This is a genomic window from Parabacteroides sp. AM58-2XD (genome assembly GCF_003463685.1).
In the GTDB taxonomy this organism is placed as follows: domain Bacteria; phylum Bacteroidota; class Bacteroidia; order Bacteroidales; family Tannerellaceae; genus Parabacteroides; species Parabacteroides segnis.
Genome location: NZ_QSDP01000027.1, coordinates 1 through 57671 on the forward strand (window position 1 = coordinate 1; position 57671 = coordinate 57671).

General features: G+C 43.2%; 53 protein-coding genes and 5 pseudogenes (1 of these 58 running past the window's edge). 21 read left to right on the top strand and 37 right to left on the bottom strand.

Annotation, left to right across the window (positions count from 1 at the left end):
* The 12 genes and pseudogenes from DXA15_RS08575 to DXA15_RS08630 form a co-directional block, all read right to left on the bottom strand.
* Positions 1 to 1895: BACON domain-containing protein (locus DXA15_RS08575; RefSeq protein WP_147349093.1), on the bottom strand; the 1895-nt coding region annotated here is incomplete at its 3' end.
* A 12-nt stretch (positions 1896 to 1907) separates the two neighbouring features.
* On the bottom strand, positions 1908 to 2714 hold the full coding sequence (locus tag DXA15_RS08580) for a hypothetical protein (protein ID WP_147349094.1): 807 nt from the start codon (positions 2712 to 2714) through the stop codon (positions 1908 to 1910).
* Positions 2715 to 2770: 56 nt separating this feature from the next.
* Entirely contained in the window at positions 2771 to 3325 is a 555-nt protein-coding gene (locus tag DXA15_RS08585) for a hypothetical protein (protein WP_147349095.1), read from the bottom strand.
* A gap of 90 nt (positions 3326 to 3415) precedes the next feature.
* The gene (locus DXA15_RS08590) at positions 3416 to 4561 is read right to left on the bottom strand and encodes a hypothetical protein (RefSeq protein WP_128133768.1); all 1146 of its coding nucleotides are present in this window, start codon (positions 4559 to 4561) and stop codon (positions 3416 to 3418) included.
* Positions 4562 to 5036: 475 nt separating this feature from the next.
* On the bottom strand, positions 5037 to 5489 hold the full coding sequence (locus tag DXA15_RS08595) for a DUF6078 family protein (protein WP_128133769.1): 453 nt from the start codon (positions 5487 to 5489) through the stop codon (positions 5037 to 5039).
* Positions 5490 to 5511: 22 nt separating this feature from the next.
* Complete coding sequence (locus DXA15_RS08600) at positions 5512 to 5925, bottom strand: DUF3592 domain-containing protein (protein WP_233567018.1); 414 nt, start codon at positions 5923 to 5925, stop codon at positions 5512 to 5514.
* A gap of 96 nt (positions 5926 to 6021) precedes the next feature.
* A complete protein-coding gene (gene rpmA, locus DXA15_RS08605) occupies positions 6022 to 6288 on the bottom strand; it encodes a 50S ribosomal protein L27 (protein WP_128133770.1) in 267 nt (88 codons plus the stop codon).
* Between the two features lie 22 nt (positions 6289 to 6310).
* Positions 6311 to 6628, bottom strand: coding sequence for a 50S ribosomal protein L21 (rplU, locus tag DXA15_RS08610; RefSeq protein WP_128133771.1), 318 nt, complete (start codon positions 6626 to 6628; stop codon positions 6311 to 6313).
* 139 nt (positions 6629 to 6767) lie between these two features.
* Complete coding sequence (locus DXA15_RS08615; protein ID WP_128133772.1) at positions 6768 to 7358, bottom strand: Maf-like protein; 591 nt, start codon at positions 7356 to 7358, stop codon at positions 6768 to 6770.
* Between the two features lie 16 nt (positions 7359 to 7374).
* Positions 7375 to 7896: an HAD family hydrolase gene (locus tag DXA15_RS08620; RefSeq protein ID WP_007657803.1), complete on the bottom strand. Its 522-nt coding sequence runs from the start codon at positions 7894 to 7896 to the stop codon at positions 7375 to 7377.
* On the bottom strand, positions 7889 to 8656 hold the full coding sequence (locus tag DXA15_RS08625) for a Rossmann-like and DUF2520 domain-containing protein (protein ID WP_128133773.1): 768 nt from the start codon (positions 8654 to 8656) through the stop codon (positions 7889 to 7891). The genes DXA15_RS08620 and DXA15_RS08625 overlap by 8 nt, the downstream gene beginning before the upstream one ends.
* A pseudogene (locus DXA15_RS08630) lies at positions 8653 to 9206 on the bottom strand (nitroreductase family protein). The gene DXA15_RS08625 and the pseudogene DXA15_RS08630 overlap by 4 nt, the downstream one beginning before the upstream one ends.
* Positions 9207 to 9351: 145 nt before the next feature.
* On the opposite strand from DXA15_RS08630, the gene DXA15_RS08635 reads away from it, so the two are divergent.
* From DXA15_RS08635 to DXA15_RS08660, 6 genes are all read left to right on the top strand, one after another.
* A complete protein-coding gene (locus DXA15_RS08635; RefSeq protein ID WP_128133774.1) occupies positions 9352 to 11766 on the top strand; it encodes a TonB-dependent receptor in 2415 nt (804 codons plus the stop codon).
* Positions 11767 to 11969: 203 nt separating this feature from the next.
* Positions 11970 to 12380, top strand: a complete 411-nt coding sequence (mce, locus tag DXA15_RS08640) for a methylmalonyl-CoA epimerase (protein ID WP_128133775.1) — start codon at positions 11970 to 11972, stop codon at positions 12378 to 12380.
* Positions 12381 to 12418: 38 nt separating this feature from the next.
* Positions 12419 to 13972 (top strand): acyl-CoA carboxylase subunit beta, encoded by a 1554-nt coding sequence (locus DXA15_RS08645; protein WP_007657778.1) that lies wholly within the window; start codon positions 12419 to 12421, stop codon positions 13970 to 13972.
* A 19-nt stretch (positions 13973 to 13991) separates the two neighbouring features.
* Positions 13992 to 14867 (top strand): OadG family transporter subunit, encoded by an 876-nt coding sequence (locus tag DXA15_RS08650; protein WP_010800118.1) that lies wholly within the window; start codon positions 13992 to 13994, stop codon positions 14865 to 14867.
* Between the two features lie 24 nt (positions 14868 to 14891).
* A complete protein-coding gene (locus DXA15_RS08655) occupies positions 14892 to 15323 on the top strand; it encodes a biotin/lipoyl-containing protein (protein ID WP_010800119.1) in 432 nt (143 codons plus the stop codon).
* Between the two features lie 4 nt (positions 15324 to 15327).
* Positions 15328 to 16488, top strand: coding sequence for a sodium ion-translocating decarboxylase subunit beta (locus DXA15_RS08660; protein WP_007657774.1), 1161 nt, complete (start codon positions 15328 to 15330; stop codon positions 16486 to 16488).
* 90 nt (positions 16489 to 16578) lie between these two features.
* On the opposite strand, the gene DXA15_RS25480 is transcribed toward DXA15_RS08660, so the two are convergent.
* Positions 16579 to 16719, bottom strand: a complete 141-nt coding sequence (locus DXA15_RS25480; protein WP_167754494.1) for a hypothetical protein — start codon at positions 16717 to 16719, stop codon at positions 16579 to 16581.
* A 272-nt stretch (positions 16720 to 16991) separates the two neighbouring features.
* Between DXA15_RS25480 and DXA15_RS08665 the strand changes: the two genes are divergently transcribed.
* On the top strand, positions 16992 to 18734 hold the full coding sequence (locus DXA15_RS08665; RefSeq protein ID WP_128133776.1) for an ATP-binding protein: 1743 nt from the start codon (positions 16992 to 16994) through the stop codon (positions 18732 to 18734).
* 34 nt (positions 18735 to 18768) lie between these two features.
* Here DXA15_RS08665 and tsaB read toward each other — a convergent pair whose 3' ends face one another.
* Positions 18769 to 19464, bottom strand: coding sequence for a tRNA (adenosine(37)-N6)-threonylcarbamoyltransferase complex dimerization subunit type 1 TsaB (tsaB, locus tag DXA15_RS08670; RefSeq protein WP_199676269.1), 696 nt, complete (start codon positions 19462 to 19464; stop codon positions 18769 to 18771).
* A gap of 211 nt (positions 19465 to 19675) precedes the next feature.
* On the opposite strand from tsaB, the gene DXA15_RS08675 reads away from it, so the two are divergent.
* From DXA15_RS08675 to DXA15_RS08705, 7 genes are all read left to right on the top strand, one after another.
* Complete coding sequence (locus tag DXA15_RS08675) at positions 19676 to 20548, top strand: YicC/YloC family endoribonuclease (RefSeq protein WP_128133778.1); 873 nt, start codon at positions 19676 to 19678, stop codon at positions 20546 to 20548.
* A 1-nt stretch (position 20549) separates the two neighbouring features.
* The gene (gmk, locus tag DXA15_RS08680) at positions 20550 to 21119 is read left to right on the top strand and encodes a guanylate kinase (protein WP_007657745.1); all 570 of its coding nucleotides are present in this window, start codon (positions 20550 to 20552) and stop codon (positions 21117 to 21119) included.
* Positions 21116 to 21295: a hypothetical protein gene (locus tag DXA15_RS08685; RefSeq protein ID WP_128133779.1), complete on the top strand. Its 180-nt coding sequence runs from the start codon at positions 21116 to 21118 to the stop codon at positions 21293 to 21295. The genes gmk and DXA15_RS08685 overlap by 4 nt, the downstream gene beginning before the upstream one ends.
* Positions 21277 to 21876 (top strand): nicotinate (nicotinamide) nucleotide adenylyltransferase, encoded by a 600-nt coding sequence (gene nadD / locus DXA15_RS08690; protein ID WP_128133780.1) that lies wholly within the window; start codon positions 21277 to 21279, stop codon positions 21874 to 21876. The genes DXA15_RS08685 and nadD overlap by 19 nt, the downstream gene beginning before the upstream one ends.
* 83 nt (positions 21877 to 21959) lie before the next feature.
* Positions 21960 to 23690, top strand: coding sequence for a lysine--tRNA ligase (lysS, locus tag DXA15_RS08695; RefSeq protein WP_128133781.1), 1731 nt, complete (start codon positions 21960 to 21962; stop codon positions 23688 to 23690).
* 11 nt (positions 23691 to 23701) lie between these two features.
* Positions 23702 to 24697 carry an NAD(P)H-dependent glycerol-3-phosphate dehydrogenase gene (locus DXA15_RS08700; protein WP_007657739.1) on the top strand — a complete coding sequence of 332 codons (996 nt, stop codon included), beginning with the start codon at positions 23702 to 23704 and terminating at the stop codon, positions 24695 to 24697.
* Positions 24698 to 24699: 2 nt separating this feature from the next.
* On the top strand, positions 24700 to 26043 hold the full coding sequence (locus tag DXA15_RS08705; RefSeq protein ID WP_007657737.1) for a glucose-6-phosphate isomerase: 1344 nt from the start codon (positions 24700 to 24702) through the stop codon (positions 26041 to 26043).
* 83 nt (positions 26044 to 26126) lie between these two features.
* Here DXA15_RS08705 and DXA15_RS08710 read toward each other — a convergent pair whose 3' ends face one another.
* Positions 26127 to 26732 carry a hypothetical protein gene (locus DXA15_RS08710; RefSeq protein ID WP_128133782.1) on the bottom strand — a complete coding sequence of 202 codons (606 nt, stop codon included), beginning with the start codon at positions 26730 to 26732 and terminating at the stop codon, positions 26127 to 26129.
* 118 nt (positions 26733 to 26850) lie between these two features.
* Here DXA15_RS08710 and DXA15_RS08715 point away from each other — a divergent pair, with 118 nt between their 5' ends.
* Positions 26851 to 27579, top strand: a complete 729-nt coding sequence (locus DXA15_RS08715; RefSeq protein ID WP_128133783.1) for an HAD-IA family hydrolase — start codon at positions 26851 to 26853, stop codon at positions 27577 to 27579.
* A gap of 85 nt (positions 27580 to 27664) precedes the next feature.
* Here DXA15_RS08715 and DXA15_RS08720 read toward each other — a convergent pair whose 3' ends face one another.
* From DXA15_RS08720 to DXA15_RS08750, 7 genes and pseudogenes are all read right to left on the bottom strand, one after another.
* The gene (locus tag DXA15_RS08720) at positions 27665 to 28531 is read right to left on the bottom strand and encodes a sugar phosphate isomerase/epimerase (RefSeq protein WP_128133784.1); all 867 of its coding nucleotides are present in this window, start codon (positions 28529 to 28531) and stop codon (positions 27665 to 27667) included.
* Between the two features lie 97 nt (positions 28532 to 28628).
* Entirely contained in the window at positions 28629 to 29882 is a 1254-nt protein-coding gene (locus tag DXA15_RS08725) for an ABC transporter permease (protein WP_128133785.1), read from the bottom strand.
* An 11-nt stretch (positions 29883 to 29893) separates the two neighbouring features.
* The gene (locus tag DXA15_RS08730; protein ID WP_128133786.1) at positions 29894 to 31072 is read right to left on the bottom strand and encodes an ABC transporter permease; all 1179 of its coding nucleotides are present in this window, start codon (positions 31070 to 31072) and stop codon (positions 29894 to 29896) included.
* Positions 31069 to 32081, bottom strand: a pseudogene (locus tag DXA15_RS08735) (HlyD family secretion protein). Before DXA15_RS08735 ends, DXA15_RS08730 begins: the two are co-directional and overlap by 4 nt.
* Positions 32082 to 32102: 21 nt before the next feature.
* Positions 32103 to 33494: a TolC family protein gene (locus DXA15_RS08740; RefSeq protein WP_128133787.1), complete on the bottom strand. Its 1392-nt coding sequence runs from the start codon at positions 33492 to 33494 to the stop codon at positions 32103 to 32105.
* Positions 33495 to 33686: 192 nt separating this feature from the next.
* Complete coding sequence (locus DXA15_RS08745; RefSeq protein ID WP_128133788.1) at positions 33687 to 34280, bottom strand: Crp/Fnr family transcriptional regulator; 594 nt, start codon at positions 34278 to 34280, stop codon at positions 33687 to 33689.
* 3 nt (positions 34281 to 34283) lie between these two features.
* Positions 34284 to 35189 carry a hypothetical protein gene (locus tag DXA15_RS08750; RefSeq protein WP_128133789.1) on the bottom strand — a complete coding sequence of 302 codons (906 nt, stop codon included), beginning with the start codon at positions 35187 to 35189 and terminating at the stop codon, positions 34284 to 34286.
* A gap of 290 nt (positions 35190 to 35479) precedes the next feature.
* Between DXA15_RS08750 and guaA (DXA15_RS08755) the strand changes: the two are divergent.
* Together guaA (DXA15_RS08755) and guaA (DXA15_RS08760) are read left to right on the top strand one after the other, a co-directional pair.
* A pseudogene (guaA, locus tag DXA15_RS08755) lies at positions 35480 to 36998 on the top strand (glutamine-hydrolyzing GMP synthase).
* A gap of 52 nt (positions 36999 to 37050) precedes the next feature.
* Positions 37051 to 38357: pseudogene (gene guaA / locus DXA15_RS08760) on the top strand (glutamine-hydrolyzing GMP synthase).
* A 516-nt stretch (positions 38358 to 38873) separates the two neighbouring features.
* Here guaA (DXA15_RS08760) and DXA15_RS08770 read toward each other — a convergent pair.
* The 4 genes from DXA15_RS08770 to DXA15_RS08785 all read right to left on the bottom strand — a co-directional run bounded on the left by DXA15_RS08770 (position 38874) and on the right by DXA15_RS08785 (position 42665).
* Positions 38874 to 39206, bottom strand: coding sequence for a hypothetical protein (locus DXA15_RS08770; protein WP_010800136.1), 333 nt, complete (start codon positions 39204 to 39206; stop codon positions 38874 to 38876).
* A gap of 86 nt (positions 39207 to 39292) precedes the next feature.
* The gene (locus DXA15_RS08775) at positions 39293 to 41092 is read right to left on the bottom strand and encodes a DEAD/DEAH box helicase family protein (RefSeq protein ID WP_046147542.1); all 1800 of its coding nucleotides are present in this window, start codon (positions 41090 to 41092) and stop codon (positions 39293 to 39295) included.
* Positions 41093 to 41096: 4 nt separating this feature from the next.
* A complete protein-coding gene (locus DXA15_RS08780) occupies positions 41097 to 41477 on the bottom strand; it encodes an HU family DNA-binding protein (RefSeq protein WP_128133790.1) in 381 nt (126 codons plus the stop codon).
* Positions 41478 to 41753: 276 nt separating this feature from the next.
* Complete coding sequence (locus DXA15_RS08785) at positions 41754 to 42665, bottom strand: AraC family transcriptional regulator (RefSeq protein ID WP_128133791.1); 912 nt, start codon at positions 42663 to 42665, stop codon at positions 41754 to 41756.
* 165 nt (positions 42666 to 42830) lie between these two features.
* On the opposite strand from DXA15_RS08785, the gene DXA15_RS08790 reads away from it, so the two are divergent.
* The 4 genes from DXA15_RS08790 to DXA15_RS08805 all read left to right on the top strand — a co-directional run bounded on the left by DXA15_RS08790 (position 42831) and on the right by DXA15_RS08805 (position 45960).
* The gene (locus DXA15_RS08790; protein ID WP_369683047.1) at positions 42831 to 43361 is read left to right on the top strand and encodes a transcriptional regulator; all 531 of its coding nucleotides are present in this window, start codon (positions 42831 to 42833) and stop codon (positions 43359 to 43361) included.
* 111 nt (positions 43362 to 43472) lie between these two features.
* Positions 43473 to 43970 carry a cupin domain-containing protein gene (locus tag DXA15_RS08795; protein ID WP_128133792.1) on the top strand — a complete coding sequence of 166 codons (498 nt, stop codon included), beginning with the start codon at positions 43473 to 43475 and terminating at the stop codon, positions 43968 to 43970.
* Between the two features lie 99 nt (positions 43971 to 44069).
* The gene (locus DXA15_RS08800) at positions 44070 to 44732 is read left to right on the top strand and encodes a flavodoxin (protein WP_128133793.1); all 663 of its coding nucleotides are present in this window, start codon (positions 44070 to 44072) and stop codon (positions 44730 to 44732) included.
* 22 nt (positions 44733 to 44754) lie between these two features.
* Positions 44755 to 45960 carry a DUF418 domain-containing protein gene (locus tag DXA15_RS08805; RefSeq protein WP_128133794.1) on the top strand — a complete coding sequence of 402 codons (1206 nt, stop codon included), beginning with the start codon at positions 44755 to 44757 and terminating at the stop codon, positions 45958 to 45960.
* Between the two features lie 81 nt (positions 45961 to 46041).
* Here the strand turns inward: DXA15_RS08805 and DXA15_RS08810 are convergent, their stop codons facing one another.
* From DXA15_RS08810 to DXA15_RS08855, 11 genes and pseudogenes are all read right to left on the bottom strand, one after another.
* Positions 46042 to 46599, bottom strand: a complete 558-nt coding sequence (locus tag DXA15_RS08810) for a sugar O-acetyltransferase (protein WP_010800140.1) — start codon at positions 46597 to 46599, stop codon at positions 46042 to 46044.
* Positions 46600 to 46634: 35 nt separating this feature from the next.
* A complete protein-coding gene (locus DXA15_RS08815; protein ID WP_128133795.1) occupies positions 46635 to 48065 on the bottom strand; it encodes a sugar porter family MFS transporter in 1431 nt (476 codons plus the stop codon).
* Positions 48066 to 48091: 26 nt separating this feature from the next.
* Positions 48092 to 48907 carry a glucose-6-phosphate isomerase family protein gene (locus DXA15_RS08820; RefSeq protein WP_128133796.1) on the bottom strand — a complete coding sequence of 272 codons (816 nt, stop codon included), beginning with the start codon at positions 48905 to 48907 and terminating at the stop codon, positions 48092 to 48094.
* A complete protein-coding gene (locus tag DXA15_RS08825; RefSeq protein ID WP_128133797.1) occupies positions 48888 to 49856 on the bottom strand; it encodes an ROK family protein in 969 nt (322 codons plus the stop codon). Before DXA15_RS08825 ends, DXA15_RS08820 begins: the two co-directional genes overlap by 20 nt.
* 6 nt (positions 49857 to 49862) lie before the next feature.
* The gene (locus DXA15_RS08830; RefSeq protein ID WP_128133798.1) at positions 49863 to 50420 is read right to left on the bottom strand and encodes a glucose-6-phosphate isomerase family protein; all 558 of its coding nucleotides are present in this window, start codon (positions 50418 to 50420) and stop codon (positions 49863 to 49865) included.
* A 31-nt stretch (positions 50421 to 50451) separates the two neighbouring features.
* On the bottom strand, positions 50452 to 53304 hold the full coding sequence (locus tag DXA15_RS08835; protein WP_128133799.1) for a glycoside hydrolase family 2 TIM barrel-domain containing protein: 2853 nt from the start codon (positions 53302 to 53304) through the stop codon (positions 50452 to 50454).
* An 8-nt stretch (positions 53305 to 53312) separates the two neighbouring features.
* Positions 53313 to 53978, bottom strand: coding sequence for a GDSL-type esterase/lipase family protein (locus DXA15_RS08840; RefSeq protein WP_128133800.1), 666 nt, complete (start codon positions 53976 to 53978; stop codon positions 53313 to 53315).
* A gap of 21 nt (positions 53979 to 53999) precedes the next feature.
* On the bottom strand, positions 54000 to 54833 hold the full coding sequence (locus DXA15_RS08845; protein WP_128133801.1) for a hypothetical protein: 834 nt from the start codon (positions 54831 to 54833) through the stop codon (positions 54000 to 54002).
* A gap of 22 nt (positions 54834 to 54855) precedes the next feature.
* Positions 54856 to 55203 carry a RagB/SusD family nutrient uptake outer membrane protein gene (locus tag DXA15_RS27925; protein ID WP_369683048.1) on the bottom strand — a complete coding sequence of 116 codons (348 nt, stop codon included), beginning with the start codon at positions 55201 to 55203 and terminating at the stop codon, positions 54856 to 54858.
* A complete protein-coding gene (locus tag DXA15_RS08850; protein ID WP_369683049.1) occupies positions 55200 to 56549 on the bottom strand; it encodes a RagB/SusD family nutrient uptake outer membrane protein in 1350 nt (449 codons plus the stop codon). The genes DXA15_RS27925 and DXA15_RS08850 overlap by 4 nt, the downstream gene beginning before the upstream one ends.
* 12 nt (positions 56550 to 56561) lie before the next feature.
* Positions 56562 to 57671 (bottom strand): annotated as a pseudogene (locus DXA15_RS08855) (SusC/RagA family TonB-linked outer membrane protein) (it continues 2036 nt past the right edge of the window).

Genomic DNA, 57671 nt, shown 5'->3' on the forward strand with positions numbered 1-57671 from the left:
TTACTTATGTTAATTTCTGATAAATTATTACCTTCACAATATAATAATGCCAAAGATGTAAAATACTGAATGCCTTCTAAAGAATAAATATTTTTATTTTCACAATGTATAACACCTGTACTACTTGCTTCTTTTTCTGATATTTCACCATCTTTATCGTAATCGAAATTCTCAACTAAACACGCTTTAAAATTAGCATCCGGTATATTTACAATCACAACATCTTTCCCCTCTTGCAAAACTGTAACCGTCCTTGATAGATTACCAGTCGTAATTGTCACAGTCGCCGTTCTTGATTGTGACGATGTATTGGCAGAAACAGAACAAGTAATCGTTTTATCTCCATTTCCAGATGTAACCGAAGGTGTACACCAAGTTTGATTGGAGGCTATTGTCCAATTTGAGTTGCTTGTGATATCAAAGCTTGATGTCTGTTCGCTTGCTGTCACCGATATAGATCCCGGAGAAACGGATAGATTAGGAAGCACTTCGGTTTTTCCTTCCTGAGTCACTACAATTTGGATAGAGGATGAACTCGTATTTATAGTGATAATAGCAGTTCGTCTTTGTGTCGATGTATTTTCTGTAATTGAAAATGAGACCGTTTTATTGTTGGAACCTGATGTGGTAGCAACACTGCACCAGGATTTGTCAGACGAGATGTTCCAATTGGTATTACTGCTAATAGTAAATTCTCCTTGCCCTATTTCTGAACCAAAAAGAAAAGAATTTTTAGAAACAGCCAATGTTTGATTGGTTCCTGTTTGTGTCACTGTTATTTGTTGAAGCAGTGTTCCGGCTTTTACTGAAATCATAGCCATCCTTTCTTGTGTAGATGTATTTTCTGAAACCACAAAAGAAACAGTTTGATTATTAGAACCAGCTGCAATGGAAGGGGTACACCAAGACTGATCGGAAGTGATAGTCCAATCGAGATTGCTTGTGATTGAGAAATTGTAGGTGTTTCTATCTGCATTGACAGAAAAAATATTTGTTGAAACAGACAATGTTGCAGACTTGCTCTGTTGGATGATCGTAATTTCTTGGGTCAAGGAGCCGGATTTGACTTTTACGACCGCTTTTCTTTCCAAGCCGGTTGTATTTTCCGAAACAGTGAAAGATAGAGTATTTTCACCATTTCCAGATGAAGAAGATAAAACACACCAAGATTGGTCGGAAGATGCCTCCCATGACAAATTCGTATAAATGACGAAATTATAAGATTTATTTTCCGGGCTGACCGAGAAATAATTGGAAGAAACCGCTAAGTTTTCATGACAACCTTTTTGATTGATTGTTATTTTCTGTTCTTTGTTTCCGGCAGTAACGGTTACTATAGCTTGTCTTGCGGATGTTGTTGTGTTTGCTTTCAACAGAATATTGATAGTGCTATTGGTCGTCCCTGTGTTTGGGGAAACTTCACACCAATTTTGGTTGGAGGATGCATGCCAATCTGTGTTACTGTTAATCTTTACACTGTATGTATTTTCCAGATCACCTGCTTCGATATTATTGATAGAAGTTGATAATTGTAGTTGCTCGGTCGTAAATGACTTCGTTATCCCATAAATACTGTTCGATTTTCCGGATGCGTAAGCTTTATAAAAGTATTTGGTCCCATCAGATAAGTTAGATAACTGGAAATTAAAATGAGTTCCAGTAATTGTTTGAGTGGAACTTTTGTTTACCGTATTGGAATTGAATAAAGAATCTGTACTGCAAAAAACACCTATTTCATTAATAAGATCATTTTTATCCATACCGACTTGGATGGAAGCACTATTAGTCGTAATATTAGTTGCGTCACCGGTTGAGACTGCTATTTGTACCGGTTGAAGTTCTTTTTCACAACCCAATAAAAATAGTACACTGAATATGTATAGAATCTGTTTCATCTTGTTGAACTTTTAAAATATGACACCTACTGAAATATTTCCTTCTCCGTTTTTATGTCCTTGTCCAATCAGGCAGTTAAATCCGCCACCCAGAGTGAACATTTTTATTTTAAACAATACTCCTATTTCCGGATCGATACCGGAATACGTTCCACTTGCGATTTCAATCTGTTCGCTATTGACCGTTTCCCATTGCAACCATTTGTTACCATATCCAATTCCGGCATACATACAAATGTTTGGATGAAGTTGCCCAACCGTTCCGGCATATACGGAAAAGCGTCCTTTTTTCGAATTGCCGTTAAAGAAGGCATCTTCCACATCTCCTTTTGTTGCATTTTTATCTTTGCTTCCAAACGAAGACTTAATCTTGACATAGCCACCCCATTTTTTCATATATCCGGCCATAAATGAATAAGATAATGTATTACCAAAAGAACATCCTGGCAGGATCATAAAATGACCTGCGGATTGTTGCTTTTCCACCTGTTGTGTTGGTTTAGGTACAGCGTTTTCAAGAGGTTCTTTCTCCTTTTGAGGAACTGTCGAAATCGAAGTTGTATGAAGAATGATTTTGAAAATGAAATTTCCCATTAGCACATTATCTTTCAAACAGTTCCAATAAATGTTTTTTTCTCCGCTTGCCTGGTCGGAGATATCCCCCTGTATGGTCTTGCAATCATTCCAGGTAAGCCCGTTGTTTTCGGAATATTGCAATTGCAAAGAGCAGAGAACATCAGTTTCTAACGTACAACTAACTTGAATTGTGTCATTGTTAGCTGTAGCCGTAAGATTCGTTACCTGTTGTGCATTTATCACAGATAGAAAAAACAAATTAGATAGTAGAATAAAGATAAAGCGCTTCATGATTCTTTTTAATTGTTAGAAAAAATGATTTGTCCGGAATAAGATTGTTCGTCAACTTTCAGATCCCAGGTTATATATGGATAAAAAGCAAATGCCTCGGTAGATAAAGAATATTCCAATCCATTTCCTTTGACATCTAACAAGATAGTATCTTTGTATTGTGCTTTTAATTGATACATGCATGGAGAATCCCATTTGAACAAGACCGGTTGGCAAAAGGGTATACAAATCGAATCTTGGTCAGGATATAATAATTTGACAAAGGCATGATTACCGGATGCACGATTCCGATATTCGATGGAAGTCGGATATAATACTTCATCTGTTTTCTGTTGTCTTGTATGCCAAAAAGCAGAAATACTGATCACAAATAAAATACAAGCTGCAACTGATGACCAGCGCCACATTTGTATTTTCTTCCTTCTGGAAGTAGAATCCGGTATATCCTGTAAATCGTTTTCTTCTACAATTGTTGCTACAACCCGAATTTTAGTCAGATAATCCCGACATGATTCACATTGTGTCAGATGCTCTTGAAAATGTGTTTCTTCTTCTTGCTCCATTTGGTTCAAGAGGTACCGTTCTACTTGCATTTTGTTGCATATATTTTGGTTATCCATGATATGTTTTTTCTCTATTATCTGATCCTGAAATCAAATGTGACATTTTTCTTGTTCTTTTTTTATGTTAATAAAACGTTCTTGTAATGTTTTCCTGACCCGTTCGTATTCTTTTCTTGTTTTCGTTACTGTCTTGACAAAATTAGAAGACCCAGGAAGAAGATTATACTTGGCTTCTACTATGTGGTTATAACTTTGCCCTTCTATAACTTTTCGTAATAAAATATCCACTTTATCTTCTATTCCTTGCGTTAGTTTTTTATAAAGAGGATGTTCTGAATTCAATAGTATGATTGATATTGCGTAAGCGACTTCATAGGAATTGTGAATGTCTATGTCCAGCCATGAACTTTCGAGATTATCCGATTGCTCGTCTTCTTCTAATTCCAAATAAGGATAAAGCTCTATCGATTCTTCTTTAGACGTATATTTAAGTCGTTGATTTTGTAGGCGGTAATTGCATATTTGGACAACATAATTTCTAAAATCAGTTCCGCTTTTGAAGAAAAGAGTATTGTCTGTCTGCAATTTGTTTTGCAAAATCTCATATGTGTCGCTCCAAGCCGCATCTTTGATCAAATCGGTTTGTTCTTTGGGCAACGAAACAAACAGAAGATGCCGAGCTGCTATTTCGATGATTTCTTTTACATAAGAACAAGTGACACTCCAAAAAGAAGATATATTTTTTCTCAGGTACTGCAAATATTGTTGAATGGATAGAGGATATTGGTTATCAATATATTCTTGAAAAAACTCATTGACAAATGTCGGAGTATTGAATATTCGGGAACATGAACAAAATAGTGCATAATATTCTTCAAATACATCCAACGGAAAAAAATAACCGATAGATATTTTATTATATGCCAGTTCTTTGTCCAATAGTGCCTGCATTTTATCTTTCTTACGTTTTAAATACATATTGGAGAAATAAAACAAATGCATCTTTAGCTTGATGTTTGAAGTTTTCTGTGTAGCTATAAAATTGGAATATCCAACAACTTTAGTATAAAAATAATCCAAGAAACCGGTTTTCGTAAAGCAAGACTCATTATATTGAAACAACATAGTGTCAACAGCCTTCTCGAAATTATCAATGACACCAAGATACGTCAACCGGTGTCTTTCCTCTTCTTTCTGTAATATTTCTCTTTTCAGAAACAGTTGGTCGTTTATCATAATTTATTTAATGTTATCAAAGAAAAAACGTGGCACTGTTGCTACTATGTCTGTGAGGCTCTGGTAAGCCCTGACTACATTAATAAGCAACAGCCCACGTAAATAACATAAGAACCATTAGCCTTATCCTGTAGTCACAAAATTTACCAGATTTCACAGACCGGAATAAAAGGAAATGTCTCTTACAATATCTTTGCTATTTTATCATTGGATAGATCTACTCTAATCCTTTGCAAAATTAGGAATTTTCCTCCAGACTATATTTAAATTTATCACAATAATAAAAAACAACCATCATAAAACCGGAACCATCCACTTCCCTTTCCGGCTTCTTTTCAGTTTTTCCATACTATCTTGACGTCTTTGCACAATAGAATGCAAGGATTTGCATTAGTTAATGCAAACATTTGCACCACTGAATGCAATAGTTTGCACTACCGAATGCAATTGTATAAGCAGTTGGATGCAAAACAGATTACAGTTTATTCCATTCATAATGCCATTCGTAACGATCGAACTCAATAGGCTCTTCCAGTCCACATCGTATCAAGATCTCAATGACTTTCTTCTGCATATGCGGATAGAGAGGCTTATCCCCACGCAACAGATAATAATAGTCGCGCTGACACACTATGCCGCACATAAAGGAACGTACCATGCGAACTTTCCCTGACTCCACTTTCGCCAATGCTCGTTTGAATCCGTAAGCCACTCGCACCTTCTCCGCCTTGCGAAAGAAACGGCAAGACGAAGCACCCATGGAATCAACCAACAGCGGATTTATAACAGACACAACAACCATCTTCTCTGTCAGGTCGCGGGCAGCCAATCCTCTAAGGCATTCGCCAGCCGAAGCACAGTCTGCGTTCAGACAAAAACTGAAATCACCGGGTGCGTTTTCACAAAAGTTATATTTATCGTCGTACATATTGCTATATTTAAAATAGTTCTTACACATTTTTACTTCTCAAAGCCAATCCGCCACCTACACAAACGCCCCCGCCCACAAGCAGAATACTCCACAGCCATTTCTCACAAACCGGAAACCGGACCTCCCGGGGCCGTTCCGGATGATAAAGGATCCGGACTTCATCTCCCTTCCCCCACAAAGGAAGAATAGGTTCTTTCAAAACACTCAACTCACCATACCGATGAGTATCATATCTCAACAATATCTCACATTTGGTCAACACTTTCCGGTGCCTGTGCACCCTTTTATAATCCACACGCTTAACAATACCGACCGTCGATTCATACTCCTTTTCAGCCTGCCGGATAGAGTATAGTCCGTATCCTCCTCCCAACAGTAATGCCATGCCTATCAACAAAATAGCCATTACTAAATATTTGATTTCCTTTCCCATCTCACTACTGTATTCAAAACAAAATCTCCCAAATACAAAAAGCGGAACATCTTTTCAGACATTCCGCTTTCCCTATTCTTTATTGAACAAAAACGATTATGCTTCTGCTACAATCTCTTTAATAGAAACGAAAGAACGGTTTTCTTTACCTCTACGGAAAGTAACAACACCATCTTTCAAAGCGTACAACGTATGATCTTTACCGATACCAACGTTTTCACCCGGATGATGAACTGTACCTCTCTGGCGAACCAAAATGTTACCAGCTTTAGCAACTTCACCACCAAAAAGCTTAACACCTAATCTTTTACTTTGTGATTCACGGCCGTTCTTAGAACTACCCACACCTTTCTTATGTGCCATTTCTTCTTTTCTCCTTTAAACGTTAAGCAACAATTTCTTTAATACTCACTTCAGTGAACTGCTGACGGTGACCGTTCAGTTTACGATAACCTTTTCTTCTCTTCTTGTGGAAGATCAGCACTTTATCACCTTTTACCAGCGGAGACAGTACTTCACATACTACCTTTGCGCCTTCTACTGTAGGAACACCTACTTTTACATCACCATTGTTGTCAACCAACAATACTTTGTCAAACTCAACAACAGCACCGCTTTCTGCGTTTTGAATGTGATGAACGAACAATTTCTTACCTTCTTCAGCTTTGAACTGTTGTCCGTTAATTTCTACGATTACGTACATCTGTCTTTTTATATTTAAACAGGTTATGTCCCGGGGGTGGATACATATTCCATATCACTTGTTTACCCTCTGCGGAATTTCAGACTGCAAAAGTACTGTTTCCGAATATATTATGCAAGAATTGTCGTAATTTTTTTATTTAAAACTTTTTCAATTCCTGATACAGCCGTTGCACCGGCAACCCCATTACATTATAGAATGAGCCGTTGATAGCTTCTACCCCGACGTAACCGATCCATTCCTGTATCCCGTAACTGCCGGCTTTATCATAAGGACGGTATTTATCTACATAATATATAATGTCATCCTTTTCCAATTTGGAAAAGGCGACTGCCGAAGAAACAGAAAAAGAAACCGTTTTCTGTTTTGTTGTCAGGCAAACGCCGGTGATGACTTCATGTACATGGCCCGACAGGTGGCAAAGCATCTCGATTGCTTCCTCACGGTCGACCGGTTTGCCCAGGATACGATCCGGTTGCCCATAAGTGACAACAATCGTGTCAGCCGTAATGAGCAATTCGTTATCCGTCATTTTTTCCAGATACGCTTCTGCCTTTTTACGGGCGATATAAGCAGGTATCTCGTCTGCCATCAAGTCATCAGGATATGATTCGTCGATGCCGGGAATTACTTCAACCTCGAATTTGAGGTCAAGTCCGGCCAATAATTCTTTTCGCCGGGGTGAGTTAGATCCCAGCACGATTCGGTAATGTTGTAGGTTAGCTAGCATAATTCTTCATTGTTTATTACCATCCGAACGCTTCTGCGCTCATCCAATGGCCTTGTGCTTTCATTGTTTGTTCTATCACATCACGGGCAACACCCTCGCCCCCTTTGCATAAGGATATATATTTCGCTATTTGCTTGATTTCCGGGGCTGCATCCGCCGGAGCAACCGGCAAGCCTACCCGCTTCATCACATCATAGTCGGGGATATCGTCTCCGGCATACATCACTTCTTCAGGTGTCAATCCCGTCTTTTGCAGGAAATCATTGAAATCGTGTATCTTTACGGCACTCCGCATATATATATGTTCGATACCCAAGCGGGAAAAACGGATTTGCACAGCCTCCGTATAGCCACCGGTAATAATCCCGACCTGGTAACCTTTCTTTACAGCCAGTTGCAAGGCATAACCGTCTTTGATGTTGACTGTACGCATCGGATCGCCGTTGGGATGAAGTGATACCACATCACACGACAGCACGCCGTCTACGTCAAACACAAATGCTTTTATCTTTGTCAGGTCATAATTGATACTACTCATTTTGGGCCTCCTTATGTATACTTTGGCTGAGAAGCCGGTAGATCGCTTGCATATCCGGATCGTCCAGCATAGCCAGGTGTTTATTGATCACATTTTCATCATACCGGATTGCCGGCCCGGTCTGAGCCACAGCCGGCGGCATGGAATGTATTTTCGATACTGTCTCATCAATAAGCGGCAAAAGGACATCTGCCGGAATGGATTCGTTTTCCAGTAACTTATAAGATAATGTATAAATATGATTGGTAAAATTACAGGCAAAGACAGCCGCCAGATGCAAACTCCGGCGTTTTTCCGAAGACATGAAACGAACATTCTCAGAAAGGGCGCTGGCTATATTCTTCAGATAATCCGCATTCTTATCCGTGTTTGCTTCCAGAAAAATGGGAATCACATCAAAATTCACATTCCTCCCCTTACTGAATGTCTGCAAAGGATAAAGAACTCCGAAACGTTGGGCATATCCTTCAAATACGCTCATCGGCATACTTCCTGCCGTATGGACCCACATACCGTTATTCGGTTTGACCTTCGATATTACATCCGATAAGACAGTATCCTTCAATGAAAAGACATACAGATCGCCATCTTCCTGCAAAGCGGATAAATCATTCGTCCACGGACACCCCAGTCGTGTTGCCAACTGACGGGCACTCGCCTCTGTATGGCTGTACACCTGACCAATCTGCATACCAACCCGTTGCATGGCGAGCGACAAACGTGTCGCCAGATTTCCGGCTCCGATAAAAACTATTTTCATGCTTCCTTATTTTCTTCCGGCATTTTATAAGTGCCAGGTGAATCTTTTCCCATTGCAAATGAGCTTCATCAAACGGTTTGCGTTCCTGGTCCTTATAACCGAAACCGATAATCGAGAGCACCTCCAGCTGATAAGGAATATCCAGCAGGTTACGGACATACACATTGGCATCCGCATCATCTTCCGTCTGCCGGTTACGTATCTGACACCAACAGCTGCCCAGCCCCAGATCTTCCGCCTGAAGTTGCATATAGATAGAAGCGATCGAGGCGTCTTCTACCCAGACATCACTATCCATTACATTCGCCATTACCACAACAGCCAGTGCACAACTTTCAAGAAACGAAGCTCCGGCCGGCTTACAACCAGCCAGTTTTTTCAACATTTCCTTATCTTCCACCACAACGAACTGCCAAGGATTTTTACGCTTGGAAGCGGGTGCCATCAATGCAGCCTTTAAAATCATTTCGACTTGTTCAGGTGAAAGCAACTGGTCGGTAAACTTACGCGTGCTTCTTCTATTCTTTATCAGTGTTGCAAAACTCTCCATTTTTATCTTATTTTGTAGCTGTTAATTAATCATCTTCATTCTGTGAGGAAGATATTTCTGAACAGGACAAAGATAAAGATTTTTTACACGCTGAATATACGCTTCCTTCATTTTTCGCGTTAGTAAAGCTATAACATTATTAATTATGAAGATTCGTGCGATAGCTGCACTGCTATTTATATTAGTTTCAATCAGCGCTTTTGGACAAAAGCATGTTAAAATCACGGGATATGTTCGGGATGCCGACGGTAGTCCGCTCGAACTTGTGCTTGTTCAGATAAAGAATACGCTGAACGGGGCAATGACCAATGAAAAGGGTTACTATTCGATCACCACGTCGCCGGGCGATTCCGTAGCGGTTATTTTTTCTTGCCTGGGATATAACAAGGCAGAACGTATTCTACCTAGCCTGCAACAGGACATGCGGCTGAATGTACAGATGAACTACACCAGTATTGAACTTGGGGAAGTAATGGCAACAGCCATCCGCAAACAAACCGGAACATTACAAACACTGGACGCCGACCGTGTCAAGCTCCTCCCCGACCCTGCCGGCGGAAGCATTGAAAGCCTCGTGGTCACTTTTGCCGGAGTTTCATCCAGCAACGAATTAAGTTCCCAGTATTCGGTTCGCGGCGGTAGTTACGATGAGAACATAGTATATGTAAACGGCCTGGAAGTATTCCGTCCGTTACTGATCCGTTCCGGCCAGCAGGAAGGTCTGAGCTTTATCAATCCCGACCTGACCGAAGCGGTCAACTTCGCAGCCGGAGGATTTGAAGCACGGTACGGAGATAAAATGAGTTCTGTTCTTGACATCACCTATAAAAAACCCAAGTTATTTGAAGGATCGGCCTCCGCCAGTTTACTGGGGGCAAACGCTTATGTAGGCAGTTCCATCGGCAAGTTCACACAAATAACCGGTGTTCGTTATAAGACAGGACGTTCGCTACTAAAAACAATGGATACAGACGCCGAATATCAACCGGATTTCGTCGATCTGCAATCATACATGACTTATCAGTTAGCTCCGAAATGGGAAGTAAACTTTCTGGGAAACCTGGCGTCCAACACATTCAAATTCACTCCGCATAAACGGGAGACAAACTTCGGTACGGTAGAAAACGCCCAACGGTTTGAAGTTTATTTCCCCAACAGCCGCGAGCGGGATAAGTTCCAGACAATCTTCGGCGCACTGACCTTGAAACACAATCCGAACGAGAAAACAGAACTAGGCCTTCAGGCATCCGCTTTCTCCAGCAAGGAAATAGAAACCTACGACATCACCGGTGAATACTGGCTGAGCGATGCTACAACAGAAAACGACAATAACCAGAATGCCCTTGAAATAGCTCGCTACCATGAGCATGCCCGCAACCGTTTAAGTTCAACCATCATGAATGTGGGACATTACGGCAGCAGCAAGATCAAAAACAACACGCTGAAATGGGGAACTACCGTACAGATGGAAAAGATAAACGACCGCATCAGCGAATGGGAAAAACGCGACTCGGCAGGTTATTCACTTCCTCAAACGGGGAACGGGGTAAACGTGATCTCCAATCTTTATTCGGACAATGATTTGTCGACTACTCGGGTATCGGGATATTTGCAGGACGTTTTCAAGTTCCGTACCAAGCAAGGTATGTTCACACTCATCGGCGGTATCCGCGGAAGTTACTGGAGTTATAACAAAGAATTCATTTTCAGCCCGCGTGTTTCTTTAGGTTTTATCCCTAATTTCGATCAGAATCTGACCTTCCGTGCAGCGACAGGTATCTATTACCAGTCACCGTTCTATAAAGAATTACGAACTACCGTGCAGGATGCCGCAGGCAATGATATTATTGAACTGAACAAAGATATCAAATCGCAACGTTCCATCCATTTCATTCTCGGTGGCGATTATACGTTCCGGGCAGCCGACCGCAACTTTAAAGTCAGCGCCGACCTCTATTACAAGAAACTGGACGACCTGATTCCTTACACCGTCGACAACGTAAAGATCCGGTACTACGGAGAGAACTGTGCCAAAGGCCATGCAATGGGTATCGATGTTAAATTCTTCGGTGAATTTGTACCCGGAACCGACTCATGGATCAGTTTCTCGTTTATGAAAGCAGAGCAAACAATCCGCGACATGGTAACCGTTCCCATGCCCAACAGCCAGGGATATAACGTATCATTATTCTTTCAGGATTATTTCCCCGGATACAAGCGTGTAAAACTCAATCTGAAAGGCGTCCTCTCCGGTGGACTTCCTTTTATTGCACCGCGCACAAAATACGAAGATGTGAAGAGTACTTTCCGCACGCCGGCCTACAAACGTGTCGACCTCGGCTTCTCTTACCAGCTGGCCGGAGGAACCGATGCGATCATGGACCGCGGCTTTTTCCGTCACCTGAAAAACATCTGGATCGGAGTGGACGTATTTAACCTGTTCGATATAAAAAATGTCAGTTCGTATTACTGGATCACCAACATCGACAACCAGCAATATGCTGTACCGAATTACCTGACAGGCCGACAACTCAATGCACGACTGATAGTCGATTTTTAGACAACGGTCAATCTTATAACCTATCAATGCGCCAATGGAATAGCTACCGTCTCGGTCGTTTTTCCGATTGGCGCATTATTTTATTGGCAAATTGACACATTATTACATTTAATAATTAATGAAATATTTCTTGATTCTTCAAAAAGAATGTACCTTTGCATCAAAAGCAAAAAGCATTTATCAATTATTAAATTCTTATTGACATGGAAATTACACATATTGAACATCTGGGTATTGCAGTAAAAAGCATCGAAGCTTGTCTGCCATATTATGAAGAAGTTTTAGGCATGAAATGCTACAACATCGAAGAAGTTGCTGACCAGAAAGTAAAGACTGCGTTCTTTAAAGTAGGCCAAACAAAAATCGAATTACTTGAACCGACCAGCGAAGACAGTACTATCGCCAAATTCATAGAAAAGAAAGGCGAAGGTATTCACCATATCGCATTTGCTGTACCTGATGTACAGGCAGCATTGGACGAAGCTGAATCAAAAGGTGTTAAACTGATCGACAAAGCTCCCCGCGGTGGTGCAGAAGGTCTGAACATTGCATTCCTTCACCCGAAATCAACATGCAGCGTATTGACAGAACTTTGCATGCCGGGTAAAAAATAACAAAAACACTTCATTTCTAACAACAAATCAGAAATACAATGAGTAACCAACTTGAAAAAGTAAAAGAGCTTATCGCTCTTCGCGAACAAGCCCGTTTAGGTGGTGGAGAAAAAAGAATCGAATCTCAGCACAAGAAAGGCAAGTACACAGCACGCGAACGTATCGCCATGTTGCTTGACGAAGGTAGTTTCGAGGAGTTTGATATGTTCGTTCAGCACCGTTGTACTAACTTCGGTATTGAAAAAACAAAATTCCTGGGTGATGGTATCGTAACCGGATATGGTACGATCGACGGCCGTCTGGTCTACATCTTCGCACAGGACTTCACCGTATTCGGAGGAGCTTTGTCAGAATCACTGGCCATGAAGATTTGTAAGGTAATGGATCAGGCCATGAAGATGGGTGCCCCTGTCATCGGCTTGAACGACTCAGGTGGAGCACGTATCCAGGAAGGCGTTAACGCCCTGGCAGGATATGCTGAAATCTTCCAGCGTAATATCCTTGCATCCGGTGTTGTACCTCAGATTTCAGGTATCTTCGGTCCGTGTGCAGGTGGCGCAGTTTATTCTCCGGCGCTGACTGACTTTAACATCATGACACGTGGTACCAGCTACATGTTCCTGACTGGTCCGAAAGTAGTAAAAACAGTTACCGGTGAAGACGTAACACAAGAACAACTGGGTGGTGCAAGCGTACACACAACAAAATCGGGTGTTGCCCACTTCGCTGTCGACACAGAAGAAGAAGGTCTGCAACTGATCCGCAAATTGCTCAGCTTCCTTCCGCAGAATAACCTGGAAGAAACTCCGCTGATCGAATGCAAAGACCCGATCGACCGTTTGGACGATGTATTGAACGACATCATTCCTGACAACGCTAACCAGTCATATGACATGTATGAAGTAATCGGCACAATCGTTGACAACAACGAATTCCTGGAAGTACATGCTGATTATGCTAAAAATATTATTGTTGGTTTCGCACGTTTCAACGGCCAGTCTGTTGGTATCGTAGCTAACCAGCCGAAAGTTATGGCAGGCTGTCTGGACAGCAACGCTTCCCGTAAGGCAGGCCGCTTTGTCCGCTTCTGCGATGCTTTCAACATTCCTTTGGTAACATTGGTAGACGTACCGGGATTCCTTCCGGGAACAGGCCAAGAATACAATGGTGTAATCCTTCACGGAGCCAAATTGCTTTACGCTTACGGCGAAGCAACTGTGCCTAAAATCACTGTTACACTGCGTAAATCTTACGGTGGTGCTTACTGCGTAATGAGTTCTAAACACCTGCGTGGCGATATGAACTACGCATGGCCGACAGCAGAAATCGCAGTTATGGGCCCAAGCGGTGCTGTAGAAGTTATCTTCGCAAAAGAAGTTGCCGCATCCGAAGATCCTGCAAAAGCAACAGCCGAAAAAGAAGCAGAATACAAGAAGGCATTCGCAAACCCGTACAACGCAGCTCAATACGGTTATATCGACGATGTGATCGAACCGCGTAATACCCGTTTCCGTATCATTCGTGCTTTACAACAATTGCAGACCAAGAAGCTGTCGAACCCGGCTAAGAAACACGACAATCTTCCTCTGTAATTCTTAAAACCGCATGAATATGATGAAAAAGAAAATAGGGATTCTGGCACTGTTTGCTTTGCTCTGCGTATTTGGAGCAAAAGCACAGTTGACCACATCCATGAAACTAAATGAAGTATTGGTAGTCAACGAAGACAATTTTGTCGACGACTACGGGAAACGTCATCCCTGGATTGAATTGTTTAACAATTCGGCCGGAACTGTAGACTTAAGAGGATGTTATCTGACCAACGACAAGAACAATCCTAAAAAGTATATGATTCCGAAAGGAGACGTATTGACCAAAGTTCCTCCACGACAGCACATTCTTTTCTGGGCTGACAATGAGCCTTCACGTGGTACATTCCACACGAACTTCACATTGGAACCGGACAAAGATAATTATATCGCCTTATACGATTCCGACGGAACAACTTTGATTGATGAAATTACTATTCCAGCCGGACAAAAGGCCGACATAAGCTATGGTTTGACTCTAGATGGCGGCGACACATGGGCTGTTTTACCCAAAGTCACTCCCAGTACGAACAACATAACATTGGACTCGAACGAAAAACTGGAAAATTTCCAACGGAACGACTCATTGGGTATCGGTATGACAATCACAGCCATGGCAGTTGTATTCCTCGGATTGTTGATTCTGTTTTTGGTGTTCAAACAAATCGGTAAATGGGCAATTGCCGCCAGCAAACGCAATGCAGCCAAATCCGGAGAAGTTTCAACTGTTGAAGTCTCCGGCGAAGTATATGCAGCTATTGCCACCGCTCTTTATGAATTCGGCGAAGATACCCATGACGTGGAAAACACAGTTCTTACTATCCAGAAAGTAAAACGCAACTATTCACCATGGAGTTCCAAGATCTATTCTTTGCGTGAAGAGCCCAGAAGAAAGTAATTATCTATTAAAAGTAAATTCAGAATGAAAAGTTTTAAATATACTATTAACGGCAATATATACAAAGTACACATTAACTCGGTTGTCGATGATATTGCCGAAGTAGAAGTTAACGGTACACCTTATAAGGTAAAAATGGAAAAACCTGCCAAAAAGCAGATGGTGACAATCAAACGTGCAGCGCAGGCTCCGACAACAGCTTCCGGAGATCCCGTGGTTTCACGTCCGGCAACATCGTCTTCTCCCGGCGCAGTTAAATCTCCACTCCCAGGTGTTATTCTAAGTGTTGACTGTAAAGTTGGTGACACTGTCAAAAGAGGACAAAAAATCTTAGTGCTGGAAGCCATGAAAATGGAAAACAACATTAACGCTGACCGCGATGGAAAGATTACCGAGATAAAAGTAAACAAAGGAGACTCTGTACTGGAAGGTGCCGATCTCGTAGTAATAGGATAAGACTATGCAAGAAAGTTTCTTACAGTTCTTGATGGAGAATATACAAATATTCCTATCATACACAGGATTTGCAAATGCGACTTCAGGACATTTTGTTATGCTCCTCGTAGGTCTGATTTTCATTTTCCTGGCTATTAAATATGAATTCGAACCGATGCTTCTTATCCCTATCGGCTTCGGTATCCTGATCGGTAACATTCCGTTCAAAGATGCAGGTCTTCAGTTAGGTATTTATGAAGAAGGTTCAGTATTGAACATACTCTACCAAGGAGTAAAACAGGGATGGTATCCTCCGTTGATCTTCCTGGGGATCGGAGCCATGACCGACTTTTCGGCGTTGATCTCTAACCCCAAACTGATGTTGATCGGTGCAGCAGCACAGTTCGGTATTTTCGGAGCATATACCATTGCTTTACAAATGGGATTCGATCCGGCACAAGCTGGTGCAATCGGTATCATCGGTGGTGCCGATGGTCCGACCGCAATCTTTTTGTCATCCAAACTAGCCCCCAACCTAATGGGTGCGATCGCGGTATCCGCCTACTCATACATGGCGTTGGTACCTATTATCCAGCCACCGTTTATGCGCTTACTTACCACAAAGAAAGAACGTCTGATCCGTATGAAACCGCCAAGAGCCGTTTCGCAGACGGAAAAGATTATTTTCCCGATCGTAGGTTTGTTGTTGACAGCATTCCTCGTACCATCAGGGTTGCCCCTGTTGGGTATGCTGTTCTTCGGTAACCTGATAAAAGAAAGCGGTGTAACACGCCGTCTGGCAGAAACTGCCCGTGGCCCGCTGATCGACGTGATCACAATCCTGTTAGGTATTACGGTAGGTGCTTCTACACAGGCTACACAGTTCTTGACATTGAACTCTATCAAGATCTTCGGTCTGGGTGCATTGTCGTTCGTTATCGCAACTTGTGCCGGAGTTTTATTCGTAAAGTTCTTCAACTTGTTCCTGAAGGAAGGTAATAAAATCAACCCATTAATCGGTAACGCCGGTGTATCTGCCGTACCCGATGCAGCACGTATTTCACAGAACGTAGGTTTGGAATACGATCCGAGCAACTATCTGTTGATGCACGCTATGGGGCCGAACGTAGCAGGTGTAATCGGTTCTGCTGTAGCAGCCGGTATCCTGTTAGGATTCTTAGGATAATAAAACAAGTGACAGTTGATAGATGGTAAGTGACAGATAAATAGAATCTTTTCTAAATCTGTCAACTGTCACTTATCAACTGTCAACTTTTTATACATTCTGCTCAATCTCCATCGGAGCTGTTTCCGGATTAGTTACTTCTTCCAATGTCGTCCCCACAAACAACCATACCATCAAAAGGACAATCGCAATAATAACCCCGATGATCAACCATAGATTTTTCTTTTTCATACCTTCGTAATTCTGATTCTGTTTTATATGAGCATAAAACAACAGAAACAAGTCTTTGGTTTAAAAAGATCTATGAGTAAAATACGAAACCTACTACCATACTATCATAGTTGACAAATATTCATCCGATTACAAATAATTTAGCAGCATACTCTCATATGCAATTCATATAATAATAGACTGTAAAACACAAAGCTGGAATACTTCCGCAAACATTGTTTTATTTGCCGGAATAAACTAACTTTGTCTCTATATCTTAAAAAGCATCCAACATGAGCCAAGTAAAAGGAATACCATACGGAATATCTGATTTCAAACGGTTGAGAAACGAAAACTTTTATTACGTAGACAAGACGATGTATCTGCCGCTGATCGAAAAGATGCCCAGCTACTTGTTTCTTATCCGTCCCAGACGATTCGGAAAAAGTCTGTTCCTTAGCTTGATGCGTACATATTATGATATATTGCAAAAGGATAACTTCGAAAAGTATTTCGGCGATTTATGGATCGGCAGCCACCCGACTGACCAGCGTAACCGCTTTCAAGTGCTTTACTTCGATTTCTCAAAAGCCGGTTGTTCGCAACCGGGAACCGATATGATGACCAGCTTCAACAACTATTGCAGTCTGATCATCAATCAGTTCGCACATGAATATGCGTCCTATTACGATGCCGATTATAAAGCTACAATCGAAAATATAGCAAGTGCCAAAGCAAAACTGTCGTACATCGAGATAAAAGCAAAAGAAAAAGGGTATCCGCTTTATCTTATCGTAGACGAATATGACAACTTCACAAATGTCATACTGAGTGAACACGGGCAGAAAATGTTTCACGACCTGACACATGCCAGCGGTTTCTACCGGGAATACTTTAAACAGTTCAAAGGAATGTTCGACCGGATTTTCCTGATGGGGGTCAGTCCTATCACTTTGGATGATTTATCGAGCGGTTATAACATCGACTGGAATATCTCGACCGACGAAACTTTTAACGCAATGATGGGATTCGATGAAACAGATGTTCGTGAAATGTTTCATTATTACCGGCAAAACGATATGCTGACAGGAGACATAGATACAATGATCACAGAAATGAAGCCGTGGTATAATAATTATTGTTTCGCACGAATGGCATTGGATAGCGACCGGGTGTTCAATTGTGACATGACACTTTATTATCTGAATTATCAGATACAGAAACATCGCGCCCCCGAAGATATGGTCGATAAAAACATTCGTACGGATTACAGCAAACTCAAAATGCTTGCCCGTATCGACCATGACTGTTCACAGGAAGGAAGCCGCATGAGCACTATTGAAGAGATTGCAGCTAAAGGGGAAATACTGGTCGACCTACACACCTCCTTTCCGGCAGAAAAAGTAACGGATATCGATAATTTCAGAAGCCTGCTTTATTATTACGGTCTGCTCACGATGTGTGGCACACATGGCAACCGATTAAAAATGTGTATCCCCAATAATTGCGTACGTGAACAATACTTTGGTTTCCTGCGCGATTATTATCAACAGTTTCATACAATAAACCTTTCTCACCTGAAAGATTTAATAGACGACCTCGCCTACGACGGCCAATGGAAACCGTTTTTCGAATCCATCGCCCTCGCCTATCGTGAGAATTCTTCCGTACGTGATGCTATGGAAGGAGAAAGGAATCTGCAAGGTTTCCTGAAGGCATATCTGGCACTCGCTTCTTATTACCTGGTAGAACCGGAACTGGAAATGAATTACGGTTACTGCGATTTCTTTTTATTACCCGACAAAAAACGGTATCCCGATATCGGACACAGCTACATACTGGAATTAAAATATGCCGCACGCACGGCAACCGATGCCGAACTCGAAACGCAAGCAGAAGAAGGACGCCGCCAACTATTACAATACAGTAAAGACAAAATCGCTTTACAATTGGCCAAAGACACAACGCTCCATTTGATACTGCTTCAATTCCGGGGTTGGGATTTGATTAAGTGCGAAGAAATAGCTTCCAGCTAACAATCTTCACCGGATGATAGCTTTCAAAACGCTATCATCCCAACACCTTATTCTTAGCGATTGTTGCCTGAAATTCTTTCAGGTAAAACGGCTCGAAATAAGCGACATCCTCAAACTTGTTTCCGGCAAATGCTTTTTCAGACAAGGTTACCATATTAACAGCCAACGGGTGGATGTTATCGATAAAGAGAGCATTCGGAGAAGTAATCACCTCCCGGCATTTGGCGGCACCGTTCCCAAAGAAACAAACTTTCCCTTTTTCCAGCCAGGAAGCATAAGTTTCTGCATCTACAATATCAGCAGACGTTTCGCGAACCGTCTTCAAATTAACATCATAGATAGCTGCATACACCTCCATCCGACGGGCATCGAGCATGGCGCAATACAAACAGTCGGATGCATTATTTTGCTGTCCCAATGCGGCAACAGCCAACACTTCCAGCGTAGGGATACTGATCAGAGGTATGCCGTAACCGAAACACAAACCTTTGGCTACCGATACGCCGATACGCAATCCGGTATAAGATCCCGGACCACTGCTGACTGCTACTGCATCCAGCTTCAATCCTTTTTCTTTGGTTACTGCAATAGCCTCTTCCACATAAACACCCAGCAAGGCGGCATGCGACGGACCTTCAAATGAACTCTTTTCAAAAAGCACCTCACCATCAGCCGATAAAGCGACGGAACACACCGAGGTCGATGTTTCAATATTTAAAATACAAGACATAATAGTTGACAGTTGACGGTTGACAAGTGACAGATATTTTTCAATAGAACTCCGCTGTTCATCAACCGGATTAATTGGTCGCAAAAGTACAAAAACGTCTTTATACGAATGAGAAAATAACGAACTTTTTATACATAGAGCCAAATAATTGTCAACCGTCAACTGTCAACTGTCAACTGAATAAGCTATCTTTGCACAAATTTTTAGAACAATGATACAATCAATGACTGGATTCGGTAAGGTTACAGCCGAACTTCCTTCAAAAAAGGTAACCGTAGAAATAAAAGCACTCAACAGCAAACAACTGGATTTATCAACCCGCATCCCTTCTATCTACAAAGACAAGGAAATGCAAATCCGTAGCCAGCTGCTTCAGTCGCTTGAACGGGGTAAGGTCGATTTCAGCATTTATATCGAATATATAGGAAAAGATACTCCTACTCAGATCAACCTTACCGCTTTTGAAAGTTATTACAGCCAGATCAAGGATATAGCAGAAAAACTGAATATTGCACTTCCGGCTGACTGGTTCCAGACATTACTAAAAATGCCGGACGTTATCAAATCTGAAATTGTAGAAGTAGACGAAAGCGAATGGGAAGTTGTCTTCAAGGCGGTAAAAGAGGCTATCAAACATCTTTGTGACTTCCGTATCCAGGAAGGAGCCATGCTGCAAAAGCTATTTGAAGACAAAATCGGTAATATCGCCCGCCTGCTGACCGAAGTGGAAGAATATGAAGGCGAACGCATCGAAAAGATCAAAGGCCGTATCATGGACAACCTCGAAAAGGTAGCCAACCAGGATTACGACAAGAACCGCTTCGAGCAGGAAATGATCTATTACATCGAAAAACTGGATGTGAACGAAGAAAAGAACCGTCTCGACAACCATCTGAAATATTTTATCAGTACGATGAAAGACGGACACGGACAGGGAAAGAAGCTCGGTTTCATCGCTCAGGAAATGGGACGCGAAATCAACACGCTCGGTTCGAAAAGCAACCATGCGGAAATGCAGAAAATTGTTGTTCAGATGAAAGACGAACTGGAACAAATCAAGGAACAGGTACTAAACGTATTATAATATGGCTGGTAAATTAATTATATTCTCCGCCCCGTCAGGCTCAGGTAAATCAACCATCATCAATCATCTGTTAAAACAGAACCTGAACCTGCATTTCTCTATCTCGGCAACAAGCCGTGCACCGCGCGGAACAGAACAGAACGGTGTGGAATATTATTTCCTGACTCCCGACGAATTCCGGGCCCGTATCGCTGCCGGTGATTTTCTGGAATATGAGGAAGTATATACCGATAAATACTACGGCACATTGAAAAGTGAAGTGGAACGCCAACTGAACGAAGGCAACAACGTCATATTCGATGTGGACGTTGTCGGCGGATGCAACATCAAAAAGTTTTATGGTGACCGTGCTCTTTCAGTATTCATCCAGCCGCCCAGCATCGCCCATCTGCGTGAACGTCTGGAAGGTCGTGGAACGGATGCTCCCGAAGTGATCGACAGCCGTATCGCAAAAGCGGAATTCGAACTGGGATTTATTCCTCATTTCGATGTCTGCATCGTAAACGACGACCTTGCGACAGCACAGGCCGAAGCAGTGGAAGTAATAAAGGATTTTCTGTCTAAAGAATGAATAACAACAGACAATTATCACGTAAATGGGGATATATTTTCGTACTGACCGGAATCGCGGCATTGGGAACCTGCATTGCAGGCCTCATTTATAAAGAATATCTCATTGCATTTGCAACCGGACTCGTATTCGGCGTACAGGCATTCAACTTTATAATGTGGAAGAAACAACGGTAAAGGAAAACAACAAACTGAAAACCGGAATCTTTTCCGGTTCTTTCAACCCGGTTCACATCGGTCATTTGGCCCTGGCCAACTGGCTGTGTGAGTTTGCGGGGTTGGACGAACTCTGGTTTGTTATCACGCCTCATAACCCGCTGAAGAAACGCGACGACCTGATGGATGACCGGCTCCGGCTCGAACTGGTCGAAGCTGCCATTGCCGGATATACCAAATTCCGTGCCAGCGATATCGAGTTTACGCTCCCCCAACCGACTTACACGATCGACACCTTACGTATCCTCGACCGTACATATCCCGACCGCGAATTTCATTTTATAATGGGGGCCGACAACTGGTCGTTAATCAATCGCTGGAAAGAATCGGAAACGTTAATCACCAACTATCCTATCCTGATTTATCCACGCAAAGGATACGAAATCAACATTCCCGGCAACCTTCCCGACATCCGTAAAGTTGATGCCCCGCTGATGGAAATATCCTCCACATTTATACGCGAATCACTGAAAGCCGGCAAAGATGTACGCTTCTTCTTGCCGGAAGCAATACGTAACCATAAGTGCTTTTCTAATATATAATTAAGTAAACTACTACTCACTTTTATCCAATAAGTGAGAAAAGTTTTGTACTTTTGCACCGTATTATACAAAATAATAGCGTAATGAATCTATTAGAACTGAGTGAACAGGAAATCATAAGACGCAATAGCATGGAGCAATTGCGCCAAATGGGGATAGAACCGTATCCCGCTGCTGAGTACGTAACAAACGCATATTCCAATGAAATAAAGGCATCTTTTAAAGACGATGCAGAACCTCGTCCTGTAACTATTGCAGGCCGTATCATGAGCCGCCGTATTATGGGTAAGGCTTCATTCATGGAGTTGCAGGATTCGGAAGGCAGAATACAGGTATATATTTCCCGTGATGATATCTGCCCGGGTGAAGACAAAGATTTATATAACGTCGTTTTCAAGAAGCTGCTCGATATCGGAGACATTGTAGGAATCAAAGGTTTTGTATTCCGTACGCAAATGGGTGAAATCTCCGTCCATGCACAGGAATTAACGGTATTATCCAAATCACTCAGACCGCTGCCTATCGTTAAATACAAAGACGGCGTAGCTTATGACGGATTTAACGATCCCGAACTGCGTTACCGTCAGCGTTACATCGACCTGATCGTAAACGATGGCGTAAAGGATATTTTCATGAAACGTGCAAAAGTGATCAAAACAATGCGCGCCGTACTCGACGAAGCCGGATATACGGAAGTAGAAACTCCGATCCTTCAGTCTATCGCCGGTGGTGCAAGTGCACGTCCGTTTATCACGCATCATAACTCATTAGATATTGACCTTTATCTGCGTATCGCTACCGAACTGTATCTGAAAAGACTGATCGTCGGCGGTTTCGAAGGGGTTTACGAAATCGGGAAAAACTTCCGTAACGAAGGTATGGACCGGACGCACAACCCGGAATTTACCTGCATGGAATTGTATGTCCAATATAAGGATTACAACTGGATGATGAGTTTCACGGAGCAACTGCTGGAAAAAATATGTATGGCTGTCAACGGTACATGCGAAACCGTTGTCGACGGCAAGACCATCAGCTTCAAGGCTCCTTTCCGTCGCTTACCTATCCTGGAAGCCATTAAGGAAAAGACCGGCTACGACCTGGAAGGCAAGAACGAAGATGAAATCCGTTCAATTTGTAAAGAATTGAAGATGGAGATCGACGAAACAATGGGTAAAGGCAAGTTGATCGATGAAATCTTCGGAGAATTCTGTGAAGGTACATTTATCCAACCGACATTCATTATCGACTATCCGGTTGAAATGAGCCCGCTGACCAAAATGCACCGCAGCAAACCGGGATTGACTGAACGTTTCGAATTGATGGTGAACGGAAAAGAGCTGGCAAACGCTTACAGCGAGCTGAACGACCCGATCGACCAGGAAGAACGTTTCAAGGATCAGTTGAAGTTGAGCGAAAAAGGGGACGACGAAGCGATGTTCATCGACCAGGACTTCTTGCGCGCACTGCAATTCGGTATGCCTCCTACATCCGGTATCGGTATCGGTATCGACCGTTTGGTCATGTTGATGACCGGCCAGACTACTATTCAGGAAGTATTGTTCTTCCCGCAGATGCGTCCGGAAAAAACAGTAAAGAAAGATGCTGTCGATAAATACGTAGCATTAGGTATCGATGAAGCCTGGATTCCGGCATTACAGAAAGCCGGTTATCTGACTGTCGACACGCTGAAAGAGGTGAACCCTAACAAGCTGCGCCAGGAACTTTGTGAGATGAACAAGAAGTATAAGCTGGAACTGCAAAATCCTGCGGCCGAAGAAGTGGAAGCATGGATTGCCAACGCAGCCAAATAAAAGGGAATGCTATGAAATTACCCGGTAAAATTGCAATAATGGGAGGTGGTAGCTGGGCTACCGCCTTAGCCAAGATTGTACTTTCTACACAGGATAGTATTAACTGGTATATGCGCCGGCAGGACCAGGTTGACGACTTTTTAAAGACAGGACATAACCCCAGTTATCTGTCTGCCGTAAAGTTCGATACGGACAAAATAAAATTCTACACGGATATAAACGATGCGATTAGCGATTCCGATACGCTAATCTTTGCGACTCCATCTCCGTTCCTGAAACAACATTTAATGAAGGTGACGACCCCGCTGAATGACAAATTCATCATCTCGGCCATCAAGGGGATTGTACCGGACGAGAACATGCTGATTGCCGACTATTTCACGGAATATTATAATGTTCCTATGGAAAACATCGCAGTAATCGGCGGTCCGTGTCATGCGGAAGAGATTGCGCTCGAACGTCTTTCCTATATTACATTAGCCTGTTCCAATATCGATAATGCACGTGCCGTCGCCCATGTATTCCAGAATCAATATCTGAACAACTATTGTTGTAAAGATGTTAGAGGAATAGAATATGCTTCTGTTTTAAAGAATGTATATGCGATTGTTGCCGGTATCTGTCACGGGATGAAATATGGAGACAACTTCCTGGCAGTATTTATCTGTAATGCAATCGAAGAAATGCGTAATTTCCTCAATTCCGTACACAGCCTGGAACGCGACGTAACCGACTCTGTTTATCTGGGAGACCTGCTGGTGACAGCTTATTCCCGTTTCAGCCGTAACCGTACGTTCGGGACGATGATTGGAAAAGGATATTCCGTCAAGATTGCCCAACTGGAAATGGAAATGATTGCCGAAGGATATTACGGAACCAAATGTATCCACGAGATAAATGAAAAGTATAAGGTAAACATGCCGATTCTGGACGCCTTATACGATATATTATATGAAAGAAAATCGCCGACTACCGTTATACGGCAGTTGACAGAAACATTTAAGTAGGTATGAAAAACATCAGTATTAACATTGACAAAGCACTGGGCGCTGTTACAAAAGAACAGGTTTACGCACAGGAAGCCAAGGCAAACGAATGTATTGCCACTTTACATAACGGAAACGGAGCTGGTAACGATTTTCTGGGTTGGTTACATCTCCCCTCTTCTATCACGGATGCCGAATTAACAGACATCGAGAACACGGCCAACGTGCTTCGTTCTAAATGTGAAGTTGTCGTTGCCATCGGTATCGGCGGAAGCTATCTCGGCACAAAAGCCGTTGTCGAAGCATTGAACAACAGCTTCGACTGGTTGCAGTCTGACCGTAAGAACCCGGTTGTTCTCTATGCCGGACAGAATATCGGTGAAGATTATCTGTATGAACTGTGTGAAATACTGAAAGGTAAACAATTCGGTCTGATTAACATATCCAAATCGGGAACAACAACAGAGCCTGCCCTGGCATTCCGTATGCTGAAGAAGCAACTGGAAGATGCAGTCGGCAAGGAAGAAGCAAAACATCGTATTGTTGCCATTACTGATGCCAAAAGAGGTGCCCTTCGCACATTGGCAGACCAGGAAGGTTACAAGACATTTATCATTCCTGATAATGTAGGCGGACGTTTCTCCGTACTGACTCCGGTCGGTTTGCTGCCTATTGCAGTGGCAGGTATCAGTATCCGCGACCTGGTTGCCGGTGCCGTATCTATGGAGAAGGCTACAGGTATTGAAATTCCTTTCAATGAAAACCTGTCGGCTATCTATGCAGCAACCCGCAACGAATTATATAAGAGCGGCAAGAAGATTGAAATCCTTGCCAACTTCCATCCGAAACTTCATTACATCGGCGAATGGTGGAAACAGCTGTACGGCGAAAGCGAAGGTAAAGACGGAAAAGGTATTTTCCCGGCTTCTGTCGACCTGACAACCGACCTTCACTCAATGGGCCAATGGATTCAGGAAGGCGAACGCATCATCTTCGAAACAGTCATCTCTGTTGAAACTCCTTCACACAAAGTTGAAGTCCCGACAGACGAAGCCAACCTGGACGGTCTGAACTTCCTTGCCGGAAAACGTGTAGACGAAGTAAATAAGATGGCAGAACTGGGTACTCAGCTGGCACACGTAGACGGTGGTGTTCCAAACATCAAAATCACGATGCCGGAAGTAAATGCTTATTACATCGGCCAGTTGTTCTACTTCTTCGAGAAAGCCTGTGGAATCAGTGGTTATATGCTGGGCGTTAATCCGTTCGACCAACCGGGTGTCGAAGCATACAAAAAGAACATGTTCGCGCTGCTGAACAAGCCGGGATATGAAAAGGAAAGCGAAGCAATCCGCAAAAAACTATAATAGTTGACAGATAACAGTTGACAGTTATTTCGGCTTTCAGCCGAGTGGTTTCGCGAAGCCTAACTGTCAACTGTCAACTGATTTTACATTCTATACCGTATCCCCGCCATTGCCGTTCCCATGTGGCCGAAGCCGACTTCTACAAAACCTGCAATCTGGCGTCCTAATTCGATACCGATAGGAGAAACCTGATACATAAAAAATGCCTTAACCTTTGTTTCTTCATCCGGTTTGTTCTCGTCGTTTATAAAAGAGGCTTTAGCTGTTGCAATGGCTACACCTGCATTCAAACGGGAATATAATGTAATAAAGTTATAATTATACCAGTTATACTTAAATGAGGGACAGATGGAATGAAAAGAACTTACGAAATCGCCGACAATCTTCTCATTGGCAATAATACGCTTATCGCTGTTTGTATAAGAATAAACCAACCCGATTCCCCATTCTTCATCCGGATAAAAGATATAACTGATATTCAATGCACCAAACTTACCTTTATCATCATATAAATTGACCGATTCGGCAGAAGGGTCAAAGTAATTCTCATAATGATGCAACAGGTCAGCTGCCGGAAGACCACCATAACTCAAAGAAACTTCATGCTGCAAGTCGGTCCAGTCCTGGGCCTTGCTCTGAAAGCAGACAACGAACAGCATCATCGCTAATACTAGTAAAATCTTCTTCATACTCATCAGTTTTTATTGTTATTACCATACCCAGTTTTACGGGTTGTTCACATCAAAGATAGGAAATAAGTATAAGAAATTTCGTAACTTTGCAAAGATTATTAAGGATATAAATAAAATGATACAAGAAGCTATCAACCGCTATCTGCTTAGGACTAAGCAAAACTCTCTTTCTCCCAAAGCTGTACTTTTCGATATGGATGGTGTCTTATACGACTCCATGCGTTTTCATGCCCGTGCCTGGAACGAAACAGCGATACATCATCAGCTCCAGGCTAAAGAGGAAGACTTTTACATGTTTGAAGGCCGTACCGGTGACAGTACGATCAACGAATTGTACCAACGTACCTTTCAGCGTGATGCGACCGATGAGGAAAAACGGGAACTATATGAAGAGAAAGCAACACTTTTCAATAAATATAATGATGGTAAAGCAATGACAGGCGCCGCAGAAGTACTGGCTGCCGTTAAAGCGACCGGACTACAAACATTAGTCGTGACCGGCTCCGGCCAGCACAGCCTGATTAACAAGTTAGAACATACCTATCCCGGCTGTTTTACCCGCGAAAAGATGGTTACGGCTTTTGACGTAAAATACGGCAAACCTCATCCCGAACCTTATCTGATGGGCTTGCAAAAAGCCGGAGTCCGTGCCAACGAAGCATTTGTCGTAGAAAACGCCCCGATGGGTGTCGAAGCCGGTGTTGCAGCAGGCATCTTCACGATTGCAGTCAATACCGGTCCCCTCCCCGACAAGGTGTTATTGGATGCAGGCGCCGATTTACTATATCCGGATATGGCAAGCCTGGCAAAAGACTGGGATAATATTATGAGGTGTATAGGATAGATTCTATTTCCATATAAAAAATAAAGCGATACCTACAGAAAACCGTAAGTATCGCTTTTGCTATGAATAATTATCTTATAATCGTTTACTTTACATACTCCGCCTTGTTCAGGAAGTCGAAACTTTCTTTACAGCTGGCTACAGGATCATTGTTTGTATATTGTTCCACTTCAACGTACCAGTCTCTTACATTGTTTGCATACATCTGGTCGAAGATCGGTTTGAAGTCAATCTTACCGCTGGCACCGATTTCCATGTCATCCTTAATATGGATTGTCTTGAACTGGCTCGGACGGGATTTTAGATAGGCAACAGGATCTGCACCACCTTCTTTTACCCAATAAACGTCCATCTGGAAGAATACGTGATTCGGACTTACGTTATCCAACAGGAAGTCGTAAATCAACTTATCGTCGATTTTACGGAATTCGAAAGCATGGTTATGATAACCGAATGCGATACTGGCAGCGGCAGTCTTATAACCAACCGTATTGAAATAATCGCAATACATCTTCAAGTCATCCAAAGTAGTCTGATCGTTTACCGGCATCCAGGGCTGAACCATATATTTAACCCCTAATTCGTTGTGAGCGGCAATCGCCTTATCCCACCAACTCATTACTTCCGCTTCCTTTTCTTTAGTAAACTCCTGTCCCAGATGGGCGCTGGTACATTTCATACCCAGGTCGTTACACATTTTCTTAAATTCAGCAGGAGCTAAACCATAAATTTTACCATTGTCATAACCGGCTGTTTCCAGATTGGTATATCCTATTTTAGACGCTGTTTCCAACACCTTTTGAATGCCTTCATCTTTTACAAGGTCTCTCAAAGAATATAACTGTAAACCGATATGTTTCTTTTCGGCACAAGAAGATAACAACTGAGGTGCAACTAAACCTCCTGCAAGCAACATTGAGGCTTGCTTTAAAAAGTCACGTCTGTTCTGCATAGTACTAAAAATTAAGTTTGATTGAGAATTTGTACAAAAGTAAGACTATATTCGATGGATTCTAACATTATTTCGTTAAAATCAATGAAAAGATAAATTACTTTTGCCTTAACATTCGCTGCATCTTCATGTATCGATATTGTTTTATTATCAATTTTCGGCTACGCATAATCTGATACCTGTAAATAGCACAGGCTGTAATAAAATAGATACCGGCCTGTATCCAAAGCGTATGGTATTCGTGAGCCACTTCATTCAAGGAGGCTCCTGCCGTATTGATACGGATAAATCCCTGTATTCCCGATGTGGAGGGGAACAGATAACCGACCGCTTTCCAGAACGGAGGTATTGCCTCTTTAGGCCAGGACACGCCGGAGATAAACAACAGAATGACCGAAGTAAAGACAAAGACCAGCATCGGCGACTCACGGCTTGTCATAAAACCGGACAAAGTCATCGACAAAAAGATGGACGCGAACAGATAAGGCAGAACAAACAACATAACAGTCCACGGCTCTCCCACCTGCGGCAATGAAAATAATTTCGGAACCACCCCTAATGCCCAGATACAAACGACTATATATAACAATATATAAGTAAGCGACTTGCCGAACACGATACGCAACGTTCCATTAAAATGACGGCTTACCGGAACCAAACTGTGGAAACGGTTCTTTTCGCGTGCCGTTCCTCCCAACATACCGATACCCAGAATAAGCGTCTGCTGGATAACCAGAATAAGGATAGCCGGCACAAGGAAGCTGGCAAACCCGTTCTGCGAATTGAACAAGGCTACCGATTCATACGGAATAGGATTGATCGTTATCTTTTCCTGTTCTATCGTCGACGACGGATTATTCTGCGCCCGCAGTTCTTTTCCTATCTCGAGCGAAACTTCAGTCGTTGCCAACAAGAAGGCTTTATAAAACAACAAAGCACTCATATCACAATAAAGCGAAACTGTCGCCTGCTTTCCTTTATGTATATTTTTGCTGAACTCACTGGGGAAATACAGGATTCCGTATGCTTCTTTCGCATCCATCATCCGTTTTGCCTCTTCCATATCCGAACAGACGGCAACAACCTTTACATCTGCCGTTGCATCTACTTTACGGATATATTCGCGACTCAGATAAGAATCCGACTGGTCCACCACCACCATCTTGGCATTGTGAACCACCTCATTGTTATAGATAAACGCATACAAAAGCGGATAGATGAATGGGACCAGAAAGAAAAAGATCATGACTCCCGAATCCTTGAAGACGTTCTTCAATTCATCCTTCCAGATAAAAAAGGTATCCAGTATACCTTCTTTGATTATATATCGTAAACGATGTTCTCTTTTCATTACTTTCAGTTTTACGGAATATACTTAAAGTACAGCAACGCATTCTTCAGATTCTTTCCTATCAAGAACGGTAAGATAAGGAAGCCAGCCAACCAGACATATTCACTCCATGAATAGAACAAATCCCTGCCGTTCAACGCCTGATCCACATAAATCAGAAAATAGTGACGAAGCGGGAACAGGTCGCTCAATGCCTGCAAAGTCGGATCCATCCCTAACACGGGAAAAGAAAATCCAACAATAGAGAAAGCAATCATACCGAACAAACTGGCAAAACTCAATCCCAAACGCAAAGTTGGCAACACGCCGATCATAAACACACCGACAGCCTGCGAAGCCAGCACCAACAGGATCATTGCCGATATCATCGGCATCCAACCACTATTCAGCGGAAAAGCATTGAAACCGTACAAAGCGGCACAACACATCAACGCCACAATGGTGAAAATAACAGTTTGCGGGAGTAATTTTCCCAGCAGACTGGTCGTCAATGAGTTCCCTCCCGTCTGCAACCACTGGCGGGCGGTCGAATATTTTATCTCTGTACCGATGCTGAACACCGTCACCAGGAAGATCATCAACTGAAGCACGCCCGGCAAAATCGTATTATTCAGATAGACGGAATAGTTCAGCCAGGGATTACCGATCGCATGAGTATCCACTACTACCGGCTGAAGCTGTCCCATAATCTGGTCGGTCGTATATCCTTTCGCCAGTCCGGTCTGCAAGCCGACCGAAGCGCCAGCCAGGACAGACATGGTCTTCATATCCCTAAAAAGCAGGGAGGCTGCAATCAGATAAGTACCGTTCGTATAGAAAGACAATGTAGGTTGTTTTCCCGTTGTTGCCTCCACTGCAAAGTTCTTCGGTATATAAAAAATACCGTATATGTTTCCTTTTTGCATCTCCCGGCGTGCATCATCGAACGTAGCGGTCTTATAAACAACCTCCGTCTGTTCAAAAGCATCCAACTGCCGGATCAGGTTACGGGAAGTGGCTGAACCATCCATATCGACCACGGCAATCGGCAGATTGGTTGGCAAGCCATCTTGCATCAGTGACAGGAAGAAGACGACACAGAGAGCCGGAGCGATCAGCATACAGAAGAAATAGATCGGCTTCGATGTCAGCCGGTGTATCTCCCGCTTCGCCACATTCCAGATACTATGTAAACTCTGCTTCAATGTCATAATATTTCGTTTCCTTTTTTCTTCATTACGACAGACATCCCGGGACGTAAGTCTGCTATTTTTTCCTGCGGACGGGCACGGACTTCAAAGGTCTTCGAATCGAATTGTCCGGTTGTCTTTGTAGCTTTCCAGGCGGCATACGAACCCATGTCCTTCATATAATATACTTTCAGCTTTACCGGCTTATTGTCGAGTGCCGGAATAAAAGCATTCAGTTCCGAACCGATCTTGATATCCTTCAACAGGTCTTCACGAACACTGAATGACACCCACATATCGTTCAGGTCAGTGATATTCATAATCGGTGCACCTGTACCGACCAATTCTCCCACTTGTGGGAAACGTTCGGATACCTCTCCGTCGATAGGTGAAACCAAAGCCGACTCTTTCAAATAAGATTCCACTTCGGCAACAGCACCGCCGGCCTGTTGAACCAGGCAGCCGCAGCAGCCTTATCTTCCGAACGGGCACCATCCCGAGCCATATCATACTGCGACTTAGCCGCTTTTTCGGTAGCGACCATCGCTTTATAGTTTGCCTCGGCCTCATCTCTTTTCTGAGCAGACATGACTCCCTTGTCATATAAGTTCTGAACACGGGTATATGATTTTTTGGCAATCTCCAAACCTGCTTGCGCCTTCTGCCACATCTCGTAAGCACCGGCTATTTCCTGTGCACGGGCTCCTTTGATCGCTTTGGCATTCTGTGCTTCGGCAGCCTTTTGAACGGCCTCCGCCTGTTGCAGTTTTGCCAGAACTTCCGGTGTATTCAGATACACCAATGTATCACCGGCTTTTACCTTATCTCCTTCATCAAAACGATACATTTCGATTCGTCCGGGTACTTTTCCGGAAATACGAACCTGATTGGCTTCAGCCTGCCCCATAATAATATCGTCGGGAGGAGTAAGCAAAAAGAAACCGGTCAATGCGACTAATCCAATCACGACCAATACCGTGATAAATGCCAACATCATGTTGCTGATCGAAAACTTTTTATTCTCGTTCATCTTTGTATATTTTTATTGTTATTACTTCTGTTTATCTATCGACAGTTTACCCATTGCCTTCGACAGGTAAACTTCCGTTAATTTCACTTCTATCTGAGCGTCAATCAGACTGGAACGCGCCGATACCCAAGCCGTTTGAGCTTCCATCAGGTTTAAGGCCGGAATAACACCTTCTTCAAAACCCAGATTGGCATGGCGAAGGTTCTCCTCCGCATTCTCCATATTCCGTGAAGAAGCGGTCAGTTTCTTATTGGCTTCATTCACTTTATAAACGGATTGATTGACCTGCAACTCGACCTTTTCACGGGCTTCCATCAGTTGCAACATCTGGATACGTGTTTCAGCACGGGCGGAGTTCCTTTTATAAGTACCCTCCCACCAACCGGACAAAGGTACTTTCATCATCACACCGACATTAAACATTCCGGCAAATTCATTCTTAAACCCATTGAAAGCATTCGGGTTCGTTACCAGATAGTTTGCCGACAAAGCCACATTGGGTAACATGTCCGCCAAGACTATCCGTTCTTTCTTCTGATAAATCTTAGCTGCCAGTTCTAGGCTTTTCAGCTCATCGCGGTTAGCAAACGCTTCATTCACATTTGCGGTAGCGTCACTGGAATGGACGGGGAAGTTCTCTATATTTTCATCTGCCAGCGCCAAAGGTTCATCCAATGGTAAACCGCAAATCTGGGAGAGCAGCATACGCGACAAAGCCAGACCGTTATCCACTTTCGTCTGCGCCATTTCCGCCTCATTCAGCTTTACCTTTACCGACAGTCCGTCTGCCTGGGTGGCAACTCCTTCGGCAATCATGGCTGTCACGTCACTGTCCATCTTCCGGAGTAACCCGACATACGCGTCGGCCAGCTTTTTCTTATTGACCAGCGAAATCACCTGCCAGTAAGTTTCATCGGTTTTATAAATGACTTCCTGCAACTGGAGGTCGTTCATCGATTCGGCCAATTCACGGGCATATTTGGTAATCTGATTATAGGAGACAATTTTTCCTCCCATAAAGACCGGTTGAACCAGCGAAACGCCTCCCACCCAGATATTCTGCACATCCAGATGTTGCACATCGTCAATTCCTCCCATTAGTTGTCCGAAAACAGGAAGTTGGGCAAGCGGTCCCAGGGCGGAACCGAGTTTGGCACTCAAAGCGTCCATATCCAGCAGATTGATATCTTTCTGATTCCACATATATCCTCCCATGGCGGAAAGCTGCGGAAAATATTTAGTAAAAGCCGCTTTGCGTTCTTCATTGGCCGCCTTTACCTTTTCGCCGGACATCTGTAATTCCTTATTATTCTGAATAGCTAAGTTTCGACATTCTTCCAATGTCAAAGTCTGTTGGGAACTTGCATAACCAGAACAGACCAACAATCCTACTAATACAATAATCCGTTTCATCTTTTTATTGTTTTTTCATCCGGAGACTTTATTTTAACCACTAAAACAACTTATCACCTTTATCTAAATAAAAAACAACCGGTTATCTCCTATTGTTTATATTCGACAAACCTATATTCTTCGTACACAAACAAAAGTACGATTTATCGGTGCAAAAGTACTGGTTTAGTTTAAATATAAAATTGAATTAATTCAATTAAAGATGCGCTTTTTCAGCTTGCAGTACCAAGCATTGCTGATTCCCATATATTGGGCAATATATTTGTCGGGTACACGCTGCATAATCCACATGTAGTGATTGTAAAGGTATTTGATAAATTCTTCAGCCGTGCACGACTGGCGGATGGCAAACATAGAATAAAGTTTTGATATGATAGTCAGCATCGCATTCTGGTAATACGATGCAAATAACGGATAACGCAGAGAAAGGTCTTCGATATGGGTGCGCGATAGTTTTAGCAGTTCACCGGCTTCGAGCGCCTTAATCTCGAACTCGGAAGGTGCCTGGGTAAAATAACCGATAGCGGACAGAAAAGGATATTGATAGTCGGATGAAAAGCCGGTTACGCATTCATCGCCTTTTTCGCTTACATATAAATTAATGAATAGTCCTTTATTGATGAAGTAGGCATCCTGGCAAATCTCACCGGTACGAAGCAGGTAATCCCCTTTATCGACAGCAACCACTGTAGTGATATTCTTCAGTTCACTCACAAAAACTTCGTCGCGGGCCAGAGATTCCGGGAGATCCGCTAAAAGCTTCGCTAAGTGGTCGTCTGTTTCCATTCGTTAATCTTCCAACGTGAAGTTTCTCTTTCCGATCAGGTTTCCGTCAATAAAAATATCTACACGGTAAGTTCCCGGAGAAAGGAATTCTTCGATATCCCAATACATGGTAACGGGATATTCTTCCCCGTCATATTCGATCAGTTTCTTCATCGAGTAGTTGATATCCTTTCCTTCAAAGGGGAAAACATCGGCACGGCTCTTTACCAGCACATCATCGTCCGGTTTCATAATACGTACATATACAGTCTTCTCACCAACGGGAGCGGTAATATTCTTTGCGATGCGGAAATCGACTACGAAACGTTCCATACGTTTGATCTTCTTTGCCAGCTTTCCACGCGAATTGACCGGAGTAACCGTGATACCGGTAGCATCCAGGCGGCTTGCCATAGTAACACGTTCGGATAATTTTTCTTTTTCTTTCTTCAGGGTAGCAGCTTGTGATGTGGCACGCTGGTATTTCTGAACGGCTTCTTTCTTTTCTACCTGCAACTGTTCGTTCGCTCTGTTCAAAGAGTCGATCTGAACAACATAATTACGCATGATCTTACGAAGCGTTTCCAGTTCTTTCTTCAAACGGGCAATTTCTTTGGTATTTGTCGCCTTCACCGTACGGAGTTCTTCCATCAGGCGCTGAACCTTTGCCTGTTCTGTGGATAACAGGTTCATCAGGGAGTCATTGCCTACCTTGAATTCATATCCTTCATATTGCATAGACAACTCATTAAACTCATCTTCAAGCGTTTGCTTATCCAGGTCATAAGCCTCAACCAAATCATTCATCTGCTGTTTCTGCTGATAAATATAGTAACCTGCACCAGCGATAATCAGTATCAACACGACTACCGCCATGATTAATAATGAGAGTTTATTTATTTCCTTCGTTTCTTTCTTTTCTGTATCCATACGGTTCCTTCTAAAAATGAACGTACAAAGGTAATGTTTAATCAGATGTATTAAAACATATCCTGTCTGTTTATACATTTTTTAAGAACTAAATCATTCTTTTCAACCAATATGATGCCATTATAGTTTCATATCAGAGAAACAAAGATTCTATCTAATTGAAACTTTTGTGAAATCATAAGAAATATATTGAAATCGTCCGGCAGATTCACCTATATATAGGAAGTGCCTTACCAATTTTCTAAATAAAATTACTACCTTTGCGCCACTCAATTAAATAATAACACTGCATGCACGAGAAACTTATTATTCTTGATTTCGGCTCGCAAACAACTCAATTGATTGGCCGCAGGGTCAGAGAGTTAAACATGTATTGCGAGATCCTTCCCTACAACAAATTTCCGCATGATGCAACCGATGTGAAAGGGGTAATCCTTTCAGGAAGTCCTTACTCCGTTTACGACGAAAATGCTTTCAAGGCAGACCTGAGCGAGATTCGTGGAAAGTATCCGGTTTTAGGTATTTGTTACGGGGCTCAGTTTCTGGCTTATACATCCGGAGGCAATGTAGAACCGGCCAACTCACGTGAATACGGACGAGCCAATCTATCCTACATTAATAATGAAGATCCTCTATTGAAAGGCATCGACACCGGCTCTCAGATCTGGATGTCTCATGGAGATACAATCACTGTATTGCCGGATAACTTCAAAGTGATCGCCAGCACCGACGATGTAAAAGCGGCAGCTTATCATGTAGAAGGCGAACAGACCTGGGGCGTACAGTTCCATCCGGAAGTATTCCACTCTACAGACGGTACAAAGTTATTAGACAATTTCCTGAATATCTGCGGATGCGCCAAAGACTGGACACCGGCTTCTTTCATCGAATCGACGGTTGCAGAACTGAAAGAGCAATTGGGTAACGATAAAGTGATTCTGGCCTTATCGGGCGGCGTAGACTCTTCCGTTACAGCTGTATTGCTGAACAAGGCGATCGGCAAAAACCTGACCTGTATCTTCGTAGACCATGGTTTGCTGCGTAAGAATGAGTTCGAAAACGTAATGAAAGATTACGAACACCTGGGGTTGAACGTGATCGGAGTAAACGCAAAAGATAAATTCTATAAAGCATTAGCGGGAGTTACCGAGCCGGAACAAAAACGTAAGATCATCGGCAAGGTTCATCGACGTGTTCGATGAAGAAGCTCATAAGCTGAAAGATATCAAATGGCTGGGACAAGGTACGATCTATCCAGACGTTATCGAGTCTTTATCCATCACCGGAACAGTCATCAAGAGTCATCATAATGTAGGCGGACTGCCTGATACGATGAAGCTGAAACTGGTTGAGCCGCTTCGCCTTCTTTTCAAGGATGAGGTTCGCCGTGTCGGTATCGAACTGGGTATGCAGCCGCATCTGATCAAACGCCATCCGTTCCCCGGTCCTGGTCTGGGTATCCGTATCTTAGGCGATATCACGCCGGAAAAAGTACGTATCCTTCAGGATGCCGATGATATTTATATGTCGCTGATGCGCGAATGGGGTTTATACGACAAGATCTGGCAAGCCGGAGTCATCCTGCTTCCTATCCAGTCGGTCGGTGTTATGGGTGACGAACGTACCTATGAAAATACCGTTGCCCTGCGTGCCGTAACTTCTACCGATGCCATGACAGCCGACTGGGCACAACTGCCTTACGAGTTTCTGGCAAAAGTATCCAACGAGATCATCAATAAGGTAAAAGGTGTGAACCGCGTTGTGTACGACATCAGTTCCAAGCCACCAGCAACTATAGAGTGGGAATAAAAAATCACAAGAAGGATAATCTAATTAACTTAATAATTTTAGGAGGAATACGATGAAACAAGATATGATCGTTATTTTAGACCTGGGAAGTCATGAAAATACGGTATTGGCAAGAGCAATCCGTGCATTGGGTGTTTACAGTGAAATTTATCCTCACGACATCACAGTAGAGGAACTGAAAGCACTGCCGAACGTAAAAGGTATTATCATCAACGGTGGTCCGAACAATGTGATCGACGGTATTGCCATCGATGTAAATCCGGGTATTTACTCGCTGGGTATCCCCGTAATGGCTGCCGGCCACAACAAAGCATTATGTGAAGTAAAACTGGGTGAATTCACGACGATATAGAAGCTATCAAAGCGGCTGTGAAATCTTTCGTTTTCGACACCTGCAAAGCGGAAGCAAACTGGAATATGACAAACTTTGTCAACGACCAGATCGAACTTGTCAGACGTCAGGTAGGCGATAAGAAAGTCCTGCTGGCCCTGTCAGGCGGAGTTGACAGTTCCGTTGTGGCTGCCTTGCTTCTGAAAGCGATCGGCGATAAACTGGTTTGCGTACATGTAAACCATGGTCTGATGCGCAAAGGTGAATCGGAAGATGTAGTGGAAGTATTCAAAAATCAGTTGAATGCGAACCTGATATATAAAGATGTTACCGACCGTTTTCTGGATAAACTGGCAGGAGTTGCCGATCCGGAAGAAAAACGTAAGATTATCGGTGGCGAATTTATTCGTGTTTTCGAAGAGGAAGCTCGTCAACTGGATGGTATCGATTTCTTAGCACAAGGTACGATCTATCCGGATATCGTGGAAAGCGGTACAAAGACTGCCAAGATGGTAAAATCTCATCACAATGTAGGCGGTCTGCCCGAAGACCTGAAGTTCGAACTGGTTGAACCGCTGCGTCAGTTATTCAAAGACGAGGTTCGTGCCTGCGGTCTGGAACTGGGCTTGCCTTATGAAATGGTTTACCGTCAGCCGTTCCCTGGTCCCGGACTAGGTGTACGTTGTCTGGGAGCTATCACCCGTGACAGACTGGAAGCCGTTCGTGAAGCTGATGCCATCTTACGCGAAGAGTTCCAGCTTGCCGGATTGGACAAGAAGGTATGGCAATATTTCACTGTTGTTCCTGATTTCAAATCGGTTGGCGTACGGGATAATGCCCGTTCTTTCGACTGGCCTGTTATCATCCGCGCTGTCAACACCGTAGACGCCATGACAGCCACCATCGAACCGGTAGACTGGCCTATCCTGATGAAAATCACCGACCGTATCCTGAAAGAAGTAAAGAACGTAAACCGCGTTTGCTACGACATGTCTCCGAAACCCAATGCGACTATTGAGTGGGAATAAGATATAGGATTTAATAATATGAAAAGGAGTTGTGTCAAGGAATGCAACTCCTTTTTATATTATTTATAGCAACCTTCCTCCTCTACAAAAAACAATCGAACGAATATTATCCGATATAGACAATCATTCATAGCCTTGTAATGACAAATATATTTTCTTTGTTTTATAGGGGGCAGCAAAAAGTTTGTCATAGCTCATTTCCAGGAGATTACAAAGAAAACAGCTTACAACCAGGGGTAAAAAGTACCTACTTTCGCTCTCGAGTTTGTCATAATTAACATTTGTAATTTTTATATCACTCCAATAAAGATCAAAGCAGGTTACATTTCACTAATAATGAGTTTATCTCCTTTATGGATATAGACTCCCGATCACTTTTATCATAAATAGTAACCAAATTGATTACACCTTCATCTAAAGATGTTTTTATTAAATAAGTAATAACCCTGGCACCTCCACTTTTTCCCTTATTCTTAGAACAAATGCGCATACGTATCTTCCGGATATTGTATGATTTTAAAGTTCATCGATTAAATCCTGAAGAGTTTTCTGTTTGCCCTGGATATGCCCGGCTTTTCGTTCTCCTAATTCTCTCAAACCGTCAATAACAGATTCATGTACCATATAAGTCTCCTCTTCTTCCAATTCAACACACACTGAAACCGAATTACTAAGAGCACGCAAATAACGCAAGGCTTTGTCCAATAGTTCCTCACCCTGAAGGCCCATAATTGCTTCCACTGCTTCCATTTTTAGTATAGCCTCACGAGCATTTACATAAACGGCAACAGGCTCTGATACATTTTCCACTGTTGGATCTGGCTGTGAATATGGTTTAGCTTTCTTCATGCTATAATCTATTTATTTCTTTACAAAGATAGAGATATTCCTTTATTATTCACACGTCTGACAATTTTTAATCCAGCTTCTCCCCTCTACTTTTTCCCAACAATCTTCAGGAAACGTCCGGAAGTAATATTCACTTCTTTTATTTCGAAATAATCTTTTAACTGCGTAGCACTCACCCGTTTATTAACAGGCAGACCGACTTTGCGATAAGCAGCCGTCAGGATTACAGACAAATCTGAACGCGAATAGGTCTCTCCTACCCGGAACTGCTTCTCCACGATCTCCTTCAGTTGCTGCTTTTTACGGAAGACAGTGGTACCGGCTTCCTCTACTGCCCGTTTGATTTCGCTGTCTTTGAAGTCGACGCTCCGGATATAATCAGCACCTTTGCGGAGATAACATTCATGGAACATGCAATCGTATTCGGAAGAAAGGATACGCGCCAGGTAACGGCTGTAACGGTCCTGGTCTTTCTCGTCGGGAGAGAAACGCAGGTAAGCGATCCGTTCGAACTGCTCGAGGAGAAATATACGACGCTGTTTACGACTGGTCTGCCGATGACGGGCCAGACGGTCGTTGTCGGTCAACGGATATTGTTTGTCTTCATGCGTCACCTCAAAAAACGGGACATCCCGGTAGGCATTGAACAAACTGTCCGCCGAGCGGTACAAGCTCTTTACCCGTTCCTGCTCACGGAAATTATCCTGCCGGAAATAATTATCCTTTCCATTCTGATAGACATACTGCTGATAGGTAAGATTGACGGCTGCCTCCATATACGTCTCCCGGTATCCGCGCCGCTTATCCTTTTTACTCTTTTCCCTGATCTCCGTCATGGCCAGCCGGGCACTCTCCAGCCACTCGTCCACCTCCGACGCATTCATTGCCTCCAGCGAAGGCTTGATACTGGTTATATGCGTCAGGCTGCGAAAACCGTTACGGAAACGGCCGGCAATCTGTATCGCTTCCGTCCGCGGATCGATCACCGACTGCTCCGCTCCGTAAAGGTCGGAAAGCAGGATGATATCCGGTTTACATCGCACATCAATATCGACCGCCGAAAAGAAACGGCTGGTGAAGAAGTTATACCGTTTCAACTCTTCGATCCGGTCATGCATGCTCCGGTCTTTTACATGCCTCAGCTTCGCAATGCCCTGGGTACTGCAAAAAGTAGCAGAATTTTGCAACTCCGCCATATCCTTATAAAGCGATTCGATCGTATCGATGGAATTGACGAAGATACAAACTTTACTCTTACATTCGGGCAGCACTTCCGCCAACGCTTCCACCACATTATTGGTCGTAATCAGACGGAGCGGCTTGCGATACGGATAAGCCGGCTCGATACGTAGTTCGGTGAAACCATGTTCCTCAAATCTCGGATCGCGGGGCAGGATTGGCGTGGCACTGACAAATGCCATCTGCCGGAAAAGAAAAAAGTCGTCGAGTGGCGCCTCTATCGTCTCGCGGAAATCGTTATCCTGGATAATCTTCTCGCATTCGTCGAACAACATGAAAAAGTCCTTATACATATCGACACCTTCATCCTCCATCGCCTGCTTTACCTTCCAGAAACTTTCGGGTGTCACCATGATCTTGCAGCAGCCGGGATATTTGCGGATATGGCGCGCCACCTCATCGGTCTTGACACCGCGGTAAATACCCAGCAGGTTCTTATGTTTCTCCATCTTCCCGACGATCACCGGCACGTTCGGTTCGATGATAATAGAGGAACGGGGAGACATGATCTCGCAATAGGTAGCTCCCAATCCGGGCAATACCTTGTTCAGTATCACCCGTGTCGGTATATTTTCTTTTCCGTGGCGGCGAAGGGCATCCGACAGATACTCCCCTTTCCGGATATCCAGTTTAACGGTACGTATCATCACATTATTCCCTTTCAAATTGTACAGACTTCAGGCGTTGCATGAGTTCGGGTGAAACTTTAAACACGACATCTTTCACGGAGATAGATCCGGCACGTATCTCTTTGGGATCTTTCACCAGCCTCGACTGTGCCGTCAAAGTAAATGTTCCCAATCCGCTGATCGACACGCTGTTGCCGTCCTCCAGCAGGCTGATGATTCCTTCTTTGATTTGTTCGATTGCTCCGAGCATGGCGGCACTGCGGAATCCATGATCACCGGTCACATAAGAAGCCAATCCTTTTGAATCGACATTGTCCGAACGGATCACCTGCGGATAGAAACCATCTTCGATATCTTTGGAGAGATTGGTCGGGCGTTTGCGTAGTCTATATTTTACAGCCATTGTTTTGTATTGCTTAAAGTTACTTTTCCAAAGATAGGATATATAATCGAGAAAAAGACGGTTCCCGGCAATTAGTTATGAAAAAAGGCGGCTATCCGAATTGTCATCCCGGTGACAATGAAATATCATCGGGATGATGCTGGAACGTCACCGAGGTGATAGTTTGCAAAAGTAATAGGCTTTGCCGTTAAAGTATTAAGCTTTTGGGGTTAGATACTATAGCTTTTGAGGTTAAGGGTTATAGGGTACTCTCCGTACCTCTTCTATCCATAAAACTCAAGACAATACCTTAGCCGATGTCCTATACTCATTCGGTGAACATCCGATAACCCGTTTGAAGGCTTTGCTGAAATATTGGGGATATTGATAACCCAACGCATAAGCAACGTCACTGATCGACTTTGACGGATCGGCTAATAGTTCTTTTGCAACAGCCATTGTTTTTACCAAAATATATTCCTGGGCGGACGTTCCGGTTTCTTTCTTGATTAAGTCACCGAAATAATTAGCAGACAAATGCAACTGATCCGCACAATAAGCAACGGTAGGAGTTCCTATGGATAAAGGTTTTCCGGACGTAAAATAGTCATTCAGTAACTTTTCGAAATCGGTCAACGTATCTTTATTTGCCTTCTTACGAGTGATGAATTGCCGGTCATAGAACCTGACACAATAGTTAAGCAACAACTCGATGGCCGAAGAAATAATTAAATTACTGTGTTTGTCCTTCGCCTCCCTGATCTCCTCGTCGATCTTCATCATGCAATCTATTATGGTCTGGCGTTCCTGCTTTGAGAGATGCAACGCTTCATTTACGGCGTAGGAAAAGAAAGTGTAGTCCTGCATATGATGTCCGAGATGTGTGCCGTGCAATAATTCGGGCTGAAAGGTCAGCCACCATCCCATTGGCTGAAATTCTTCTCCTGTATCGTCATTGCCGATCACTTGTCCGGGAGCAGCAAACACCAGGGTATTTTCCTGAAAATCATAATAATTCCTTCCGTATTTGATCTGATCGGCACATTGAATATCTTTCAGGTAAACGACGTAAAAACCAATATTCTTACGTACATGACGTAACGGACTGATCTTTGACGCATCGATCACACTGACCAACGGATGCGGTGTTTCGATACCCAGAAAGTCATTATAGTCTTTAACCGTATTCAGTTTTATGATTTTATCCATGCCGGTTCGTGATTTATGTTTTCGACAAATGTAATAAATATCTGTGAGTTATAAGATCCGATCAGTAATAATTATACGTATATCCGTAATTCGTATCATATAGAATCTTTTCGGACACGGTAATTTTGTAGTATGCTAAATAATAATTAAATGACAACAGAATAAATGAATAATAGGGAATTTATGACGATCGATCAGTTTAACAAATTGACGGGGCGGGAAACCTTGCATCCGTTGATTAGTATAATTGACCTGTCGAACGCAAATCTGAACCGCGATATTCGTATGACGTGTGATTTTTACGGACTTTTGTATTATGTAACGTTAGACGGAAATCAATATTCCGGAAAAGACAAACTCCGCCTCATTCATCCCGGAGAAATGGTAGAAATCCCATCGCTCGAACATCGTTCGACCAATGGCTATACGGGTATTATATTCCATCCCGATCTGTTATATGAGACATCATTAGAGGGACGTATCGATAGTTATCCGACACGTTGCCGCTGCCGGGGACCGCTATCAGAACATGAGCAACAGATCATATCGGACAGTCTCCAAAAGATCAGGCTGAATTGCATCATGCCATCGACCGCCACAGCGCATCGATCATCGCTTCGCATATCGAGTTGCTACTCAATTACTGCGTGCGCTTTTGTAATCAGGCAAACTAGACACATTTACTCATATCAGTAATAATTATACATGAATCAGTAATTTATGCCTGTTCCGGATGGTTTATATCAGGTAATTTTGTACCAGATAAATAAAAGTAGAAATAAATAACCCCTCAAATAAATATCCAATATGAAGAAAATAAGTATATTAGTGCTGTGGGTTGCCATATTAAGCGCCTGCACTTCCAAACAAGCCGATAAAACGGCAACTGCAACTGCCGATACATCTTTGGTGACGGCGATATTTCCGAAGGGAAATGCCATAGAAGGAGTAAATTTCAATGGAACGGCTTATCTGCAACGTCTGATGACCGACAGCAAAACATTTGACGTGGTAGTGTCCGATGTCATATTTGAACCGTCAGCCCGTAACAGCTGGCATTCACATCCGGGAGGCCAGATTCTGATTGCGACTGCCGGTAAAGGATATTATCAGGAAAAATGGAAACCGATTCAGGTTCTTAAACCCGGAGATGTTATAGCTATTGCTCCTGATGTGAAACATTGGCACGGTGCGGCCCCCGACAGCGGGTTTACACATATTGCCATCAACACAAAGGTTTCACTGGGTGCGACCGAATGGTATGATCCGGTGACAGATGAAGAATATAATGATTATAAAGAATAATAGTATGATGTCCGATCTTAATAATGTCAAGATAGCCGATTTATTGGCTGAATGGTTGCATGAAAATAAATTAGACAAATAACATCTTAATAGAACAGTATGAAAAACTTATTATTAATCTCGCTTTTACTTTTCTCCGCAACAACAATAAGTGCCTGCTCAGAGAATAATGATACCTCTTTTCCGGATACGGAACAGCCAGAGTCTTCCGACCTGCCTTCCGGGAACAGTAAAACATTAGTGGCCTATTTCTCGGCAACCGGCACGACACAGGCGATAGCCGAACGTATTACCGAACTGACCGGAGCTGACATATACCGTATTAATGCAGCCGATCCGTATGCGACGAATCCTTATGATGATACCGAACGGATACAAAACGAAGCATATAACGACCTGCGCCCCGGTGTAGCAAACCTTCCCGACAAAGAGGCGATTGCACAATACGACACGATATTCGTCGGATCACCTTGCTGGTGGCATCAACCGGCGATGGTGGTCTGTACATTCCTCGAAAATTATGATTTAGGCAATAAGGTAATCATTCCGTTTATTACTTACGGTGCTACGACTTACCTGAACGAATCGATGCAAAAGATTTATAAGGTAACGCCTGAGTCTATTCATATTCCGGCAACATTACCCGAAGATCTCGATCCCGAGAATATCCGTGAACCACAAAATGATGATGCCGGGATAGATATGCCGAATGGTCCAGATGATGTAGAAGCATGGTTGTTGAGAATCAAACAGAGTCAATGAAAATTAATTACAAACGAATAAAATGGAAATAAATAAGACATCAACCTCACCCGGCGCACGTATTACAGTAATTGATGCCCTGCGTGGTTTTTCACTGATCGGTATCTGCCTGATTCATGCCATGCAACATTTTGGAGCGATAGGGACAATGGCCCCCCAAGCAATGTTCCCATGGGAAGGAACGCTGAATGAGATTTTCAGATGGTTTATAAATTATCTGGTTTTCGGCAAATTCTTCATTATCTTCTCTTGCCTGTTCGGTTTAAGTTTCTTTATCCAGATGGACCGGGCGGCAAAGAAAGGGCTCGATTTCCGGAAACGTTTCTTGTGGAGATTGTTATTACTGGCAGTGATTGGCTATTTGCATGGTTTGATTGTTCGTGTGGATATCTTGCTGATATATGCGATATTAGGTTTCGTGCTGGTATTAATGTATAAATGGCCGACGAAATTACTGGCAGGTATCACCTTGTTTCTTTTCCTGGGAGGCGCCTCACTTGTACCGGTAGTCTATAAAAGTCTGACGGCACCGGCTATAGAGCAGGTGGAACAGGTTACTGCCAGACCTGCATCCCGTCCAACAGGTCCCCGGCAAGTTCCTACTTTATCTGAAACGATAAAGAATAACGCCTGGAGCGGACTGGTCGGTAAAATGAGATTCCAGGTATCGAGCGGACGTATTTACCAGACTTTAGGACTTTTTATCTTAGGGCTTATTGTAGGGCGTATCCGTTTATTCGAACGTATGGATGAATTCCGGAAACGGTTAAATCGCTGGGCATTGGCAGCCCTCGTATTATTAGGTCTGCTTTACGTAGCGAGACCTTATATTCCGGCGGTTGCCTGGGGAGAAGTTTCTTTCTATTCATGGATGGGATCGACTACCACCAATCTGATCAATCTGCTGACCGCTTATCTGTGGGTAATCATTGTAATGGAAGTTTATCGTTCACAAAAAGTACAACGGGCTGTAGAACCGTTGGTCAGTTACGGCCGTATGGGGTTGACAAACTATATCGTACAGTCTGTGGCCGGTGTCTTCATCTTTTCCGGTTTCGGATTGGATTGGAGTCATTTGGGAGTTTTCCTGAGCGTATTGGTTTGCCTTGCTTATACAGGCATACAAATTGCAATCAGTCATTATTGGCTGAAAGGTTTCCGTTATGGCCCGATGGAATGGCTGTGGCGAACGGGAACCTATATGAAATGGCAACCGCTGGTACGCTAACTGTAAGTTTTTATATCTCCATCTGAAAAAACATCGTTCCGCAGATCATCAAGTATCACCGGAACGATGTTTTTTTTGAAATCACTTTATCTCTTTGACCACCCGGCAAGGATTCCCTACCGCCAATACATTCGATGGAATATCTTTTGTTACCACACTGCCGGCACCGATCACAGTATTATCACCGATGGTTACTCCCGGCAGGATATTTACACCGGCACCGATCCAGACATTATGTCCGATAGTTACGGGACGAGCATATTCAAGACCACGGTTTCGCTGCTCTGCATCCAACGGATGACCGGCAGTATAAATTCCAACGTTCGGGGCAATAAAAGCATTGTCACCGATACAGACCTTAGCCCCATCCAGGATAACCAGGTTTACATTCGCATAGAAGTTCTCTCCTACTTCAATATTATATCCGTAATCGCAGGCAAAAGGCGGTTCGATGATCAGGTTGTTTCCTGTTTTACCCAAAAAAGATTTCAGTAATTGCGTCTTTTCCTCCTGCTGAGAAGGACGCAGACGGTTATAATCGTAAAGCTGTTCTTTCGCTTTCTCACGATCCGACAACAATTCAGCATCGTAGTTGGCATCATACAACAAACCCTGACGGCATTTTTCTTTCTCTGTCATTGGCTACATTTTTATGTTCCCTACAAATATAAGAATTATTTCAGCTTACGGGGACTTTCCCTCTTCCGCCAGAAACTTTCTATTTGTTCCAGAGAGACGCCCTTTGTTTCAGGAACATAAAAATACCCCCAGATCAGCGCAAGAAAAGCAATCCCTCCGTAAAACCAGAAAGCACCGGCAGGATTCCCCAGGTCCTCTCCTTCCATAAGGATTTCTTTTCCCGGTATTGTCAGCGCTTTTACGATCTTAAAGAAGGTAAATGAGACAATGCTGTTAAAAAGCCAGACGGAAAGTGAACCAAGGGAAGCTCCCAGCCCACGTAACTTCAACGGGAAGATTTCCGAAATAATCAGCCATCCTAGAGGTCCTATACTGATGGCAAAGAATGCTACATAACAGAATATAAGTAAAATAGCCACCCATTTTACAGAATCGCCCAACTGATTTACATAAACAAAACACAAGCCTAACAGTAAAAGCGAAACGACAATTCCGGATAATCCTATAAAATAAAGTTTTCTTCTTCCCAGGCGGTCGACAAAATAGACAGACACAACCGTAAAAATAACATTGACCAATCCAACCCCGACAGAGGCCCATATAGCAGCAACAGCCCCGTCAAAACCTGCCATCAGAAAGATTTTAGGGCTATAATAGATCACTGTATTGATCCCGACAAATTGCTGGAAGAACATAATCCCTATGCAAATAATAAGAGGTGTCCTCAACCAGGGCTGTAAAAGCTCTCTCCACCCGGACTTCTCCGCTCCACTTCTTTTTATCTCCTCCTGCATCTGCCGAAAAGAAATCTTTGCCTGCTCTTCCCCTTCTATCCTGTTCAGAATGCGGATACTCTCGTCATGCCTTCCCTGACTCATCAGCCAACGCGGAGTTTCCGGCATAAAAAACATACCAATCAAAAGGATACAAGCCGGAATAACTCCCACATAAAACATCGGCCGCCAGCAAGTCATATCGCTTTCATCCGCAAAATACAAATCTGATAAATAAGAGACCAACACCCCGATCGTAACCATTAGCTGGAACATGGAGACAAGCGTACCTCTCACTTTTGTCGGTGAAATTTCAGCTATATATAAAGGAACGGCAAAAGAGGAAACGCCTATGGCTACTCCCAGAAAAAGACGGGCTAATACTAAATTCCAGGCATCGGCAGCAATCCCTGACCAGACTGCCCCAACCGCAAAAATAACGGCAGATGCCAAAATCACTTTTCTGCGTCCTAACCGGTCCGTCAGTTTACCACAGAACAAAGCCCCCAGGATGGCTCCCAACAACCCTGCCGACGTAATCAGTTCAACCATTCCGTTGTCTATTCCAAAATCCTTCTGGAAAAAAGGAATAGCTCCCGATATCACTCCCGTATCAAAGCCAAAAAGCAGACCTCCGGTTGCCGCAATAATGGCTATGACATAAATCAACATCCTGTTATGCGCTGTTTTCATGGTATTAAATTTATATATAAATGTTTCTACGGAACAAATTCCTTCCAACAATCTTCTTTTATCTGCGGAGACGGGACAAACAGAAAAGTATCCGGTTCCTCCTCAAAAGTACGATAAATAGATTTATCTTTTTTTATCCCCAACATCGAATAATCCGACGGAGATTTGCATATCAATTCCGATTTCAGATAGTAAGGATTAACCTGCCACTGAATCTCATCCGATCCGTCGAACACCGGATACCAGGCTATACCTTTATGTTTTCTAACATCATCATACACAAACCCATATTCACGGTCACACCAGGCACCAAAGGTCAACGGCCTGTCCGGATTTGCACTGATAGTAGCATGTACCCAGTAAGGAGGAACTACTACTACATCTCCCGGTCCGGCATAAACGGCGAAACAGCGTCCGGGACTGTCTCCGGCATATTCCTGCATATAAATAATCGCCTCACCGGACCATATCTCATACACTTCCGGAGTAGACCAGTTACTGAAAGGGGATACTTTATGAATATGTCCCTGGCTACGGATAGGTTCCGTCCCCAGCTTACCGGCTGCATACGTTACAACTCCGTATAGCAGATGCATGGATTTCAGTAATTCCCGATGCACGACTTTACCGACATCCATGGCTATCGAATAGACTATATCAGGACCATCACAATCAGGGTTCATCAAACTCCCGGAAATATCCTTCAACCTGCGTGTTTCTACCTCTGGTCCGAAAATTCCGGGACCATAAGAAAAGCCTATCGGATCTCCGGTTAATTTTATATCGAGTCCGGGATCAAATACAAAATCGTGACCGGAACGATCAGGCAGATAAAATTTCATTCTTTCTTCTTTTATTGGTAAAACTATATTCTGCCGCCAACACTGCTGCATTATCTCCTAATTCCGATGCTACAATCTTTACTTTTTCCGTGGGACACCAGGCCAGCCGTTCCACCCGTTCACGAATATAAGGCAATATGACATCTTTACTTTTCATAATTCCTCCTCCCAGCACAATGACCTGTGGATCATAAGCATGTATATAGGTCACAATTGCAGCGCTCCATACATCCATACATTCGTTTCTCACAAGCAAAGCATCGATATCTCCCCGGGATGCCAGACTAAATATTTCTTCAAAGTCATAACAGTCAGCCTTGTCCCTGAACGAAGCTGTCAATTTTGTATTATCCTTTATAATAGAAGAAAGAAAAAAGGATGAAGAAAGCGCTTCTACGCATCCGACATTTCCACAACTGCATTTTCGTCCTTTATAATCGACAACAAAATGACCGCCTAACGAACCTGCCTGATAATGTTCACCATACAGGACACGGCCATCCAGAATGACTCCGGTGCCTATCCCGGTTCCGATCGTCATCATGACAACATTATCCAGTCCCCGAGCCGCTCCGCACTCCCATTCTCCAACTGTCGCCATCCGGGTGTCATTGTCCATATAAAAAGGGACTCCCCAATTCAACTCACACCAAAGTTGTAGATTCAACTCACACGCATCATCATATTTTTCGTTCGTAGCAAGCACCTGGCAGTGTTTTACATCCACGATACCGGGAAATGCCAGACTGATTCCCGCCAACTCAGAAGTATGCACTTCGTTGTTATGCAGCAAATTATTGATTGCATCCTTTATTTTAGGTAGATTGATCCGAAGTCCTTTTTCCGAGTCTGCCGGTAAAACAGTAAAATGCAGAATTTTACCGGAGCGGATCAAGCCGATCTTTATAAAGGTACCTCCCAAATCGATTCCAATAGTATATTTAATCATATCCTTTTAAACTAAAGTAGGAACTCCGTTTACATCCACCAGACGCCGGGCAAACCCTGCATCGGCAATTGTCGCATAATCATGTCCGGCATCAGAAGGCCAGCAGGCGGAAAATACCAATTTCTGATACCCGGTATTGGCTACCCGGTGTGCGACTTTCCCCGGGATGTAATGAAGACTTCCCGGAAACATCCGTTCAGCCCATACATTCCTTCGTTCATCCATCAGGATCAGGAAGCCTTCACCTTCCACCCCCCAATAAAACTCTGCCCGATCGCTGTTGGAATGGAAATGTCCTTTCGTCATAAAATACTCCTGCCCGACCTTACCGGGATAAAGTGTCGTAATACCCATGAACAGGCCACCGGGGGTATTCTCCAAAACCGGGAGATAACTGCTGACATGATAAACGGCCTGTTCTTTATTCATCTTCCCATATGCCTCTTTATCCTGGAATACCCCGTCCAGATCACCCAATACACGAGTTGATTTCACAACATCTTCTCCTGTAAGACAATCATTGGTAAAAAAGACTTCGGGTATAAAAACCTTGTTTGTTCTCATAATCATTATTTTGTCACATTGATTTTCTTCATTATCTGATCCATTCATCAGCCGATACGTAAAACTCCTTGCCGGCCAGATTTTCGGGAATTTCTATACTGACCTGTTTATGTTCATCCGGTAGCAGGTTAAAATAACCATCAGAAACATATACCGGCAATAGCGACTTTCCCGATTCCTTGTCCCGCACATTCACTTTGATACCGGTAGCGATCTTTTGCGAGTTGTTTTTTATCTCTGCCCGGATCAATATCTTATTATCCTTTATCTTCGGTGTATTCCATTTTATGCGGAGTTCTGATTTTCCTCCTTCCTGTAAAACAGAGAAATCGGTTGGTTCGGAAGGGTTGATCCAATAATCATTCTCCGAAACGATCTTTCCCCGCCGGTCAGATAATTGGGTCCGGACGAGCGAAACGTCTCTGATTTCCGGAGGCAAAGTAATTTCCATACAGTCCGTCAGCTTGTTTGCTTCTAACTCCACAGAGATCTTTTTCTCATACAATTGCTTTCCTTTCAGATCGTACACCTTAAATAAGGCTTTCGCACCCGGCATGTTTTCAAGTGTCGTATTAACGACCTGTAGTTTTTTGTTTACTGAATTCCATTGGACATGTATCGGTTCGCAGGCTTTCTTCGCTCCATAGAATGAACCGTGCGTCTCATAATCATATGAATAAGTCTGCCAGATCATACTTGGCCATGCCGGATGGCTCATCCATAACAACAGACCACTGGCATAGTTCCACATTTTCTGATTCCAAGCTTCAAACATATTACGATACAGATTATAATTAATGAACTGGGCACGTGAACAGAATTCATCCGCATTACGTGACGGAGCCTGTCCTAACTTTTCCACATCACGGATATAGTTCTTCCAATCGAAACTTTCATAGTGTAAATCATGGTAATACCAAACATCACCGATAGGCCATAGATCTTCTTCCGGTATAAATTTGCGAAGAGTTTCGACGGTCGGTACGGACGGTGCTCCCAACTCCGTACTGAAACCATCCGCTTTTCCGGTCAGATACTCCAGCTGATTATCAATGTAGTGCCACGGACCGCTTGAACAAAGATTCAAATCCCTGGAGTTCCCGTGATAATGCCGGGTACCATCCACGGTATTGATTATCTTCTGAAAACCGTCTTCCAATATTTCCGGAGCATATCCTTCATTACGCGGACACCAGATGGCAATAGAGGGGTGATTACGGAAACGAAGGACAATATCCCGGGCATTGGCAAGGAATAATTCATCATCCAACGGTTCCAGGTTGTATCCCTGAGTCGAAATGGAAAAGTCATTCCAAACGAGCAAACCGTATTCATCACAAAGAGTATAAAACAATTCTTCCGTAGATTCTCCGGTCCAGTTTCTCACCATGGTAAAATTGGCTTCCTTATGCAAACGGAAATAAGGTTCCAACCGTTCACGGGTTACCCGTTTCATACCATCATCCATTCCCCAGTTTCCCCCGCGGCAGAAGATACGCTTTCCGTTTACACAAATAGTCAGGAAAGGATTTTCCGGCTGAGTGGTCTCCTTCTGGAGATATTGTATTGCTCCGTCAGTTAACGAAGGAATGACTATCGAAGAAAAAGCCGGGTTCTCCACCGGTACACGTTTCTTATAATCAAACAAAGATCTTCCTTCCTCTACATCCGTAGGGCTATACTGAAAACGTATATTTTCCTTTTCGGCTGTCTGTGCCATCAGTTCATAAGAAAGTTCCCGGATACCAAAACGGATCTCTTTCTTTTGCTTTACCTGATCCTCTTGAGCCACAGTCAGGGATAATTTATACAAAGCCTGTGCCCCATAACTGTTCGGCCACCATAAAGCAGGGTTATGGATACGGAGTTGTCCGAATTGCTCCGGTGTGAAACTTATATTTTTTTGTTCGGAAGGTTTCAGTATTACTTCCTGTGAAAAAGAGATATCTCCTATCTTTCCATTCACGGAAACCGTTTGTGTCTCAGGGGTTGTATTCACCAACCGCGTTTTAATTTTAATATCGGCATAAGTCGTATCCGGCAATGGCAGATCTGTGATGACCTGAGGATCTTCCATCAGGACATCACCTACCGGAACCAGTCTGACATCCTGCCAGATACCTATATTCCTGTCCCGGATACCGGGTATCCAGTCCCATCCTTCCGAAGAGATAAAAGTCGGTCCGTCCAGACAAAGGGCACCACCATTACCGCCAAACCATTCCTTATTCTCTTCAAACGGAATACCCGGATTATTGGGTGGAAAAATATGAACGGCTAATGTATTCATTCCCTGTTTATCCAACAAACCGGCCACGGGAAACAAGCCTCTTTTAAAGGCTCCGTTCATTGTACCCAGGCGGATGCCGTTCAACCAGATATCCGCCTTGTAGTTGATACCGTTCAGTAATATCTGATAGTCCGTATCCTTCATCGTCTGAGGTATCTCGAATGAGATGCGGTACCACCAGTCCATACGGCAAAGCGTATCCGGTATCAGTAAGTTATTCAGGCCATAATAAGGATCCGGATATACCGACTGTTCGACCAGTGTGGTAAGGACCGTTCCCGGCACAACCGCATTATACCATTCATCGGCATTTGTCCGGGTATCCCACAAAGACATACCTTTTCCTGCCAGCTTATATCCTTCGATCATCTCCCAACCGCCGGAAAGCAGGAAATTACCTTCTTCATCCTTTTGTAACTGTCCGGATACAGCTTGGTAGGTTTTCCTTTCCGTTATAATCTTTCCGGCTTTTGAACGGGGAAGTTCATCAGCCTGTTGCCTGACGGTCCGTCCGAAATTCAAGTTACTCTGCCCCTGTACTGACGCTCCGATCAACAGGAATGCCAGCAAACATAACCAATATATCTTTATCATAGTTTTACCTACTTTTTCAACAATTTATCTTCCATCACTTCTTTAAAAAGAAGATATGCTTCAGGAGTGATATGAATATGGTCTTCTTTGAAGTATTCCATAATAGGGCAATCATTCTCATCGACAAATTTATCCCAGACACTTACATAATCCATATAATCATACAATGCAGCATATTCTTCCATCAGTCGATTGGCTTTCTTGTATTTCTCAAAAGAGTTCACCCGGGCCGGACAAGGCTTGATGGAAACAAGCAGAATACGGCATTCCGGATAATGATAATGAATGAGACGGCTCATACAAATGACATCTTCCATAAACTGTTCAGGAGTAGTCTCCGTCTCATTCAAATCATTATCGCCTTCATAGATAACGACCTGGCGAGGATTAAAAGGCTTGACAACTTCATCGAAAAAATAGATCTGATCGCACATCATGGAACCACCGAATGCCCTGTTCACAACCACCGAGTTTGGGAAATACTTCTGTGTATCTCCCCATCGTGTAAACGTAGAGCTACCTATAAATAAAACACAACCTTGTTGGATTCCTTCCTTACTGTTTTTATCCCTTAACTCCTGAATCTTTTCTTCCCATCGCTCAGCCCGTTCATATTGGGCCGAAGCTAAAACGCAATGACAGAATAAAATACAAAGCAGAACTATCTTTTTCATGATCTATCACACCTTTCCTTCTTATTTTTTCACTTTAAAACACCAGAACCACGCTTCCCAACCATTAGACAAGACATGCGCCAGGACCAATTTATCTTCGGTCAACTTCAGAATGTCAAATTCATGAACCGTTTTCCCTCCTTCGTTCGGAGAAACTCCTTTCAGGATCGTTCCGTCCACAATTGTCAATGTACCGATAGACCAGGGAGTTCCGTCAGCCATCACCTTTTGTTTAGTCATATCAAACTTAAAACTACCCTTCTCCACAACTTTTCCGGTCTGACTTATCTTCGTAAAATTGGCAGCACCGTTCAGGTCGAAATGCATAACGCCGTCTTTCCCGACTTCCGGATCTTGATCATCCATATCTCCCGCCTTGATCGTTGCCCAGGCCGGAGCGGTATTTCCGGGATAGCCGCCATTTCCCCAAACGACATCGTCCGGACTTGTATAATCCCACATCCAGTCCTTACCATTTTTATCCGTTCCTGCAAAAATGGCCCATTCATCTTCTATCGGATAAAGAATATTGTCAATGGTCACCTTACGGGTCGTAGAAATGGTTCCTCCGGCACATATTCCGGTGAAAACGATCTCTTTCTCACCCAAAAACGGGACCAGTACCGTATCTTGCTGACGCACAGAGATGCCTGAACCATAATTCCAATGAGATCCGACCATCGGAGTATTATTGATCATAACAATCTTATTTCCTCCCTCTGTCAGCGGATATACATCCAACTTCAACTCGCTTTCCGCGATCACACTACCTTGTTTATGCTCCTCTTCTATCGGATTACAAGACAACTGAAACATTGCCAGCAGCGAAAAAAGAGCGAATATTATCTTTTTCATATAATTTCATTTAACTGTTTGATTAATACAATGCATCATTACCCCATCCCGGAGTTTGTTCAAGTACGCCGGCCGATAAATCAATCTGTGTTTTGGGTATAGGCATGAATCCTCCCGTTTCCTGGATACGTTGTGTCAGATTACCCATATTCATCACATCATCCACTCCATTATTCTTAACTTTTACGCCGTTCTGTTTTTCAAGGGATTCGCCTGCAATGCCCCAACGAAGCAAATCATAATAACGGGAACCTTCAAAGGCTAGTTCCCAACGGCGTTCATTCTGCAATGCCCTATCCGTATAAGCAGCCAGAGGGGTTAAACCGGCACGTTCACGTACCCGGTTCAAATAACTGACATCCTGTTTCACTCTGCCATCATCAGCAATACATCTGCAAAGCGGATGATCACCTGATCCTGTGTGTTATCGATCTGGAAGTCAGGAGTTCGTCCATACAATATGCAACTGTAATTTACACAAGCTGTCGTTCCGTCCGACTTTGCCTGATGTGCGTTTATTGCGATATACTTCTTCTGCCAATAACCTGTTTCCTGTATCTGCATACTGGCTCCCCAGGTATAACTTTTTATATTCTCATCCGGATCGTTTACGTCCAAGATAGAAGCGGCACGCCTGAAGTCATTTGGTTCGCTTATCTCCCAGTCGCTTATCAGATTTGTACTGACCGGTCCTGCTCCCCAACCTTGTCCGAACGGAAATATATTCTCATAATTCGGTTGTTCACGAATGGAGAAATAAAGTACCGGTTGGTTTCCATAATAAATACTGGTAGAATGATTTCCCATTGCAGAATATTTAATGGAAAAGATCGTTTCGTTATTCAGGTCATCTCCCACCCAACTCAGGTTATTATCTGTAGCGAACTTATAATCAGGAGCCGTAGCGGAATTTGCGTAAGGCCATAAATTACCAAAATTGGAAACCAGCCCATGACCGCTATTATTAATACAGTCATCCAACCAGTTGATCACTTCTTGTTTTGTCACAGAACCGCCTTCAGTCAATGGCAGGGCGTCCTGCTTATAATATCCGGTATAAAATAAATAGACACGTGCCATCAATGATTCGGCAGCCCATTTCGTTGCATGTCCCAACTGGCTGTCTTTTACTTCATATTTTTTATCCGGCAACGTCTGAATGGCATATTTCAAATCATCCGCCATCTGAGCATATAACTCCCTGGCTTCGGCCCGCGGATTATTCACAGCTTCTGTCGTCAGAACCAAAGGTACCGTTCCAAACATACGGCATAATTCAAAATAGAAGTAAGCACGCAGAAATCGGGCTTCAGCGGCTATCTGATCCTTCAACTCCGGTTTTTCCCATGTCTTTACCACATCGAGAGTTTCCAGCAGCATATTGGAACGGAAAATCCCCTGATACATTTTTTTCCAGAAATCCGGGAACATATCGTCATTTATCTTTTTAAGCTGATCCATTGCTGCCCAGCTTCTATCTACGGCAGCTCCACCTCCCAGACGGTCATCCGAAAGCAATTCGGATACCAGAAAAGTGCATTGGTTTACATTTACTGATGGTAATATGGAATACACTCCGGTTAACGCATCCAATGCATCCTGCGATGTTTCCGGAAAACTCGACGTATCCTTTTTCACCAGATTTTCTGAATCCAGAAAACCGTCGCAACCTGTAAACAGGAATACAAGTAATGAAAGAAATGCTATCTTTTTCATATTTTAAATCGATTAGAATTTTAAATTAACACCTATCATATATGTTCTCGGACTTGGATAAAAGCCGACATCGATACCGGACACCCAACTCTTATCAGCACCATATCCGATTTCCGGATCCATTCCTGAATATTTGGTAAAGGTTGCCAGATTCTGAGCTGTCACATACAACCGGGCCTGACCTAACGGCATACGGGGGAATAGTTTCTTAAAGTCATATCCTAAAGTCACATTCTGGATACGGAAATAATCCCCGTCTTCAATGAATATATCCGATATGTACAGCCAGTTTACATTCGTCCCGGATGCAACACGAGGCAAGCGGTTGGAAGTGCCTTCACCATGCCAGCGGCCCAAAATGTCTGTTGTATAGTTTTCTTTCGGCTGGTCTGTAAACGACCGGTACGACTTGGCGATCTGGTTACCGAATACAGCATTTGTCGTTATCCCCAGGTCAAATCCTTTATATCCGAAGTTCAGTGTCAATCCCATTGTAACATCCGGATGCGGGTTACCGATCATACATTTATCTTTATCATCAATCACACCGTCCTTGTTCGTATCTGCAAAAATCAAGTCACCGGGAGCTGTATCTGACAATTTTGCTCCTGTATATTCTGCAATCTGCTTTTCACTCTGGAAAACACCCAACGTTTTATATCCATAGAAATAACCGATCGGGTATCCTTCCTGTGCCCGGTACATTTCCGTTGTACCTTCACTCAGAATATTCGGACTTCCGTGAATAATTCCTTCGGAGTTGGCAATACGGGTTACTTCATTCTTATTATGCGACAAATTCAGGTTTACCCCGTAAGTAAAATCTCCAACATGGTCATTCCAGTTCAAAGCCAGTTCAATACCTTTATTCCGAACATCACCGCCATTGATATAAGGAGCGTTCGTACCGTAGGAATCCAGAATAGGAGCCTGTACCAACCAATCTTTGGTTGTCTTTATATAATAGTCGAATGAAAGTCCCAGACGGCTACCCAGGAAACGGGCATCCAGACCTAAATCCAGCTGTTCGGAAGTTTCCCACGTTACATCCTTATTAGGTAAAATATCGGGATAAGCCCCGGAAGAAATAGTTTGCTTGTCCGGTCCGAAGAAATAATTGGA

What these genes read in the sequence shown, in the direction of transcription:
- DXA15_RS08770 (WP_010800136.1), bottom strand. Translation starts at nt 39,206, where the DNA reads ATGAAGAAAGCTAAACCATATTCACAGCCAGATCCAACAGTGGAAAAT.
- DXA15_RS08700 (WP_007657739.1), top strand. Translation starts at nt 23,702, where the DNA reads ATGAAATTACCCGGTAAAATTGCAATAATGGGAGGTGGTAGCTGGGCT.
- DXA15_RS08790 (WP_369683047.1), top strand. Translation starts at nt 42,831, where the DNA reads ATGAATAATAGGGAATTTATGACGATCGATCAGTTTAACAAATTGACG.
- DXA15_RS08795 (WP_128133792.1), top strand. Translation starts at nt 43,473, where the DNA reads ATGAAGAAAATAAGTATATTAGTGCTGTGGGTTGCCATATTAAGCGCC.
- DXA15_RS08775 (WP_046147542.1), bottom strand. Translation starts at nt 41,092, where the DNA reads ATGATACGTACCGTTAAACTGGATATCCGGAAAGGGGAGTATCTGTCG.
- DXA15_RS08810 (WP_010800140.1), bottom strand. Translation starts at nt 46,599, where the DNA reads ATGACAGAGAAAGAAAAATGCCGTCAGGGTTTGTTGTATGATGCCAAC.
- DXA15_RS08835 (WP_128133799.1), bottom strand. Translation starts at nt 53,304, where the DNA reads ATGATAAAGATATATTGGTTATGTTTGCTGGCATTCCTGTTGATCGGA.
- DXA15_RS08625 (WP_128133773.1), bottom strand. Translation starts at nt 8,656, where the DNA reads ATGAAAATAGTTTTTATCGGAGCCGGAAATCTGGCGACACGTTTGTCG.
- DXA15_RS08725 (WP_128133785.1), bottom strand. Translation starts at nt 29,882, where the DNA reads ATGAAAAGAGAACATCGTTTACGATATATAATCAAAGAAGGTATACTG.
- DXA15_RS08645 (WP_007657778.1), top strand. Translation starts at nt 12,419, where the DNA reads ATGAGTAACCAACTTGAAAAAGTAAAAGAGCTTATCGCTCTTCGCGAA.
- DXA15_RS08805 (WP_128133794.1), top strand. Translation starts at nt 44,755, where the DNA reads ATGGAAATAAATAAGACATCAACCTCACCCGGCGCACGTATTACAGTA.
- rpmA (WP_128133770.1), bottom strand. Translation starts at nt 6,288, where the DNA reads ATGGCACATAAGAAAGGTGTGGGTAGTTCTAAGAACGGCCGTGAATCA.
- DXA15_RS08685 (WP_128133779.1), top strand. Translation starts at nt 21,116, where the DNA reads ATGAATAACAACAGACAATTATCACGTAAATGGGGATATATTTTCGTA.
- DXA15_RS08660 (WP_007657774.1), top strand. Translation starts at nt 15,328, where the DNA reads ATGCAAGAAAGTTTCTTACAGTTCTTGATGGAGAATATACAAATATTC.
- DXA15_RS08800 (WP_128133793.1), top strand. Translation starts at nt 44,070, where the DNA reads ATGAAAAACTTATTATTAATCTCGCTTTTACTTTTCTCCGCAACAACA.
- DXA15_RS08730 (WP_128133786.1), bottom strand. Translation starts at nt 31,072, where the DNA reads ATGACATTGAAGCAGAGTTTACATAGTATCTGGAATGTGGCGAAGCGG.
- DXA15_RS08590 (WP_128133768.1), bottom strand. Translation starts at nt 4,561, where the DNA reads ATGATAAACGACCAACTGTTTCTGAAAAGAGAAATATTACAGAAAGAA.
- DXA15_RS08830 (WP_128133798.1), bottom strand. Translation starts at nt 50,420, where the DNA reads ATGAGAACAAACAAGGTTTTTATACCCGAAGTCTTTTTTACCAATGAT.
- DXA15_RS08740 (WP_128133787.1), bottom strand. Translation starts at nt 33,494, where the DNA reads ATGAAACGGATTATTGTATTAGTAGGATTGTTGGTCTGTTCTGGTTAT.
- DXA15_RS08745 (WP_128133788.1), bottom strand. Translation starts at nt 34,280, where the DNA reads ATGGAAACAGACGACCACTTAGCGAAGCTTTTAGCGGATCTCCCGGAA.
- DXA15_RS08750 (WP_128133789.1), bottom strand. Translation starts at nt 35,189, where the DNA reads ATGGATACAGAAAAGAAAGAAACGAAGGAAATAAATAAACTCTCATTA.
- DXA15_RS08635 (WP_128133774.1), top strand. Translation starts at nt 9,352, where the DNA reads ATGAAGATTCGTGCGATAGCTGCACTGCTATTTATATTAGTTTCAATC.
- DXA15_RS08655 (WP_010800119.1), top strand. Translation starts at nt 14,892, where the DNA reads ATGAAAAGTTTTAAATATACTATTAACGGCAATATATACAAAGTACAC.
- DXA15_RS08780 (WP_128133790.1), bottom strand. Translation starts at nt 41,477, where the DNA reads ATGGCTGTAAAATATAGACTACGCAAACGCCCGACCAATCTCTCCAAA.
- DXA15_RS08825 (WP_128133797.1), bottom strand. Translation starts at nt 49,856, where the DNA reads ATGATTAAATATACTATTGGAATCGATTTGGGAGGTACCTTTATAAAG.
- DXA15_RS08615 (WP_128133772.1), bottom strand. Translation starts at nt 7,358, where the DNA reads ATGCTAGCTAACCTACAACATTACCGAATCGTGCTGGGATCTAACTCA.
- DXA15_RS08785 (WP_128133791.1), bottom strand. Translation starts at nt 42,665, where the DNA reads ATGGATAAAATCATAAAACTGAATACGGTTAAAGACTATAATGACTTT.
- DXA15_RS08720 (WP_128133784.1), bottom strand. Translation starts at nt 28,531, where the DNA reads ATGCAGAACAGACGTGACTTTTTAAAGCAAGCCTCAATGTTGCTTGCA.
- DXA15_RS08710 (WP_128133782.1), bottom strand. Translation starts at nt 26,732, where the DNA reads ATGAAGAAGATTTTACTAGTATTAGCGATGATGCTGTTCGTTGTCTGC.
- DXA15_RS08715 (WP_128133783.1), top strand. Translation starts at nt 26,851, where the DNA reads ATGATACAAGAAGCTATCAACCGCTATCTGCTTAGGACTAAGCAAAAC.
- gmk (WP_007657745.1), top strand. Translation starts at nt 20,550, where the DNA reads ATGGCTGGTAAATTAATTATATTCTCCGCCCCGTCAGGCTCAGGTAAA.
- DXA15_RS08705 (WP_007657737.1), top strand. Translation starts at nt 24,700, where the DNA reads ATGAAAAACATCAGTATTAACATTGACAAAGCACTGGGCGCTGTTACA.
- tsaB (WP_199676269.1), bottom strand. Translation starts at nt 19,464, where the DNA reads ATGTCTTGTATTTTAAATATTGAAACATCGACCTCGGTGTGTTCCGTC.
- DXA15_RS08620 (WP_007657803.1), bottom strand. Translation starts at nt 7,896, where the DNA reads ATGAGTAGTATCAATTATGACCTGACAAAGATAAAAGCATTTGTGTTT.
- DXA15_RS08820 (WP_128133796.1), bottom strand. Translation starts at nt 48,907, where the DNA reads ATGAAATTTTATCTGCCTGATCGTTCCGGTCACGATTTTGTATTTGAT.
- DXA15_RS08600 (WP_233567018.1), bottom strand. Translation starts at nt 5,925, where the DNA reads ATGGGAAAGGAAATCAAATATTTAGTAATGGCTATTTTGTTGATAGGC.
- mce (WP_128133775.1), top strand. Translation starts at nt 11,970, where the DNA reads ATGGAAATTACACATATTGAACATCTGGGTATTGCAGTAAAAAGCATC.
- DXA15_RS25480 (WP_167754494.1), bottom strand. Translation starts at nt 16,719, where the DNA reads ATGAAAAAGAAAAATCTATGGTTGATCATCGGGGTTATTATTGCGATT.
- DXA15_RS08595 (WP_128133769.1), bottom strand. Translation starts at nt 5,489, where the DNA reads ATGTACGACGATAAATATAACTTTTGTGAAAACGCACCCGGTGATTTC.
- DXA15_RS08850 (WP_369683049.1), bottom strand. Translation starts at nt 56,549, where the DNA reads ATGAAAAAGATAGCATTTCTTTCATTACTTGTATTCCTGTTTACAGGT.
- DXA15_RS08675 (WP_128133778.1), top strand. Translation starts at nt 19,676, where the DNA reads ATGATACAATCAATGACTGGATTCGGTAAGGTTACAGCCGAACTTCCT.
- lysS (WP_128133781.1), top strand. Translation starts at nt 21,960, where the DNA reads ATGAATCTATTAGAACTGAGTGAACAGGAAATCATAAGACGCAATAGC.
- DXA15_RS08845 (WP_128133801.1), bottom strand. Translation starts at nt 54,833, where the DNA reads ATGAAAAAGATAATATTCGCTCTTTTTTCGCTGCTGGCAATGTTTCAG.
- DXA15_RS08665 (WP_128133776.1), top strand. Translation starts at nt 16,992, where the DNA reads ATGAGCCAAGTAAAAGGAATACCATACGGAATATCTGATTTCAAACGG.
- DXA15_RS08650 (WP_010800118.1), top strand. Translation starts at nt 13,992, where the DNA reads ATGATGAAAAAGAAAATAGGGATTCTGGCACTGTTTGCTTTGCTCTGC.
- rplU (WP_128133771.1), bottom strand. Translation starts at nt 6,628, where the DNA reads ATGTACGTAATCGTAGAAATTAACGGACAACAGTTCAAAGCTGAAGAA.
- DXA15_RS08815 (WP_128133795.1), bottom strand. Translation starts at nt 48,065, where the DNA reads ATGAAAACAGCGCATAACAGGATGTTGATTTATGTCATAGCCATTATT.
- DXA15_RS08840 (WP_128133800.1), bottom strand. Translation starts at nt 53,978, where the DNA reads ATGAAAAAGATAGTTCTGCTTTGTATTTTATTCTGTCATTGCGTTTTA.
- DXA15_RS08585 (WP_147349095.1), bottom strand. Translation starts at nt 3,325, where the DNA reads ATGGAGCAAGAAGAAGAAACACATTTTCAAGAGCATCTGACACAATGT.